We start from the raw sequence: 57,671 nt of genomic DNA, 5'->3' as shown, positions 1-57,671 counted from the left end.
GCCGACGCATGGCTTGCCAGTGCCCAGGCTGAAAAGGACTCGTGGTGGGCCGACTGGCGCACGTGGCTCGTGGATCATTCCGGCGAGCGGCGCGCCGCTCCGGCGACAGTAGGCAACAAGCAGCACCCCGCGAGCGTGAAGGCGCCGGGAACGTATGTCATGGAAGCATAAGGGAAGCATAAGGCACCAAAGCACAGGCACCCGCGCCCTCATTGACAGCACTTTTTTTAAGCGCACTTTTGACCGCACCGTAGTCAACATTTTCTTAACGTAGTTTCAATGGAGTATTGATGATGGATTCAACCAATTTCAACAGCATTTTCGCCGAGTATAAAAAGGTCGTTGGCCAGTTCAAGCTGCCCGGCATCGACGTGGGCGCGCTCCTCGAGTCGCGCCGCAAGGACGTCGAGGCGATCGTCGAAGCCAACACGACCGCGCTGGCAGGCGTGCAGTCGCTCGCTCAGAAGCAGTCGGAGATTCTCCGCACGACGCTGACTGAAGTGCAGTCGCTCGTCAGCCGCGTTGCCCAGTCAGGCGGCCAACCGGCGGCCAACACGGGTGAAGTGGTGCAGCAGGCGTTGAACAAGGCGCTGGTGGACATGCAGGAACTCGCAGACACCGCATACCGTGCGCAGGCTGACAGCGTCGCCGTGGTCACCAAGCGCGTCGCCGAGCACGTCGAGGAACTGAAAACGCTCCTTCAGCCGAAGAAGTAATGCCGAAGAAGTCATACGACAGCGCCCATGCGGCATGCCGACGCGTCGAATGAAGCGTCCTTTCAGAAGATGATCCGGAAACAAAAAATGCACACGAACCCCGAGTCTCTTTGCAGCATGGAAATCCAGACGATCGATCTGGACGGTCAGACACTGCGTGTCGCAACCTGGAGCGGCAGCGATGCTTCGCCGCCGCTCCTTATCTTCAACGGCATCGGCGCCAACCTTGAACTGGTGGAGCCGTTCGTCGCGGCGCTCGAAGACGTGAGCGTCATCATCTTCGACGTTCCCGGCGTCGGCGGTTCGCCCGCACCGGTCGTGCCGTACCGCTTTTCGACGTTGTCCGTGCTGGCGGACAAGCTGCTGACGCGGCTCGGTCATGAAGGGGCCGTCGATGTGCTCGGCGTTTCGTGGGGCGGCGCGCTGGCGCAGCAGTTCGCGCATCTGTACCCGGGGCGCTGCCGCAGGCTGATTCTCGCGGCAACCTCACCCGGCGTCATCATGGTGCCGGGCAAACTGTCGGTCTTGTCGAAGCTGCTCGGGCCGCGCCGCTATACCGATCCCACCTACCTGCAACAGGTGGGCGCGGATATCTACGGGGGCGCTTACCGTCGCGATCCGTCGTTGCTGAAGGCGCATAGCCGGCACATTCAGCCGCCGCGTGGCCGCGGCTACCTCTATCAACTACTGGCGGCTACAGGCTGGAGCAGTCTGCTGTGGCTCGGCGCATTGCGCCAGACAACGCTGGTCATGCACGGCAACGACGACCCGATCGTGCCGCTCACCAACGCCAAGATTCTCGCAGCCCGTATCCCCGATGCGACGCTCTATGTGATCGATGACGGTCACCTGTTTCTCATCTCGCGGGCGAGTGAAGTCGCGCCGGTGGTGCGCAGGTTTCTCCGGCAGGGGGCGAGTTGAGTTTCTCCGCGCGCGGTAGCGATGGCGAGCGGGCGGCTATTGCGAATGCGCACGAAGACCGCAAGGCAAGCGGCCTGACGCGCATGCGGCGAACAGCGACGTGCCTGCTCGTCTGCATGATTGCGTTGCTGCTGGTGTGTGTTGCCTGGCAAGCCGACCATGCGTGGCTTGCGTGGCCGCGCGCGTTTGCGGAGGCAGGCACCGTCGGCGCGATCGCGGACTGGTACGCCGTCGTCGCGTTGTTCCGCCGTCCTTTGGGTCTGCGGATTCCACATACAGCGATCATTCCGCAAAACCAGCAGCGCATTGCCGAGAGCCTCGGCAAGTTCGTCGAAGAAAATTTTCTGACGCCGGAACTCATCGTCGAGAGGCTGAGCAGCCACGATGCCGCACAGGCGCTAGCCCGATGGCTGGAGCAGCCGGCGAACAACCGCGGAGTGGCCGATATCGTTGCGGATGCCGTGGCAGGATTGCTCGACGGTATTGACGAAGCGGATGCCCAGTGGTTTTTCGACCGCTTGGTGATACCGCAGTTGCGTACGCTCGATGTATCCCGCGTGGCCGGTGACGTCATCAAAGTACTCACTGAGAGCGAGCGGCATCAGCCGTGGCTGGTTCGCGGACTCGAAGTGCTGGAGAGATGGCTTACGGCGAACGTCGGCATGATCAAGGCCAAGTTCAGCGAGGCCTCGAGATACACACCCGCGCAGCTTGACACGTATATCGTCAGTAAATTTATCGAAGGCATCGTTGCGCTCCTTCGTGAAGTGGCGGCGAATCCGGATCACGAACTGCGCCATCAGTTCGATGAGGCCCTCGAGGATCTGAGCGTGCAATTGCAAACATCGGCTGTACACCGACGTTTCGGCAAGTCGCTTATGCGCGACTGCATCCGATATTTCAGACATGCGGACCACCATCGCGTGTTGCTGGAGCGTTTGCGTATGCGTGTGATCGCCGATCTCAGCAGCGAGCAATCGGCCGTGCGCGATGCCATGACGAGCATGCTGGCTTCGCTCGGTAAGCGGATCAGCCGTGAACCCGCGGTTCAACACAAACTGAACGCGTGGTGGCTCGCGCTTGCACGCGAACTCGTCGTGCGCTACGGGCGCCAGCTCTCCGTGCTGATCACCGAGGTCGTAAAGGGCTGGAATGCGGATGAAGTGAGCCGCAAGATCGAGGCGGAAATCGGCCGCGACCTTCAGTATGTGCGGATCAACGGCACGTTCGTGGGCGGTATGGTCGGCGTGCTGATTCACGCTGCCACGCTTGTCGTCATGCGTTAAAGCGTGCGCTAGCCGGTCGCGACCAGACCCAGTGCCTGCGCGCGCGCAACCGCGTGTGCGCGCTTGTCGACATCCAGTTTCACGAAGACGTTCTTGACATGAGTCTTGACGGTTTCAGGCGCAATCCCCAGGGTGCGCGCGATCTCCTTGTTCGACTGCCCCTGGGCAATCAGCTCGACGATGCCGCGCTCCCGTGCGCTCAACGGCTCGCGTTCCATATCGCGCCTGGGTGTGACGGGCTCGTAGAGCGCTCGCCAGCCGTCCAGCAGCCGATCAATGTAAGCGACGATCTCCTTGGTCTGCGGGGTCGAACGTGTATCGTCGCGAACGGCCTGCAGAAGCGGCCCGATTTCCGGTCCCTGGTCGAGAATCGAGCGGTAGATGCCGCTATTGGCGCTCAGCACCTCGCGAAAGATTTCGACGGCGCGCGGCTGGTTGTTCGCACGCAACCAGACGAGCGCGATCACGGTGCGCAAGCGCAGCGCGAGATAGTCGCCGTGCCGGCTTTCGACGCTTTGCAAAGCGGATGTCAACGCCCCGAGGGCTTCCTCTGTCCGGTTCTGGGCCATCGCCACCCAGGCGACCGAGATCGCGCGGTAAGTTTCGATCTCCGGCGAGACGGCATGCTCCGCGGAGGAATGGGCGCCTGCCAGCTGATCCAGTTGAACGACACATGCCGACGCTTCAGTCACTCTACCCTCGGTCAGATAGAGTCGCCCGCGCTCGACAAGAACGCCGGCAATCAGCCGGTCCCAGCGGCGTGCGTAACCGAGAGTCTGCGCCTGATCGAGCAGCGCATAGGCCCGCTCGGTATCGGAACGCGCGATAGCAATCCGGACCAGCACGCGGTAGGCGATCAAGGTGCTATCGAGCAGGACCGCCAGGTCGATCACCGGCATGAGATCGACGAGTAGGGCTTCCGCCTCGTCGAGCCGTCCCTGCTCGTACCAGATCTGCGCAATCATGGGCGCGCACAACGCGGCCGAGATGGATTTCGGGCCGGCATGGCGTTCGGCGAGCTGGATCGACTCGGTGAAATAGCGCTCGGCGAGCGCGAAGTGCATCTGCTGCATTTCGGCATGGCCGAGCAGGCATAACCGGTAGACCGAAGCGAACACGTTGCGTTGGTCTTCCTCGAGCGAATAGGGGATCCACGGTGTCGCGTATAGCGCTTGAAGATTGCCTGATTTCCAGTGCGCGAAGCGCACGACGTTGGAGACGACGTTGGTGGTCCAACTGTCGATCGACGATCCTTCAAGGCACGTCTGTGCGATCGTCAGCGCGCGCGGCGCATCGTCCTGTAGCGCGGCCACGACCGAGCGGATCGCCTGGCACTCCCAGCGAATGTTGTCGACGGTGTCGCTCGAACCTGTACCTGTGTCGCGCTCGATCTCATCGAGTATCGCGAGCGCTTCGTCAAAACGCATCGCCAGCGCCATCCCCCAGGCAATTGCGAGCGTGATCGTGACCTGACCGCGCATCAGATGCGCTGGGAACTGCCGTTGCCAGCCGAGCAGCGTGAGCAGGTCGCCCTTCGTGACGAGCGCCATCGCGCAGTGAGCCATCAGGGAGACGGCGTCTTCCGTATCGCCCGCGGCGATCGCGTGCTTGACGGCGTCTGTCCAACGCGACTCTTTGGCGTACCACTGGCATGCACGACGATGCAGATCCACCACCTGATCGGGATGCTGGGTTTCGAGCCGCCGATGCAGGTACTCGCCCATGAGGTGGTGATAGCGGAACCAGCGTCCGTCGATATCGAGCGGTTCGAGCAGCAACTGGCGTGCGGAGATCGTATCCAGCATGCCTTGTGCGGCCGTCATGCCGGTTACTGCTTCGCATAGCGACGCCGTCAGGCGGTCGAGTATCGAGGTGCGCTGCATGAACTCGACCATCTCGGCCGGCAAACGCTTGAGCATGTCTTCGAGGTAAGCGGCGAACGGCCGGGATGCGCCGGATGGCGCGCTCACGTCCCAATCCGGCTTGCCTTCGTCACGCGACAGCACCGAGGCCGAAATGCGCAGTGCCGCAGCCCAGCCTTCGGTACTCGCGAACAGCGACTTGACGCGGGCAGCGCGCAGCGCGCCTGGGCATTCGTGTTCGATAAAGCTGCGCGTTTCGTCGAAGTTGAAACGCAGTGTCGACGCGTCGATTTCCAGAAGCTCGTTGCCCGCTCTCAGGTTGGCGAGCGGCAGCGGCGGATCGGTACGCGTGCAGACCACGACATGCACGTTCGACGGCGCGTTCACGATGAAGTACGACATGGCGTCGTGAATGGCGGGCAGGCTGATCAGGTGATAGTCGTCGACGAACAGATAGACCTCGTCGTCGACGTCGACGAGTTCGTTGATCAGCGTCGATACCACTGAATGCGCCGGCACGAGTGACGCCTCGGTAGTCAGGCTGACCGCGGATACGCCGACGCTCGTGCAGGCGTTGCGCAAGGCCTGCGCCAGGTGATGGAAGAAGCGCGCGGGCTCGTCGTCTTCCGTGTCGAGCGAGAGCCACGCGACATAGGCGCCGCTCGCATTCAGCCCGTTGAGCCACGTGAGCGCCAGCGATGTCTTGCCAAAACCGGCGGGCGCCTTGATGACCGTGAGCCGTTTGTATTCCGCCTTTCCGGCGAGCGAGAGAAGGCGCGGGCGATCTATCAATCCGGCGGGCAGGCGCGGCGGAAACACCTTGGTTGCGAGGAAGAGAGGCGGCCTGATGGGGGACGGCGCTTCTATCACGTGCATTAGTTGCTCCGGGCGTTCGGGTTGACCCTGGCTGCCATTCCCCCTCCATGCAATCGCGTTCCCCTGTAAGGGGGATGTTGCATAGCGTCGCGCCGGGACACCATGGATTCCATAGAAATCATACGCCCAACCACCTCGCAGGAGGAGACATGTCAACCGCAACGAATCACATTGCAGCGCACAAACTCGGTCCGCTCGGCGCGCAGCCCGGACTCTCCGAGATGAACCAGATGGTCCAGCAGAGCGTGCATCGTTACGCAGAAGAAGTCATGCGTCCGATCGGCGTCAAGCTCGATCGCATGACACCCGAGGAGGTGATCGCCAAGGGCTCGCCGTACTGGGAGGCTCGCGAAAAGTTTGTCGGGCTGGGCTTTGGCGTCGACGGGCTGTTCGAACTCGAACCCGCCGAACGGGCGACGACGATGAGCATCCTGTTCGAAGAACTCGGCTGGGGCGATGCGGGACTCGCGATCACGTACGGCGCAGGCCTGCTGCCCGCACTGATGAGCGCGATGTCCGGCAACGCGTTTTGCCGTGCGCTCGCACCGGACGAGAAGCTCGGCTGCTGGGCCATCACGGAACCCGATCACGGCTCCGACATGCTCGACGTGAACGGCATGCTGTTTCATCCACAGGGTACGTACGGACGGCCTAACTGCGTGGCGACGTTGCGCGGCGACGAGGTGATCATCAACGGGCAGAAGTCGGCGTGGGTGTCGAACGGTATCGCCGCCGACGTGTGCATTCTTTATTGCGCGGCGGACAGCGGCAGCGGTGCCGACACGAAACGCGGCGTGGTGGTGATCGTGCCGCTCGATGCCAAAGGCGTCTCGCGCGGCAAGCCGCTCGACAAGATCGGCCAGCGCGCGCTCAACCAGGGCGAACTGTTCTTTGAGAACGTCAGGTTGTCGAAGGAGCATCTCCTCGCTGGCCCCGACCAGTATATCGACGCGGTCTACGCGATCCACACGTTCGCCAACGCGATCATGGCGACCGTTTTTACCGGTACCGCGCGCGCGGCGTTCGAGCTCGCGCTCGCATACGCGCATGAGCGCAAGCAGGGTGGTTTGCCGATCATCCGTCATCAGTCGGTCGCGTCGCGCCTCTTTCACATGTTCCGCAAAGTCGAGGCTTCCCGCGCACTTGCCCAACGTGTCGTGCACTACAACTTCACCGCGGCGCAGCCTTCGCTGCACGCGGCAATGACGGCGAAGGTCACCGCGACCCAGACCGCGTTCGAAGTCGCCAACGACGCGCTGCAGATCTTCTGCGGCAACGGGCTCACACGCGAGTATCCGATCGAAAAGATCTGGCGCGATGCACGCGCGTCAATGATCGAGGACGGCTGCAACGAAGTGCTGGCGATCAAGGGTGGCTACTACCTGATCGACCCCGAGCTGCTTTGAACGGCACGGCGCGTCCACGCAATCTGATGACAACCTGAAGGAGACGACGAAATGGCAACGATATACGAAGTGGTCCTCTATGGAGCGAGCGGCTACACGGGCAAGCTCACGGCATGGAAGCTCGCTGAGCGCGGCATTCCGTTCATTGCCGCCGGGCGCAGCAAGGAACGGCTGGAAGAAGAACTTGCGAAGGTGCCGGAACTCGCCGGACACGACTATCAGTGCGTGGCGGTTCAGCACGAGACAGACGCGCTCACCGAATTCTTCAAGGGCAAGAAGGTGGTGATCAATATCGTCGGGCCGTTCATGCAGCTCGGTCGCCCGGTTGTCGAGGCGAGCCTCGCGGCCGGTTGCAACTACTTCGACACCACCGGCGAAACCGACTGGATGTCGCTGTTGAAGCGCACGTATGGCGAGTCCTTCGCGGCCCGGGGTCTGGCGCTGTGCCCCGGCAATTCATACATGTGGGCCGAAGGCAATCTCGCAGCAGAGATCGCGCTGGAAACCCCGGGCATCGACACGCTCGACGTGCTCTATCTCGGCGACTCGGAAGTGAGCGTGGCCTCGACGATGTCGTTTCTGCGGATGTGCACGCAGCCGCAGTTCTACCTGCGCAACAAGCAACTGGTGCAGTGGCCTTGGGCCACGCCGTATCAGGTTCACGTGCCGGGCGAACACATGTTGCTGAATGCGTTGCCATGGAGCGGCGGCGGCGAGCCGGTCTGGTACCAGGACGATCCACGCGTACGCAATTGCCAGACGCTCGTGTCGTTCAGAAATCAGGAGCGCTTTCTCGCGGTGGTCGGCCTGCTGAAGAAATTCGAGGAAGAGTGTCGCCATCTCGATCCCGCCAAACAGGAAGAGGTGACCAATGAGTGGGGCAAGGCCGTGACGCAGGTCGAGCCCCCGCGCGAAAACCCGGACGTGAATCGCTGCACGTTGTCGTGCCAGGGGCGCGGCAATACGAATTCCGTCAGCGTGATTCTGCGTGGCAATTCGCCCTATGCGCAAACCGGTGTGCTGGGTGCGGAGGCGGCGCGCCGTGTATTGCGCGGGCAGTTGAACGCAGTCGGTTTCGTTTCGCCGGCGAAAGCGTTCGGTGCGCGCAACCTGGTCGCCGCGCAGGCCGAGGAAGGTTACCTCGCCTACGAAGTAAAGAGCGTTTGACGACGAATCGGACGGTTCGCGCTGGCGACATGTGGTTTGTGACGTGTAGCGCGCCTCCTCGCGGTGGAGAATCGATATGGGTAACGAAGTGTATATCGCGGGCGTCGGCATGACGCCCTTCGGCAAGCATCTGGACACCAGCATGAAGCAGCTCACGCGCGCGGCAGTCGAAGACGCGCTCGCGGACGCAGGCTGTGACAAGGCGCAGTTGCAGGGCGCGTTTTTCGGCAATTCCACGCAGGGGCACATGGAAGGCCAGCACATGATTCGCGGCCAGCTTGCGCTACGGGCGATGGGCATCGACAAGGTCGCGGTGATCAACGTCGAGAACGCCTGCGCGAGCGCCAGCACCGCGTTTCACCTCGCCGTGAACTACGTGAAAGCCGGCGCTGCCGACATCGTGCTCGCGGTGGGCGCCGAGAAGATGTTCTCCACGGACAAGGCGCGTACCTTCAGCGCCTTCGACGGTGCATGGGACGTGCATGACACCGGGAACGGCAAGCGCCGGCTGCTCGAGATGGGCGAGGGCATCGAGCCGCCCGAGGGCAGCGTCTCGACGAAACCGTACAGCGTGTTCATGGATATCTACGCGTCGATGGGCCGGATGCACATGCGCGAATACGGCACGACGCAGCGGCAGTTCGCCGCCGTGTCGGCCAAGAACCACGGACATTCGGTTCACAACCCGCTCGCACAGTACCGCCAGGCTTATTCGATCGACGAGATTCTCGGGGCTCCGCCGATTACCTATCCGCTCACCCTCCCGATGTGTTCGCCCGTCAGCGATGGCGCGGCCGCGGCGATCGTGTGCAGCGAGGCCGGCCTCGCGCGGTTAGGCGGGCGGCGCTCGCGCGCCATTCGTGTGCTGGCGTCCGTGCTGCAAACGGGCAGCGACCGGCCGGCCACGGCGCTCGACCGGCATCTGGTACGGCTTGGCTCCTTGAAGGCTTACGAGCAGGCTGGCGTCGCGCCGCAGGATGTCTCGGTCGCCGAGGTGCATGACGCGACGGCGATCGGCGAAATCATCCAGTCCGAAGTGCTCGGACTGTGCGCGCCGGGCATGGGCGGGGTGGCCGCGGAACGAGGCGAGACGACGATAGGCGGGCGGATTCCGATCAATCCGTCGGGCGGCCTGGAATCGAAGGGGCATCCGATCGGTGCGACAGGACTCGGCCAGATTTATGAACTGGTGACCCAGTTACGCGGTGAGACAGGCGCTCGCCAGGTCGAGGGCGCGCGCATCGCGATTGCGGAGAACGGCGGCGGACTGTGCGGCGTGGAAGAGGCCGTCGCCAGCATCACGATCCTCGGACGCTGAGGCCGCAACGTGAAAACGCGCACGCGCAAGACCGATCCGCATCTGCAAGGAGAGAGGGCGTCATGAGCACCACACCCGAAACCACGTTGGCAGCGTTGCTCGCCAACCGCGTCGAGACCATGCCGGATCTCGACGTGCTGACCGTCGAAGGCGCCGGCGTGCGGCCCGACGAGGCGCGCACGTACCGGCAGTTGTGGGAGAACGGCCAGCGGCTTGCGCAGGTGTTGATCGATCGGGGCTTGCAACCCGGCGAGCACTTCGCGCTGCTGATGGCCAATCACGCGGAGTTTATCGATGCGATGGTCGCGGCGTCGATTTCGGGCACGGTGTTCGTGCCAATCGATCCGCGCGCGCGAGGCGAGAAGCTGGCCTTTATGCTCGGCAGCCCGGGTTGCCGCGGCGTTATCGCCGCTGACTATGCGCTCGACAACCTGCTTGCCGTTCGCGCTTCGCTGCCCAAACTGTCCTGGGTGATCGGCCTGGAAACGGACGAGGGCGCCAAGCCGCTCACCGATTTCCCCGACGTGTTGTCGTACCGCGCGTTGCTGCCGGAGCGGGTGCCCGAATTGCCGGTCGTGGCCCGCGATCCCGACAGCGCGATGCAGTTGATTTTCACGTCCGGCACCACGGGCGATCCGAAAGGCATCGTCATGACACATCGCCGCTATTGCAGCACCTCGGCGGCGGTGTCGGCGCTGTTTGGCTACGTGCCCGGCGACCGGCCGTATTCGGGACTGTCGCTCACGCATGCCAACGCGCAGATCGTGACGCTGGGCGCCTCGCTCACGGCCGGCATGCGCGCCGTGCTGTCGCGCCGCTTTACGAAGTCTCGTCTGTGGGAGATCACCCGCAATTACCGCTGTACGACGTTCACGCTGCTCGGTGGCATGACTACGGCGGTCTACAGCGAACCGAACAAGCCCGATGATGCGGACAACCCCGTGCGCTTCGTGATATCCGCAGGAATGCCCGCGGCGATCTGGAAGGCCTTCGAGCAGCGCTTCGGCGTGCAGATCGTCGAGTTCTACGGCGCGGCGGAAGGCGGGATCACGGTCAAGCCGCTAGGGATCGGCCCGGTGGGCAGTATCGGCAAGCCGGCGCCGATTCTCAGGCACCGCATTGTCGACGACGACGGCAACGACTGCGCGCCCGGCGTGCCTGGCGAGCTGCTGTTCCGTCCGGCGGATGGCTCGCCGTTCAAGGTCGAATACTTCGGCAATCCGGAAGCGTCGGCGAAGAAGTGCAGGGACGGCTGGCTGTATATGGGCGACGTCGTGCGCGAAGACGAGAACGGTTGGCTCTTCTTCGAATACCGCAAAGGCGGCGGCATTCGCCACAACGGCGAGTTCATCAATCCGGCGCCGATCGAGAAAGTGATCGCCGAATCCGGTCTGGTCGAAGACGTCTACGTGTACGGCGTGAAGGCCGCGTCGGGCGCGCCCGGCGAGAAGGACGTGGTCGCGGCGGTAGTGCCCAAGGACGCGGCCCGTTTCGACCCGCAGCAGATATTCCGCGCATGCCGCGCGAAGCTGGAAGCAAGTTCGGCCGTCACCTGGTTGCAGGTGGTGACCGAGATACCGAAGACAGCGTCGGAAAAACCGCTTGAACGCTATCTGGTCGACATGTTCGACGGCCATCGCAACAGCGTGTTCGCCGAGGCGCCGTGACGGTGCGCGGCAACCCCTAAGCAATTTTCAAATGGAGTAGGCAATGAAAGTACTTGTTCCTGTCAAACGCGTCGTCGACGCGAATGTGAGGGTCCGCGTAAAGGCCGACGGCAGCGCTGTCGACATCGCCAACGTGAAGCTCTCGATGAACCCATTCGACGAGATCAGCGTTGAAGAGGCCGTGCGCCTCAAGGAAGCCGGCGTGGTGAGCGAGGTGATCGCGGTTTCGTGCGGCGTACAGGCTTGCCAGGAAACGCTGCGCACCGCGCTGGCAACGGGCGCCGACCGCGCCATCCTGGTCGACACGGATGTGGAGTTGCAGCCGCTAGCGGTCGCGAAGTTGCTGAAGGCGCTAGTGGATAAGGAGCAACCGCAACTGGTGCTGCTCGGCAAGCAGGCGATCGACGATGACTCGAACCAGGTCGGCCAGATGCTCGCGGCGCTGCTCGGCTGGCCGCAGGCGACATTCGCCTCGAAGGTCGCGATCGAAGCGGGCAAGGCCACGGTCACGCGTGAGATCGACGGCGGCCTCGAAACGATCGAAGTCGATCTGCCGGCGGTTATTACCGCCGATCTGCGCTTGAACACGCCGCGCTACGCCACGTTGCCCAACATCATGAAGGCGAAGAAAAAGCCGCTCGATGTGGTGACGCCGGACGCGCTCGGCGTCGATGTCAAGCCGCGGCTCACTACGCTCGGGCTCGCGGAGCCCGCCAAACGCGAGGCAGGCATTCGCGTCGCCGATGCAGCCGAACTGATCGACAAGCTGCATAACGTCGCCCACGTCATCTAACCCACAAGGGGAGAAAAAATGCCCGTACTCGTTATTGCTGAGCACGACAATCAGGCGCTCAAGACAGCGACCCTGAATGCCGTTACCGCCGCCGCCCGACTCGGCGACGATATTCATGTACTCGTGGCCGGCTCGCAAAGCGCAGTAGTCGCCGAACAGGCGGCCCGTATTGCCGGCGTCACGCGGGTTCGTTACGCCGACGCCGTGCATTACGGCCATGCGCTGGCCGAGAATCTGGCGGCGCTCGTCGTGAAGATCGCGTCTGACTATAGCCACGTGATCGCATCCGCTACCACGACCGCGAAGAACGTGATGCCGCGCGTGGCCGCGTTGCTCGACGTGGCGCAGATCTCAGAGATCAGTGCCGTCGAATCTGCCGATACGTTCGTACGCCCCATCTATGCGGGCAACGTGCTGGCAAAGGTGCGAAGCGCCGACCCGATCAAGGTGATTACCGTTCGCACGACGGCCTTCGCGGCCGCGCCCGCCGAAGGGGGCACCGCCGCGATCGACGCGTTGGAGCCTGCGGCTGAAGTGCCGGGCTCGCGCTTCGTGAGTCATCAGCTCACCCGCTCGGAACGCCCGGAGCTGACGTCCGCGCAACGCGTGATCTCCGGCGGCCGCGGCATGGGTTCCGGCGAAAACTTCGCGCTCATCGATGACATTGCCAACAAGCTCAACGCGGCGGTCGGCGCATCGCGCGCGGCGGTCGATGCCGGCTTCGCGCCCAACGATTATCAGGTGGGCCAGACCGGCAAGGTCATCGCCCCGCAGTTGTATATCGCGGTCGGCATCTCCGGCGCGATCCAGCATCTGGCCGGGATGAAGGACTCGAAGGTGATCGTCGCGATCAATAAGGACGAGGAGGCACCGATCTTTCAGGTCGCCGATTACTGGATCGTGGGCGACCTGTTCAAGGTGTTGCCGGAGTTGTCCCGCGGACTGGACAAATTACAACAGGATTGATGCAGGAGCACATGATGAGCACTTATATTGCGCCGCTGCGCGACATGCGTTTCGTGATGACGGAACTGGCGGAGCTCGGCGAGTTGTCTTCGCTGCCGGGCTACGAGGAGGCGACTCCGGAACTCGCCGAGGCGGTACTCGAAGAGGCCGCAAGGCTCGCGACCGAAGTGCTTGCGCCGCTCAACAAGCCAGGCGACGAACAGGGCGCGCGGCTGACGCCTGATGGCGTGGTGGCCGCCGACGGTTTCCCGGCTGCCTACGGGCAGTTCGTCGCGGGAGGTTGGAGCGGCCTGAGCGGCGACCCGGAGTTCGGTGGCCAGGGCCTGCCCGAACTTCTGCAGGCGGCGACCGTGGAAATGTGGAACTCGTCCAACATGGCGTTCGCGCTGTGTCCGCTGTTGACCGCCGGCGCCACCGAGGCGTTGCGGCAACACGGTTCTGATGAGTTGAAAGCACGCTATCTGCCGAAGATGGTCAGCGGCGAGTGGACCGGCACGATGAACCTGACCGAGCCGCAAGCCGGTTCGGACCTCGCCGCCGTGCGCACCAAGGCCGTACCTGACGGGGATCACTATCGCATCTCCGGCCAGAAGATTTTCATCACGTGGGGCGATCACGACATGACGGATAACGTGATTCACCTCGTGCTGGCGCGCACGCCCGACGCGCCGGAAGGCGTGCGCGGCATCTCGCTGTTCCTCGTGCCGAAATTCCTCCTCAATGCCGATGGGTCGCCGGGCTCGCGCAACGACGTGCACTGCGTGTCTCTCGAACACAAACTCGGCATTCACGCGAGTCCGACCTGCGTGATGAGCTTCGGCGATCAGGGCGAGGCGATCGGCTATCTGGTGGGGCAGGAGAACAAAGGCCTCGCGCATATGTTCACGATGATGAACGAGGCGCGCCAGAAGGTGGGTATCCAGGGACTCGCGATCGCGGAGCGTGCTTATCAGCAGGCACGCGAATACGCGAAGGAACGTGTCCAGGGACGGCTCGCGTCCAGCAAATCGGGAGGCGCCGTGGCGATCATCCATCACCCGGATGTGCGGCGCATGTTGATGACGATGAAATCCCAGATCGAAGCCATGCGTGCCTTCGCGTATGTGATGGCCGCGGACATGGACCGCGCGCACCGTGATCCGGACGCCGGTGAACGCGCACGTCGCCAGGTGCGTGTCGATCTTCTGATTCCCGTGTTGAAGGCATGGTGCACGGAGCTGGGCGTCGAGATCGCGTCGACGGGCGTGCAGGTGCACGGCGGGATGGGTTACATCGAAGAGACGGGCGCATGCCAGTTCCTGCGTGACGCACGGATTGCGCCGATCTACGAGGGCACCACAGGCATTCAGGCGGCGGACCTTGCCGGTCGCAAGCTCGCTTCAGACAAAGGCGCGGGGATGGCCGACCTGATTGCGGAGATACGTGAGGCCGCGCTGGAACTCACGCGCAGCACGGATACGCTAGTGGCGTCCGTGGGCGCGGCGCTCGCGGACGGCGTGCAGGCGCTTGAAGACGCCACCGCCTGGATGCTGCAGGCCCTGGCGACACAGCCCGATGCCGCGCTTGCCAGTTCCGTCGACTACCTGATGCTCACCGGCTATGTGTGCGGTGGCTGGCAGATGGGACGCGCAGCGCTCATTGCGTCGGGAAAAAACGCAGCGAATGAGGACCCGGACTTTCATCGCACCAAGCTCGCCACTGCACGCTTCTACACCGACAAGATCTTGCCCAAAGCGAATGCGCTCCTGAAGGCGATCCGCAGCGGCGCATCGGGCGGGTCGAGCCTTCCAATCGAGCAGTTCTGAGCGGCGAGACAAGCGGTGCTGCGGGAACAGGTGTCGATGCAAAACTATTGATATGTAATACGAAATAAAGTGGAGGGGATATGTTTAAAAAACTTGCATGCCTTGCGTTAATACCAGGCGCGCTATGTACCAGCAGCGCGATGGCGCAGAGCGCCGGCAGTCTCATAACCAGCGCGGGTGGCGTTTGGCTCGACTTTGCTCCGTCGTCCGCAACCTCGTTGCAGAGCAGTTCGGCTTTGGGCACATTCACGTCAACGGGCACGGGTGGTCAGATACATAACACGTTCACCCTGGAACTCTCGAACACGTATTTCGTCACGGACAATATTGCCGTTGACCTGGCGGCGGGCATACCACCCAAGCTTCAGCTTTTTGCGCAGGGTAAAGCCACACCATTCGGCGCGGGCGGCCCATCGCTCGATCTGGGGAATCTGCAGCCGCTCGCTACCACCCGTTCGTGGTCACCCATTCTGTTCCTGAAGTATTTCTTCTTCGACGCGCAGGCGAAGCTGCGCCCGTTCGTCGGTGTCGGCGTGAACTACACCTGGTTCTCGCATACCAATCTCAATTCGACATTCGGCGGCGCGTTGCAGCAGATTGCGGGGCCGGGCGGACAGGTGACAGCATCGCTCAGTCCGTCGTGGAATCCCGCGTTCGTCGCGGGTGCGTCTTACAACATCAGCAAGAACTGGTATGCGACGGGGTCGGTGACCTATCTGTCTCTCAAGACAAATGCGACGGTTAATGCCGTGGCGGCCAACGGTCAGACGGTGTTGTCCAACAGGACGCGGATCACGGCGGATCCGGTGATCGTCTTTCTTGGACTGGGATACCGGTTTTAGCGGACGGATGTTCTAGCTGCGGCTGCGCTGTGCGGCCTTCGAGACGAGTGAGCAGAGCTGCGCTTTGCCTGCGCCGGGTTCGTTTCCGGTTGAGTCGGCGTTGGAGATGAGTTGAAGGCACGAAAGAAGGGCGCTGCGGCGCCCTTTTTTCGTGTGCCGGGCGTGCTCAAAATCGTGGGCATATCCCTGCGTCGGCCAGTACTTCCTGCGGATTGAGCGATTCCACGTTGTCAGCGATACTGTATGAATGTACAGTATCGTGCGTGGACGGTCAGTGAGTGCATGTTCATTGGGCGTGAGCGGGCGGGGGCAACGGGGCTGAACCTCGTCTCGTCCCATCGAGTCGTAAAAATTTTCAGATGCGTGGGCAAGCCCGCATCGATGCGAGGAGATTCGTCGAAATGTTTGCGTCACTCATTCAGGCGCGCCATGCCTGAGCAACTCTGGCTGCCGGGGCTGGAGGCGCCACCTGTGCCGACTGACGGCCTGTTCTTCGCCGTCTTTCCAGATACGCGCACGGCAACGGGAATCTCGAAGCTGGCGCAGCAGTTTTGCTCAGAGGCGCGCTCGAAGAGCAAACCGCTCGCGGCCAACCGGCTGCACGTCACGTTGCTACACCTCGGGAATTTCGCGGGCGGCTTGCCGCAGGCGCGGGTGGATGCCGCCATGAACGCGGCCGCGTCGATCAGCATGGAGCCCTTTAGCGTCGAGTTCGACAGCGCGGTCAGTTTTGCGCTCAAGCCGCGGCCGGGGCCGCTGGTGTTGGGTGGAGGCGAGGGCGTCGTTGGGCTCCACGCGCTTCACGATGCACTCGGACTGGCATTGCTGAACGCTGGATTTGAGGATCGTGCGGTCTCGCCGACTACGCCGTACGTCCCGCACGTGACACTCGCTTACGGGATGCCCTGGATCGCAACACGTCCTGTCGAAGCCGCCAGCTGGAACGTGCGAGAGTTTGCGCTGGTGCACAGCCTGCTCGGCCGTACCCGGCATGTCGTTCTGGCGCGCTGGTTATTGGCGGCCGGGTGAATATGCTGGCTTGCTTCCGCCATCGGGAAGCGGATGCGTTGCGGCGCAGGGGCCGCCCGTTCTCGATGACTCGCTCAGGCGTTGCTCCGGTCTAGAACCTCACGCCGGTTGCGCAACCGCCGGCAAAGCCGCCGCCGCTTCCACCTGCGCCTCCGCAGAACACGCCGCAGCCTGATAGCGCGGCCGACATGGCAATGGTCGTCATTGTCGCGCGCAGATATCGTTTGAAAGCGCGCTTTCGAAGCCGCGCAGTCAATGCGTTCAGGCGCGGGTCGCCGCATACGGCGCAAGCTCGAAGTGCTGTGTCGAAGTGGTGCTCGGTGATTCCGGATTGCATAGCGTAAGTGGACTCCATGAACGGGGCAGAGGCAGGACCGAGTGGCCGTTTTCGCGGCGTGAATCGAAAGATATTCGTAAGTTTTGCGAGTGCGACGCAGCGGCGTCGGCGACCCTTCACCCTAATTCACGCCATGCGCCCCTCAAATACGCAGAATCTGAAAACCAGGGGGATTCGTCGGTCAGACAGTCAAAACCGTCGCGCGCTCCCTGATAGAATGCTTGGGCCGCAACGTAGTGGACTGCAGATGAAATTGCTTGATGCGTTAGTCGAACAGCGTATTGCCGCCGCAGCTGCGCGCGGTGAGTTCGATGATTTGCCGGGCGCGGGCGCGCCACTGCCTCTCGAGGACGATGCACTGGTCCCGGAGGAAGTGCGCGTCGCCAACCGGATTTTGAAGAATGCGGGCTTCGTGCCGCCGGCTGTCGAGCAGCTGCGCGCCTTGCGCGACCTGCAGGCGGAGCTCAATGCCGTGAGCGACAAGACCACCCGCTGCCGTCTCCAGGCGCGCATGCTGGCGCTCGATATGGCGCTTGAATCGCTGCGCGGCGGTCCCCTGGTCCTGCCGCGCGAGTACTGCCGCCGCATTGCCGAGCGGCTCTCGGAGCGCGTCGGCAACCTCACTATGGCCGATGTAGGTTCGCAGTGAGCGAGTCGCTTGCCCGCTCCGCCTCGGCGGGTCCGGAGTCTGTCGAATCAGGCGAATCGGCTGAGGCGGCAACACTGCCGGCTGACCGGTTCGGATCCGCTGATTCCGATACTTCAGTGCCGGCGGCGAGTGATCCAACGCCAACCGCGACCGCCGCGATGCTGATCGATACCCCAACACCCGACGAATCACCCGTACCGCCCGTGTCGGAGCGTGATCGTCGCTTCATGGCGCTCGCCCAGGCTGCTGCCGAAGAGGCCCGCGCAGCGGGCGAAGTGCCGGTCGGCGCGGTGCTCGTGCGGGGGGACGAAGTCATCGCCAAAGGATTCAACCATCCGATTGGTGCGCACGACCCGTCGGCGCATGCGGAGATGATCGCCTTGCGCGCCGCCGCGCAAGCTGTCGAAAACTATCGGCTGCCGGGCTGCGAGCTCTATGTGACGCTGGAACCTTGCCTGATGTGCGCCGGTGCGATCATGCATGCGCGTATCGCACGCGTTGTGTTCGGCGCGCGTGATCCGAAAACCGGAGCGTGCGGCAGCGTCGTCGACGCATTCGCGAATCCGCAGTTGAACCACCACACCACGGTGATCGGCGGCGTGCTCGAAACCGAATGCGGCGCCGCGCTCAAATCGTTCTTTGCCGAGCGGCGGCGCGCAAGCCGGGAAGCACGCGCGGCGGCACGGGGCGAGGCGCACGTCGTTGCAAGTAGCGAAGCGCAGCCCGGTTTGCACGCCGAAGCGCACACCACAACACACAGCGAAGCACACGCTGAAGCCGATCCCGACGCAGGCCTCGACGCGCACACCGATGCACACGCCGATGCACGCAACGAACCGGGGCCGGCTGAGTCACTCTAAAACAACAACGTCCAACAGGTCTTGCCAATGACCGTCCATCGCATCATTGAATTGATCGCACCGTCAGGGTATCCGCATGATGCCGAGGTGTTGCATCGCGCATTGCATCGCTTGCATACGCAGGGGCATCGGATCGAAGGTGTGGAGGCGACGAAGCGCCGTTACCAGCGCTTCGCTGGCACCGACGGCGAGCGTGCCGCCGATCTGAACCGGCTGGCGGACCCTTCGCGTGCGTTGCCCGACATCGTGCTGGCCGTGCGTGGCGGCTACGGCGCAGTGCGCATCCTGCACGGGCTCGACTACGAAGGGCTGCAACGGCGGTTGACCGATCAACCGGTCGCGCTGGTGGGGCATAGCGATTTCACCGCGGTGCAGCTTGCTTTGCTGGCACGCGCCGGCGTGAAAACTTTCGGCGGCCCGATGCTGATGAGCGACTTCGGCGCGGAAGATCTGAGCGAGTTCACCATGCAGCACTTCTGGTCCGCGCTAACCCGTCCGACCATGACGGTGACGAGCAATGTGCCGCAAGCGCAGAGCACCGATGTAACCGGCATGTTGTGGGGCGGCAATCTGGCGGTGGTGACATCGCTGATTGGCACGCCTTACATGCCGCCGGTACAGGGCGGCATTCTGTTCCTCGAAGACGTCAACGAGCAGCCGTTCCGGCTCGAGCGGATGCTTTATCAATTGCACCTCTCGGGCATCCTCGCGCAGCAGCAGGCGCTTGTACTCGGCGATTTCTCCGGCGGCAAACCGTACGAGTACGACAACGGCTACGATCTGCACGCAATGATCGAGCAGGTGCGCTCGGTGATCGGGATTCCGGTCATTACCGGTCTGCAGTTCGGCCATATTCCCAACATGCTGACGCTGCCGGTCGGCGCGGACGCGCACCTCGTTGCCAACGCGCATGGGTTCAAACTGTCGTTGTCGGGCTATCCGACCCTTGCCTGAAACGGCGTGGAGTAGGGAAGCGGGCGTTTGTCCGCTTTATTTTTGAGCCTTCAACGCAACTAACGGTCGAGTATTCACCGCAACACCCGACAGAACGGTCCCATGCATGTCCCTCACTTTGTTGACAAAACCCGTCTCCAATAGACGACCATCCCATACATTAATTAAACTGGTAGTGAAGCTGAGTAAGGCCTGTGCGGGCTGTCTGCCAAGCCACGCTATGGCCCGGGCGTCTGGATTGTCGAAATTCAAGACAAAAATTGTTGACAATCTTTATGTCCATCCTATGATGACAACCATACCGAGACGCACATCATGTCCGACACAGACTCCGCCGCCGCGAATGGTCCGAAAGCCGAAACGATCGCCGAGCGCATCCGCGCCGCGATCCTCGAGCATCGGTTAGCGCCTGGCGCCAAGCTGACAGAAGCACAGTTATGCGAAGTATTCGGCGTGAAGCGCGGCCCGATCCGGCAGGCGCTCGCGCAACTGGCCACCGACCATCTCGTCGACCTCGAACCGAATCGCGGTGCGTTTGTTGCCAGCCCGTCGCTGCAGGAAGTGCATGAAGTGTTCGAGATGCGCCGGATCATCGAACTGGCCGTGGTTGAAAAGATTTGCGGCGGTCATGGTCTGCGCCGTTTGAAGAGCATCGGCAGCATGATCGGCCGTGAACGCAAAGCGTTCGAAACACGTGATTTTCCGGCGTGGATTCGCCTGTCGGGCGAGTTTCATACCGAGTTGGCCGGGCTCACCGGCAACGCCGTGCTGTGCGACTGCCTGAATGGACTGGTGGCGCGCTCCACGCTGATTTCGGCACTGTACGAGTCGCTCGGACGCAGCCCTTGCTCGTTCGAGGATCATGAAGCGATTCTCGCCGCGCTCGACGCCGGCGATGCAAAAGAGGCGGCGGCACTGATGTCGCGCCATTTGCAAAGCGTCGAGTTGAAGATGCTGGAGCGCCCCGCACGCGGCGCGGCCGATCTGCATGAAGTGTTTGGCGCCCTTGGCGGCGCGTCGAAGGAAGCAGCTAGACCCAAGTCCGCGCCAGGCTGAGGCAAGCGGCCGGTGTGCGCCCGTTGCTGGTGCGCGCCGCACTGAATTGAACTGAACCGAATCAGGCGTTGCAAGGCGGCTCTGCGTGAGCGCTGCCGGCTTGCGCACGCGTGGCCGTCACGGGATGACAGCCCTGGAGTAGTAACGCATCGCCGGGAATTCGCGGCGACAGGCGGTGCGATAACCAAAAGTACATCAAGTACGGAGACATCCGCGGCACGGTTCATTAATCGGCTCAAAGCTCCCATTTTCAGATCGAGGAGAAGAGGGCCGCTGGCATGGCCGATGCAACGTCCTTCGATTCGCTATCGATGGTCCCTATCCCAAGGAGGAATCATGGCTCAGTTCAGTGCAGCGCCCGGCAATCCCGCAATTCCCACCTACGCAGACGGCGGCGCGCCCAGCGATCCGTCGATACCAGCAGGCTACAGCGAGAGGCTGTACAACGAAGATCTGGCGCCGCTGCGCCATCAAACCTGGGGCGCCTACAACATCTTCGCGTTCTGGATGTCGGACGTGCATAGCGTAGGCGGCTATGTATTCGCGGGCAGTCTGTTCGCGCTTGGACTGACGAGCTGGCAGGTGCTGATCGCGTTGCTGGTCGGCATTACGATTGTCAACCTGCTCTGCAACCTGATTGCCAAGCCGAGTCAGGCGAACGGCGTGCCTTATCCGGTGGCCTGCCGCGCAACGTTCGGCGTGCTCGGTGCGAATATTCCGGCCGTGATTCGCGGCCTGATCGCAGTAGCATGGTACGGAATCCAAACTTATCTGGCCTCGAGCGCACTGGTAATCGTGGTGCTGAAATTCGTCCCGCAACTGTTGCCGTACGCGGACCTGCATCGCCATGGTTTTATGGGCCTGTCGACGCTTGGCTGGGCCGGTTTCATGTTGCTGTGGGTCCTGCAGGCGCTGGTGTTCTGGCACGGCATGGAGACCATCAAGAAGTTCATCGACTTCGCTGGTCCGGCGGTCTATGTGGTGATGTTCATTCTCGCGGGCTACATGGTGTATCGCGCAGGATGGCGAAACATCGGCATCAACCTGGGCGGTGTCAAATATCACGGCATGGAAGTAGTGCCGGTGATGATCACGGCGACCTCGCTGGTGGTCTCGTACTTCTCCGGGCCGATGCTGAATTTCGGCGACTTTTCGCGCTACGCCAAGAGTTTTCGCAGCGTGCGGCGCGGCAATTTCTGGGGCTTGCCGGTCAACTTCCTTGCCTTCTCGCTGGTGACGGTGATTACGACCGCGGCGACGTTGCCGGTGTTTGGCCAACTGATCACGGACCCGGTCGAAACGGTGGGCCGTATCGACTATCCGACCGCGGTGATTCTCGGCGCATTGACCTTCACGATTGCAACGATCGGAATCAACATCGTCGCTAACTTTGTGTCGCCGGCCTTCGACTTCTCGAATGTCGCGCCGCGTCTGATCAGCTGGCGCGCGGGTGGCATGCTCGCGGCGGTGGCGTCGATTTTCATTACGCCGTGGAACCTGTTTAACAATCCGGCGGTGATTCACTACACGCTCGATGTACTGGGCAGTTTCATTGGACCGTTGTATGGTGTCCTGATCGTTGATTATTTCCTCGTGAAGCGTCAAAAGATCGTGCTCGATGATCTCTACTCGGTCTCCCCGGGCGGCTCGTACTGGTACAAAAACGGTGTCAACTACCGCGCGGTGGCTGCATTGTTGCCGGCTGCGCTCATCGCCGTGATCTGCGTGATGGTGCCGACGCTCGACGGGCTGGCCAATTTCTCGTGGTTCATCGGGGCTGGATTGGGTGCTGTGTTCTACCGCGTGCTGGCTCGCTGAGTCAGTGCTGCAACAGGAGTCGCTATGCGCATCAAACTGATCAATCCGAATACGACGCAACGCATGACCGAAGCAATGGGCCGCTGCGCGCGCGATGTCGCCGCACCCGGCACCGAAGTGATCGCGGTTAATCCGACGATGGGGCCGCCCTCGATCGAAGGCTATTACGACGAAGCGCTCGCAACCCCCGGGTTGCTGGCCGAGGTCATTGCCGGGGAACGTGAGGGCTGCGACGCTTACGTGATCGCCTGCTTCGGCGACCCGGGTTTATACGCGGCGCGCGAGTTGGCGCGCGGTCCGGTGATCGGCATCGCCGAAGCGGCGATGCACGCCGCAAGCGTGCTGGCGCCCGGATTCTCGGTGGTGACCACCTTGGCGCGTACCTGCGGCATGGCGTGGCATCTCGCCGAGCGCTACGGCATGAAGCGCTTCTGCCGCAACGTCCGCGCAACTGACGTCGCCGTGCTCGATCTCGACAAGCCCGGCTCGGCGGCGCGCCGCATCATCCTCGACGAATGCCGGCGCGCGCTGGAGGAGGACGGCTCGGACGCGATCGTGCTCGGTTGTGCCGGCATGGCCGAATTGTGCGCGGAGATAGAAGATGCGCTGGGCGCGCCGGTGATCGAGGGCGTGACGGCGGCGGTCAAATGGACCGAGGCGCTGGTCGCGCTGCGGCTGTCGACAGCCAAGCGGGGCGACTATGCGCGGCCGCTGGCCAAGCGTTACGACGGCGCATTGGAAGCCTTCAGTCCGACCGATGCGGACCCAAATCCGCAGCCGTCGCGCGGTTCGGCAGCGAGCGCCACGGAAAGTGCAGATTCGAGTGGTTTACTGCGGGTAAACACCACGGAACGCCCGGTGGGACCGGCTTCGCACATACATCCAGTCTGACACGCACTATCTGCCCGGGTGTATGGGCGCACCCGGGTGTTTTCGCTACACTGGTTCCACTCGGCGCTGGTACCCGAATGCTATTTTGCTGCTGATTCTGGTGCCGCTTTTTCAGGGCTGCCTCCGCCCGCGCCGGCCTGCTTGCGAAGCAACAACCGCAGGCAAATGCAGGCAAGCGCACACCCGCGCATGCAGAACGCACGCAAACCCTCGTGCCTGTCACGTGAGTTCCGCGCGAATTTTACGGTCCGTCTCCACGTTTTCGTCAAACCATGCCACTCGATTCGAACTATCCACGTGATCTGATCGGCTACGGCCGCCACCCGGTGCAGGCGAACTGGCCGGGTCGGGCGCGCGTCGCGGTGCAATTCGTCCTGAACTACGAAGAGGGCGGTGAAAACTGCGTGCTGCACGGCGATCCGGGCTCGGAACAGTTTCTGTCGGAGATCGTCGGCGCGGCCTCCTATCCGTCCCGTCACATGAGCATGGAGTCGATCTACGAATACGGCTCGCGCGCAGGCGTGTGGCGCATCCTGCGCGAATTCGAAAAGCGCGGCCTGCCGCTCACGGTGTTCGGCGTCGGCATGGCGATCGAACGGCATCCTGACCTGGGCCGCGCTTTCGTCGAGCTCGGTCATGAGATCGCTTGTCACGGTTATCGCTGGATTCACTATCAGGATGTGTCGCCGGAAAAAGAAGCGGAACACATGCGCCTTGGCATGGAAGCGATCGAGCGCATTACTGGCGAGCGGCCGCTTGGCTGGTACACCGGCCGCGACAGTCCCAATACGCGCCGGCTGGTCGCCGAATACGGCGGCTTCCTGTACGACTCGGATTACTACGGCGACGATCTGCCGTTCTGGATGGATGTCGACGTGACGGGCGGCGCAAAGAGCCCGCAACTGATCGTGCCGTACACGCTCGACACCAACGATATGCGCTTTGCAAGTCCGCAAGGCTTCAATACCGCCGACCATTTCTTCACGTACCTGCGCGACGCATTCGACGTGCTGTACGAAGAGGGCGACGAAGCACCGAAGATGCTGTCGATCGGCATGCACTGCCGTCTGCTCGGCCGTCCGGGGCGCTTCCGCGCGCTGCAACGTTTTCTCGATCATATCGAACAGCACGATCGCGTGTGGGTGACGCGGCGCGTCGATATCGCGCGTCACTGGCGCGAACATCACCCTTACCAACAAAACAACCGCGGGGCAGCGGCATGAAGGCGATGCAATACACTCTGGATCAACTCAACAGCACCTCGACCGACGCGTTCGTCGCAGCGCTGTCGGGCATTTTCGAGCACTCGCCGTGGGTCGCGGAAATTGCCGCGCAGCAACGGCCGTTTGCCAGCATCGACGAACTGCACAGCAAGATGTCGAACATCGTCGAGACCGCCGGTGAAGAGAAGCAACTGGCGTTGATCAACGCCCACCCGGAGCTCGCCGGCAAGGCAGCGGTGCGCGGTGAACTGACGGCCGAATCCACGCGTGAGCAGAGCGGCGCGGGACTGGCCCAGTGCACGCAGGAAGAATTCGACAGGCTGCTGGCGTTGAACAGCGCCTATCGCGAGAAGTTCGGCTTCCCGTTCATTCTCGCGGTGCGCGGTTATGACCGCCACGGCATTATCGCGAACTTCGAGGCGCGCGTGAACAACAGCCGCGCCGATGAATTGCGCGCCAGCCTCGATCAGATCTACCGCATCGCACGTTTCCGGCTCGACGACCTGATCGACGCGTAAGGTTTTAACTACGCGTCGCGGACCTCGAACCGAAACGTTTTTTCCGTACCAGCAAACATTAAGGAAGACAAAGATGGCACTCCCGATTCTCGACCCCAACGCACCGGAATTCACGCGCCGCTATGTGAATCTGGCGGACCCGCGCCTGGGCGCGCAGGCGCTCGAGGCCAGCGACGATTTCTTCGCACCGAAGGATCGCATGCTGAATCCGGAACCGGCCGTCTTCATTCCGGGCAAGTACGACAACAACGGCAAGTGGATGGACGGCTGGGAAACGCGCCGCAAGCGCGCGAACGGCTACGACTGGTGCGTCGTGAAGCTCGCGCGTCCGGGCGTAATCAAGGGTCTCGACCTCGACACCAGCCACTTCACGGGCAATTTCCCGCCGGCGGCTTCGGTCGAGGCTGCGCGCGTTGTGGACGGCGTGCCGAACCAGTCGACGCAATGGACCGAAATCGTTCCGTCGACCACGCTGCAAGGCAACAGCCACCACTATCACGAAGTCAGCGACACGAATGCGTACACGCACCTGCGCGTGAACATCTACCCGGACGGCGGTATTGCGCGTCTGCGTGTGTATGGCCAGCCGCAAGTCGACTGGGCCGGCGCAAGCCGCACGGAGCAGTTCGATCTGGCCGCGATGGAAAACGGCGCGTATCTGGTCGCGGCGAATAACCAGCACTTCGGCGCTGCATCGACGATTCTGATGCCGGGCCGCGGCGTGAACATGGGCGACGGCTGGGAAACGCGCCGCCGCCGTGAACCGGGTAACGACTGGGCGATCGTCGCACTGGCGCAACCGGGCGTGATCAGGAAGATCGAAGTCGATACGGCTCACTTCAAGGGCAACTATCCGGACCGCTGCTCGATTCAGGCCGCGTATGTGACGGGCGGCACGGACAGCTCGTTGATTACGCAAGCCATGTTCTGGCCGGTGCTGCTGGGCGAACAGAAGCTGAAGATGGACAACCAGCACTATTTCGAAAGCGAAATCGCTGCGCTGGGTCCGGTCACGCACGTGCGCTTCAATATCATTCCGGACGGCGGCGTATCGCGTCTGCGTCTGTGGGGCACGCTCGCATCATGAAAACGCTGGCGATCGAACCGTTGACGAAGGAAGCGTTCGCCGCATTCGGCGACGTGGTCGAACTCGAAGGCGCGAAGCAGATTCCGATCAACCTCGGCACCACGATTCGCTATCACGATCTCGCGAAAGTAGACGTGACCGACGAGAACGGCCGCACGCTGGTGAATCTGTTTCGCGGTCAGCCGCGCACGTTGCCGTTTGAAGTGAAGATGCTCGAACGTCATCCGCTGGGCAGCCAGGCCTTCGTGCCGTTGAACGACAAGCCGTATCTGGTGGTCGTGGCGCCGGCAGGCGAACTCGATCCGAAGCAGATTCGTGCGTTCGTGACGAGCGGCTGGCAAGGTGTGAACTATGCGAAAGGTGTCTGGCACCATCCGCTGATCGCATTGGGCGACGTGAGCGACTTTATCGTTGTCGATCGTGGCGGCGACGGGTTGAACCTGAACGAGCAGGATCTGGCCGAGTCGCTCTGGCTCACCGAAGATGCTTTGAGCGCAGTGACCGTCTGAACTCGTTGCCTTAGCTTGCCTTGACCAACCTTAGCGTAGTACGTTGAGCAGGCAGGTTATAAAAAAGCCCACAGTGCACGCTGTGGGCTTTTTTCATTTGCGGACCACCACGCCGTGGGGCGCAATCTCGCTGGTCAGTTGCGCTTGCCGAGAAGCGGTGAACGCCCAATGACTTCGCGCGCATGTTCGGGCGGCTCCGGTGCGGAAAATCCCGCCGCTTCGATCGCCGGTTTGAGCCCTTTGAACTGCAAGCTCTTCTTCGGCGAACGCAACGACGCCATACCGTCGTCCCACGCGTGCAGCATCTGCTTGGCGACGTTGCGCCACTGCGGCTCGTTGCGTGCTGCTTCAATCAACTCGTGACCGACGGCGACCGCCGAGTCGCATAACGCTTCGACCATCTGCGCGTATTGCCGCGGTGCGATACCCATGCGTGTATTGAAAAATCGTTCGAGCGTTTTGCCGGCCGCCCAGGTTTTACGTCCGTCGATCGGCAGGCCCGGTGGATTGGCCGCGAAACGCGGATAAGCCTGTGTCGTGACGATGTCGTAGACGGGCGTAAACGCGACGTCATCCACAGACGTGTAAAACAGCGCGACATTCTTCGTATGGCAGTCCGCGTTGCGCACGACGTAGTTCGTCAGCAAGTGCCAGCCGAGATGCTCGAGTTGCTGCCGCATACTGTCTCGATCGAGTAGATAGGCTCGTGCGGCATTGAGCATCTTTTCGCTGGTCGAATTGTATTTTTCGTGCGGCGGCAGGCCCAATAGACCGCACATGTCCTCCACGCCGTACGCGGGCAGTCCGCGCGCATCCACGTCGAAACGCTCGACGATCAACGCGCGTCCATCGTCCGACATCTGCGTGCGCGCGACCGGCGCTACGCCGAGCCGCTCGAGTACGCGCATCGAGTAGAACTCGTTGAAGCCGAGAAACGGCGTGTTGTCGTCGGAACCTTTGACGATGTGGCGGCTCGTTCGGATGGTGGGTTTGCCGAGCGGCATCGGTTCGGACGCGCCGGAAGCATCCGCCTGCGGCGCGATGAACTTCGGCACGGCGCCCGAGATGGCCGCGCGCGCATATTCACGCACCAGTGAAGCAAAATGTTCGGCCGTGTTGTCACCGTGCAGGATGTCCTGGACATCTAGCGCTTGAAGTTCGTTGCCCGGCATGACGCCTTCGGGCGTCACGGTGACGCGGCCAATGCCCATGGCGCCGACTACAGCAAGCAGCGACAGATCGGTGCCGTCGAGCAGGGGGCCGAATTGCTCGCGGATCAGATTCAGCAGGTAGCCTTCCGGCAGGTTCTGCCGGAAAAACGGATGCAGGTCGCGTGGCCAGCGCCAGGCTTCTTCGCGCACCGGCATGGTCAGACTGACGAAGTCAGCCGCCGTCGCATCACGGTTGTATTTGAGGACGTAGTCGTCGCGCTCGCGAAACAGCGTAGCGACGTGCTTGCCCAGTACCTGAACGTCGAGCCTCATGAGTCCGCGTCCGGCATGCGTTGTTCAGCCAGGATATCTTCGAGTGTTCGCCCGTGGCCGTGCGCGACGAACTTGAGGTCGTAGCCGGCAGCTTCGAGCAGGCGCACGAGCACCGACACACTCATATCGTTTTTGGCGAGCGTTTCCATACGCGCGACGGTGGTGCGAGCGACGCCCGCGCGGCGCGCCAATTCCTCTTGAGACAAGTGGCTTTCGCGCCGAACGGCCTTCAGCATGTCCGATACGTCAGCGAGATTGGTCATTTGTAGCCCCGCGGCATCAAATTAACGGATGTTAGCCATATTGTAGCCCATAAGCCACAATTTGTTTTTATGGTTTTGTGCCTCATGGGCTACATTTTATCGAATTTCGCTAAATTTGTATCTCTTGGGCTACAATTTCCCTTGTCACTCTGACAAACCGTCCGGACCGAATGATCAACAAAAAAGCGGGCTTCCCGCTCACGCGAAAAGCCCGCTTCATGCTGCTTTGCCAAGCCGGGCAACCTACCCGGCCAGTTCATTACTTCACCGCACCGCCTTCGAACCACGCGGCGATCTTCATCCGCTCGTCGTCAGTCATGTGCGTGACGTTGCCCAGCGGCATCGCCTTCAATGTCACAGCCTGCTGGTAGATCCGCTGCGCATTCTGCGAGATCTCATCCGGTGTATCCAGCAACACGCCGGCCGGGGCGCTGCCCATCATCGTCGGATGAGCGGAGTGGCATGCCACGCAGCGTTGTTGCAGCACCGGCGCAATCTCGGCCACGGTGACCTTCGGCGCGTTCGCGGCTTGCGCTTGCGGCACGATCGGCTTCGGCATTGTCGAGAAGAGGGCGGCGAACATCAGCGCGATACCCACCAGCGGCAGGTACCACAGCACCTGGCCGCGGTGACGCATCACGAAGAACTGGCGAATCAGCGCGCCGGCCAGCATGATCATCAGGAGCACGATCCAGTTGTACTGATTCGTGTACGTCATCGCGTAGTGGTTCGACAGCATCGCGAACACCACCGGCAGCGTGAAATACGTGTTGTGCACCGAACGTTGCTTGCCGCGCTTGCCGTAGATCGGATTCGGCGTTTCGCCCTTGAGCATCGCGGCAACCATCTTGCGCTGACCCGGGATGATCACGAAGAACACGTTCGCCGACATGATCGTTGCCAGCATCGCGCCCATGATCAGGTACGCCGCGCGGCCCGCGAAGATGTGGCACGCCAGGTAAGCCGCGATCACGACATAAATGCCGACGCAGATGCCGAGCACTTTGTCTTTATTGCCGAGCAGACGGCACAGCGAGTCGTAGACGATCCAGCCTGCGGCGAGGAAGCCGAGTGCCGAAGCAACCGCGACCACCGGGCCCATGTCGAGTACGTTCTTGTCGATCAGGTACGTGGACGGCGACATCAGATACAGCACCGTGAAGAGGCTCGCGCCCGACAGCCACGTGGTGTACGACGGCCACTTGGACCAGTGCAGATCGTCCGGCATTTCCGGCGGCGCAACGGTGTACTTCTGCATGTTGTAGAAGCCGCCGCCGTGCACGTGCCACAGTTCGCCGAACACGCCGCGCTTACGCTGGTTCGGGTCCGTAGGCGGTTTCAGGCTGTTGTCGAGCGCGACGAAATAGAACGATTCGCCGATCCACGCGATGGCGACGATGACGTGGAACCAGCGCAATGCCAGGTTCAGCCAGTCAGTGATAAAGCCTTCCATGAAACTCCTCCACTTCTGATTCGTTGTACGCGCAACGACGTTTGTGCCTTGATTACGCCTTCGGTGACCCGGCTGACGGGTCGTCGGCATGCACGATGTCGCTGCGCAGACTGCGGGGTGAGAGACGCGATGTGCTCAGTTCGCACCGCGCCGTTTTTTATTGGAACTTCGGGTCGAGTCGCTCGCGTTCGATTGCGCTTCGCGGTGTCTCCAAAGATCCGCACAGTGCAATCGGGCGCGCTCGCAAATACAGCGCGACTTCAACCTCGTTCTCCTCCAACACCTATCGATACGCCTGGTTCAGCCTGGCTGCCCCTTAGCTGTCCCTTAGCTACCCCGATAGGTGCTGTACGACCACGGCGATACCAATAGCGGCACGTGATAGTGCGCACCGGCATCGGCTACGCCGAAGCGCAACACGACGCGATCGACAAAACGCGGCTCCGGCACTTTCGTACCGATCGATGCAAAGTAGTCGCCGGCGCCGAACACGAGTTCGTATTCGCCCGGGACCAATGCGTCGCCTTCGAGCAGCGGCTGGTCGCAGCGGCCGTCGTCATTGGTGGTGGTGGTTTTGAGCGCGCGGCGGGTGTCGCCGGAGAGCGCGAAGAGTTCGACCTTGATGCCCGCGCCGGGACGGCCGTTCGCGGTGTCGAGCACGTGGGTAGTGAGCTTTCCCATTCGCAATTTTCCTTATGTGAATGCGAGGTTTCGGCGGCGGCCCGATCCAGAATACGTTGCGGCGGATCGAGGCTCCACGTCAGTGGCTACATACCCGTCGGCGAATTGAAGCGAGCGCCGTGGCAGCCATTGTAAAAAGGATGTTCACGTCAGCGCGCGCGAGATAGGAAAGATAATACCTGGCGCATGACAGACAGCCTGTTGAAAGCCACATTGAGTCGATTCATTCGACTATTGCCGTGCAATTCGATCGTACCGGCGCCAAAAAAGGCCCACTATATCGGCAGCGTGAGGTTGGGTATCGCACCGGCGCGAGTTGTCAGCATTATTTTGACCGTCGAAGGTTACACCTGTGCGCCGCAGCAAACACAAGCGAAGCGCGGCACACCCCGAAGACGGCGGAAACACGCTGGGTAACCGGGCCAACGGCGTTCGACGGGACGCGGCGGCACGGTTGGCGTGCCGTCACATCGCGTTCGAACGGCTTTGCACGGAAGCAATGAAGCGGAGAAACGAATGACGATGGAGCAGGCGGCTATCAAGCCAAAGAAAACGATGCTGGTGAAGCATGCGGACGTGCTGGTCACGATGGACGGCGCCCGGCGCGAACTGCGCGACGGCGGCATGTATATCGAGGACAACCGCATCGTCGCGGTCGGACCGACGGCGGAATTACCGCAAACGGCCGACGAAGTGCTGGACATGCGCGGCCACCTGGTGATTCCGGGTCTGGTGAACACGCACCACCATATGTATCAGAGCCTGACGCGCGCGATTCCGGCCGCGCAGAACGCCGAACTATTCGGCTGGCTGACCAACCTCTACAAGGTGTGGGCGAACCTCACACCGGAGATGATCGAAGTCTCGACCTTGACGGCGATGGCCGAGCTGTTGCTGTCCGGTTGCACGACCTCGAGCGACCATTTGTATATCTACCCGAACGGCAGCCGCCTCGACGACAGCATCGTCGCGGCGCAGCGGATCGGCATGCGTTTTCATGCGGCGCGCGGCAGCATGAGCGTGGGGCAGAAGGACGGCGGTTTGCCGCCGGATTCGGTGGTCGAGCGTGAAGCGGACATCCTGAAGGACACGCAGCGGCTGATCGAGACGTACAACGACGAAGGACGCTACGCGATGTTGCGCATGGTGGTCGCACCGTGCTCGCCGTTCTCGGTGAGTCGCGACCTGATGCGCGAATCGGCGGTGATGGCGCGGCATTACGGGGTGTCGATGCACACGCACCTGGCGGAGAACGTCAACGATATCGCGTACAGCCGCGAGAAGTTCGGCATGACGCCGGCCGAATATGCGGAAGATCTCGGCTGGGTCGGCCACGACGTATGGCACGCGCACTGTGTGCAACTCGACGATGCGGGCATCGAGCTATTTGCTCGTACGGGCACCGGCGTTGCGCATTGCCCGTGTTCGAACATGCGGCTCGCCTCGGGGATTGCGCCAGTTAAGCGGATGCGACTTGCCGGCGTGCCGGTGGGACTGGGCGTCGACGGTTCGGCCTCGAACGACGGCGCGCAAATGGTCGCGGAAGTACGTCAGGCGCTGCTGCTGCAGCGGGTCGGTTTCGGGCCGGATGCGATGACCGCGCGTGAAGCCTTGGAGATCGCGACGCTAGGCGGCGCGAAGGTGCTCAATCGCGATGACATCGGCGCACTGGCGCCGGGTATGGCGGCGGACTTCGTGTCCTTCGATCTGCGTCAGCCGCTGTTTGCGGGCGCGTTGCACGATCCGGTCGCGGCACTGGTGTTCTGCGCGCCGTCGCAGGTGAGTCATAGCGTGATCGGCGGCAAGGTGGTGGTGAAGGACGGTCAACTGACGACGCTGGAACTCGGGCCGGTCATCGAGCAGCACAACCGGTTGGCGAAGACGCTGTACGAAGCGGCCGCCTGATGACGGAGTAAGAGCGGAATAGAAGAAGCAGAAGAAGCAGCTCTATCGGCATCCGCAAAGATGCTGATAGAGCGCAGAGAAAAGATTAAGGCTTGTCGATCAACGTCTTGGTCGCTTCGGCAACCAGACTGCGCAGCCAGCGCACTTCGTCGGAGTAATGCACGCGTTCATGCCACAGCTGGTAGTACTGCATCGGCGGGAAATCGAGCGGTGCGGGCACCACGGTCAGCGGCAGGAACTTGGCGTAGTAGTCGGCAAACAGGCGCGTAGTCGTGAAGATCAGATCGGACTTGATCAGCACGTAAGGCGCCAGATTGAAGTACGGCAACGTAACGACCACATGACGTTTTAACCGCTCGCGCGCGAGGTGCACGTCGATCGCGCCGCGCTGGCCCACCGAGTAAGGAGTAGGCGCAAGATGCGGCGCATTCAGGTACTGGTCGAGCGTCAACCCGCCACGTTTGGCGAACGGATGCGCGTTGCTCATCAGACAGACGATCTGATCGACGAACAGGTTCGACAGGTGCAACTGCTCCGGCGGTTCCGGCCAGTTGCCGACCACGATGTCGAGCTTGCCGTCCTCGAGCGCGAGTTCGTAGTCGAACGCCGGCCCGAGCGAGTGAAACTCGAGCGTCGCGTTCGGCGCGGCCTGACGAAAGCGTTCCACCACCGTCGGCACGAACAGCACGTTCAGGTAGTCCGGGCAACCGATCCGGTAGCAGCGAATGGATGTGGCGGGATCGAAGTTGTGCTGCTGGAACTTGATGCGTTCGATTTCGCGCAGCGCGTTCTGCACCGGTTCGAGCAGGCGCAGGCCGTACTCGGTCGGCACCATGCCGGATTTGCCGCGCACCAGCAGCGGGTCGCCGGTGATGTCGCGCAAACGGCGCAGGGCCGCGCTGATGGCGGGTTGCGATTGATTCAGTTTGACGGCCGCGCGCGTGACGCTGCGTTCCATCAACAGGGTGTGCAAGACGCGTAATAGATACGTATCGATCGCCTCGCGTTGCTGACTCATGACTTCTCCGAAATATATGTTCTGGCTGATCGAACGGGCGTGGGTATATATGGCTTTTAATATGAACACAAAGCCACGTCAAGAGTGGGATACCCGCAGAGCACGCTGCGACGGGGGTTTGCGGGGAATTTTGACGGCTCGACTGGGCCGGTCGATTTAGGTATTGTCATCCGGTTGTGGTGACGGATCGTCTGCTGACAGGGTGGGCGGACGCGCTGCGACCGGCAGTCTCTGACGTACTACGGAATCACATGAGCGACTCTTCTTATAGCGACGGCGCCGCCGCGCAGCCGGCAAACAGGCCGGAACAGGCGGCGCCCCGGTTGATGCTTCAGGGCATCACCAAACAGTATCCGGCCGTACGTGCCAACGACGACGTCACGTTGATCGTCGCGCCGGGTGAAATCCATGCCGTGCTCGGCGAAAACGGCGCCGGCAAAAGCACGCTGATGAAAATCATCTACGGCGCGGTGCGGCCCGACGCCGGTGAGATTCACTGGGAAGGCCAGCCGGTCGAGATCGCGAGCCCAGCGGCGGCGCGCAAGCTCGGCGTCGGCATGGTGTTCCAGCATTTTTCGCTGTTCGAGACGCTCACGGTCGGCGAAAACATCGCGCTTGCGCTCGACGAACCGTTCGATCTGAAGACGCTCTCGAAACGCATCCGCGAAGTCTCCGCCGACTACGGCCTCGACATCGACCCGCAACGTCACGTGCATAGCCTGACGGTGGGCGAGCGGCAACGCGTCGAAATCGTGCGCTGCCTGCTGCAGAACCCACGTCTTCTGATCATGGACGAACCGACTTCGGTGCTCACGCCGCAAGCGGTCCGCAAGCTCTTCGCGACGCTTCGGCGTCTCGCAGCGGAAGGCTGCAGCATCCTCTACATCAGCCACAAGCTCGACGAGATCCAGGAGCTGTGCGACACCGCCACGGTGATGCGCGGCGGCCGCGTGACCGGTCACGTCAAGCCGAAAGAAGAAACGCATGCGTCGCTCGCGCAGTTGATGGTCGGCCATTCGCTGCCGGATTACACGCGCCGTGAACATACGCCGGGTGCGGTGTTGCTGGACGTAAAGCAGTTGTCGGTGGAAAGCGACGATCCGTTCGGCACGTCGCTCAATAACGTGTCGTTCGGCGTGCATGCGGGCGAGATATTCGGCATCGCGGGTGTGTCGGGCAACGGGCAGGCCGAATTGCTGTCGGCGCTCTCGGGCGAAAAACGCGGCACACGTGCCGATGCGGTCACGATTTGCGGTAAAGCGGCGGGGCGCCTCGGCGCAGGCGGCCGGCGTGCGCTTGGTTTTGGTTTCGTGCCGGAAGAGCGCTTGGGCCGCGGTGCAGTGCCGGCGATGACCTTGTCAGAAAACGCGCTGCTTACGGCGCATCGTCAGCAGATGGTGAATTCCGGCTGGATCAAGGCGGGCGCGATGCGCGCCTTCGCCAAGCGTTGTATCGAAGCCTTCGACGTGCGCTGCGGCGGCTCGGAAGCATTGGCGCAAAGTCTCTCCGGCGGCAATCTGCAGAAATACATCATGGGCCGCGAGATTCTGCAGGCGCCCAAGGTGCTGGTGGTCGCGCAGCCGACCTGGGGCGTCGACGTCGGCGCGGCGGCGTTCATTCGTCAGCAGTTGCTCGACCTGTCCGCTCGCGGCGTGGCGATTCTGGTGATCTCCGAAGAACTGGAGGAGCTGTTCGACATCTGCGATCGCATCGCTGTGCTGGCCGGTGGCAGACTCTCGCCGGTGCGCGCCACGGGGGCGACCAACGCCGAGGAAATCGGCCGCTGGATGGCGGGTCTGTTCGGCGACCGCGAGGGCGCGGCGCCGTCGGCGGAACAGCCGGCGCATGCCTGAACAGATCGATGCGCGATCGGATCGCTGATCGACGCTAAAGCACCCAGGCACCAGAACCAGATACAAGCACTCACATAAACACACGCTCCCATGATTCTTCCGTATCGACTCGAAGCACGCACGACGCCCTCGCGCACGATGCAGCTTGCCGTGCCGCTGATCGCCGCGTTGCTCACGCTCGCGATCGGCTTCCTGATCTTCAGCCTGGTCGGCCGTGATCCGCTCGAAGCCATGCACGCGTTTTTCATCGAACCGCTCTCCAGTGTGAACGGCTGGTCCGAACTGCTGCTGAAGGCTTCGCCGTTGTGCCTGATCGGCCTTGGCCTCGCGATCGGTTATCGCGCCAACGTCTGGAACATTGGCGCCGAAGGGCAGATGCTGCTCGGCGGCATCGCCGCGAGCGGTGTCGCGATCTATTTCGATCAGGCCACCGGCTGGTGGATTCTGCCGACCATGATGGTCGCCGGCGTGCTCGGCGGCATGGCATGGGCCGCGATTCCCGCGCTGCTGAAAAGCCGCTTCAACACCAACGAGATTCTCGTCAGCCTGATGCTCACGTATGTGGCCACGCAGTTGCTTATCTACCTGGTGAGCGGCCCGTGGCGCGATCCGCAGGGCATGAATTTCCCGCTCTCGGAGATGTTCAGCGGCGACGCGCTGTACCCGACCTTTTCCGGCGACTGGCACTGGAAATGGCTGCGCGGCACGCGGTTGAACGCATCCGTGTTCATCACGCTGATCGCCATTCCGTGCGTGTGGCTCTTCATGCGCAAGAGCTTCGCGGGCTACCGGATGAACGTCGGCGGCCTCGCGCCGCTTGCTGCGCGCTACGCCGGGTTCTCCGACAAGAAAACCATCTGGACCTCGCTGCTGATCAGCGGCGGTCTGGCGGGCCTCGCCGGGATGGGCGAGATCGCCGGTCCGATCGGCCAGTTGCAGGCGACATGGTCGCCGGGCTACGGCTTCACCGCGATCATCGTCGTGTTCGTGGGACGGCTGCATCCGCTCGGCATCGTGCTCGCAAGCTTGCTGATGGCGCTGCTGTACCTCGGCGGCGAAGCGGTGCAGACCTCGATGCAATTGCCGCAGGCGCTCTCCGGCGTGTTTCAGGGGCTGCTGCTGTTCTGCCTGCTGGGCGCCGACCTGTTCGTGAACTATCGCGTGCGCCGGCGCTCCGCCGCCGCGCAGGCCCACTGATTTTCCCGGCGGATCTCCATGGATATTCAACAAGCCAGCGCGCTCACCTCGAGCGCCGTCACCGCCGCGATCCCGCTGATGTTCGCGGGTGCGGGCGAACTCGTAACTGAGAAGTCGGGTGTGCTCAACCTCGGCGTCGAAGGCATGATGCTGATGGGCGCTGTGACCGGCTACGCGGTCACCGCCATTACCGGCAACCCATGGCTCGGCGTAGTCGCCGCGATCGGCGCGGGGCTCGCGATGTCGCTGCTATTCGCGTTCCTCACGCTGACCATGCTCGCCAACCAGGTTGCTACGGGCCTCTCGCTGACGATCTTCGGCATTGGCCTGTCGGCCTATGTCGGCAAGCCGTACACGTCGGCGGCCGTGCGCGCCACGATCGACACGTGGACCATTCCGGGTCTCTCGAAGATCCCGGTGCTCGGACCCGCGCTCTTCAGCCTCACGCCGCTCGATTACCTCGCGTTCCTGATGTTCGCAGTGATCTGGTGGTTCCTGTATCGCACGCGCGCCGGCCTCGTGCTGCGCTCGGTCGGTGAATCGCCGCAAGTGGCGCACTCGGTCGGCTTTCCGGTGGTCGGCGTGCGTTATGGCGCGGTGGCCTTCGGCGGCGGCATGGCGGGGCTCGCCGGCGGCTATTACTCGATCGTCAACCTGCACTTGTGGCAGGAACAGCTTACGTCGGGCCGCGGCTGGATCGCGCTCGCGCTGGTGGTGTTCGCGACATGGCGCCCGGGGCGTCTGCTGATCGGCGCGTTGCTGTTCGGCGCCGTGACGGGTCTGCAGTTTTACGCTCAGGCCGTCGGCGTGCCGGTGCCGACGCAGTTTCTTGCGATGCTGCCGTACGTCGCGACTGTCGTCGTGCTCGTGCTGATTTCGCGCAACCCGAACACCATTCGTCTGAATGCGCCCGCGTCGCTTGGCAAGCCGTTTTTCTCGGCGGGATGACACGCTTGTCGCTTCATATGACCGACCACACGTTTCAAATCAATCGACAGACACGACAGGAGAAAACATGAAGAGAAGAAATCTGCTGACCGCCTTCGCATGGGGCGCGGCTTCCCTGGCGCTTGCCGCGCCGCTCGCGCAAACCGCGCAAGCGGCCGACGCACCGGGCGTCGCGTTCGTCTACCTCGGCAACCCGGGCGACGCCGGCTGGACCTTCGCGCACGATCAGGGCTCGAAGGAAGCCGAAGCGAAGTTCGGCAACAAGATCAAGATCACCCGTATCGAGAACGTGCCGGAATCGGCCGACTCGGAACGTGTGTTCCGCGATCTGGCGAACAAGGGCAACAAGATCATCATCGGTTCGAGCTTCGGCTACCAGGACTTCGAACTGAAGGTCGCAAAGGACTTCCCGGACACGGTGTTCCTGCACGCAACCGGCTACAAGAAGGCGCCGAATTTCGGCACCTATGACGTGCGCATGTACCAGGGCGCGTACCTGGCCGGCGTCGCTGCGGGCTATGTGACGAAGACCAACACGCTGGGCTTTGTCGCATCGGTGCCGATTCCTGAAGTGATCCGCAACATCAACGCGTACACGCTCGGCGCGCGTTCGGTGAATCCGAAGATCCACACCAAGGTCATCTGGATCAATAGCTGGTTCGATCCGGGCAAGGAAAAGCAGGCCGCTGAAACGCTGATCGGCCAGGGCGCCGACGTGCTGCTGCAAAACACCGATTCGAGCGCGACGCTCGCCACCGCATCGGAAAAGCACGTTCATGCGTTCGGTTGGGATTCGGACATGAAGAAGTTCGGTCCGGATGCGCACCTCGGCTCGGTGGTCGCGCACTGGGGCGTGTATTACAACTCGGCTATTCAGCAGGTGCTGGACGGCAAGTGGAAGAACGATCCGGTTTGGTGGGGTATTCCGCAGAAAGCCGTCAATCTTGAAGATCTGAACACGTCGGCGATTCCTGCCGACGCGCAGAAGCAGGTGGCGGCGAAGCGTGATGAACTGGCCGGCGGCAAGTGGGACGTGTTCACGGGTCCGATCAAGGATCAGTCCGGCGCGGTGAAGGTGCCGGCAGGCAAGACGCTGACCGATCCGGAGCTGCAACGCCTGAACTGGTACGTGGAAGGCGTGGACGGCTCGCTGCCGAAGTAATCCGGCTTGCGCGGTCGTCGAGAACGAATCGCGCAAAGTTGGCCGGGTCACGAATGACCGGGTCGCGAATGACCGGGTCACGAATGACCGGCTAAAGATCGACCAGGCGGCGGTCTCAGCAACCGCTGCTTTAAGACGCTGCGTCCAGTACGGACGCAGCTTTTTTTTTGCTTCAGATTATGTGTAGAAGATGTTTCGGGCGAAGCGCTAGTCGATGCGCAGGCCGACCTTGATGGTCACCTGCCAGTAGGCGACCTTGTCGTTCTCGATCTGGCCCCGCGTTTCCGTCACTTCGAACCAGTGCAGATTGCGCAGCGTCTTCGACGCTTTTTTAATCGCGGTGCTGATTGCGTCGTCGATCGATTTGGTCGATGAGCCGGTCAGTTCGATTTGTTTGTAAACATGTTCTGACATGAACTTCCTCCTTTGACCTTCGTTGGTGTGCAAAAAAAGTATAGGCAATGGATTGCTGTCGACGTCCTCCGTGTCCCCCATATCCCCATGTCCCGCAGATGAGCAGGTCATTCCGCACATCGCGTGCCCGATATGCCGCGGCGAGGCGAGGCCGTTATGATGTTTGCGCAACTCAATCTGAAACCCGACGAGGCTTGAAAGTGGAAATTGGTTTTTGCGGTCCCGGCCTGATGGGCGCGCCGATGATCCGGCATCTGCTGCGCGCGGGGCATACCGTGCATGTCTGGAATCGCACGCGAGCCAAGGCGGAAGCGTTGCTGGCGGACGGCGCCAAGGTGGTCGATACGCCGCGCGAACTGGCCTCGCGATGCGAGGCCGTGCTGCTATGCGTCGCGGATGCGGCGGCGGTTGAAGAGACGGTGTTCGGCGCTGAGGGACTGCTGAGCGGCAATACCGCGGGGCGCGTGCGCTGGATTGTCGATCACTCGAGCATTCCGCCGGCCGCGACGCGCGCGTTCGCGCAGCGCGCAGCGGCGGTCGCTGCAGTTGCGGCGGACGGTCCGATCGCTGCCGCGGGTGAGCGGAAGCCCGAAGGCGCAGGCAGCGCGGGCGTCGGCTGGATCGACGCGCCGGTATCCGGCGGCGTGGCGGGCGCGACGGCGGGCACGCTGGCGATCATGGCGGGCGGCGCCGCAGCAGACGTCGAGGCGGTCACGCCGGTTCTCCGTGCGTATTCGGCCCGCGTCACGCACATGGGTGAAGTCGGTGCGGGGCAGACCACCAAGCTGTGCAATCAGACCATCGTCACCGCGACCCTGGCGGCGATCGCCGAGGCGGTGAGCCTCGCGCAACGCAGCGGCATCGACGCTTCCAAACTGACGGAAGGCCTCGCCGGCGGCTGGGCCGATTCGGTGCTGCTGCAGATTTTCGTGCCGCGCATGACGCAAGGCGGCCTCGCGCCAATCGGCGCATTCCGTACGTTCCAGAAAGACATCGACACGGTCGCCGCGACGGCGTACGAGACCGGCACGCCGATGCCGGTTTCATCGACGGTCCAGCAACTATTGCGGCTCGGTGCGGCGATGGGGCTGGGCGAGGCCGATCTGTCGGCCTTCATCGACGTTTTGCAGACGCCGCGCGGCGGCTAGAAGGCTGGCGGAGAGGCGCAAACCGGGCGTGAAAGCAGCGTGAAGGCGGCGTAAAAGCGCGCGAACCCGGCCCCCGCGTGGGTTGGATTCGCGATAACCTGCTAAAATATTGGGTTGTTCGCCGATATCACCTTAAAGGACGCGCCGTGCTGTCTACCGCCAATATCACCATGCAATTCGGGCCAAAGCCCCTCTTCGAGAACATCTCGGTCAAATTCGGAGGAGGGAACCGCTATGGCCTGATTGGTGCGAACGGCTGCGGTAAATCCACCTTCATGAAGATCCTGGGTAGCGATCTGGAACCGAGCTCCGGCAACGTGATGCTCGAACCGAACATTCGTCTCGGTAAGCTGCGCCAGGATCAGTTCGCATATGAAGACGTGCGCGTGCTCGATGTCGTGATGATGGGCCACGCCGAAATGTGGGCCGCCATGACCGAGCGCGACGCGATCTACGCGAACCCCGACGCGACTGACGACGATTACATGCACGCCGCCGAACTCGAAGCGAAGTTCGCCGAGTACGACGGCTACACCGCCGAAGCGCGCGCGGGCGAACTGCTGCTCGGCATCGGCATCGCGATCGAAGACCACAACGGCCCGATGAGCAATGTCGCGCCGGGCTGGAAACTGCGCGTGCTGCTCGCGCAGGCGCTGTTCTCGAAGCCGGACGTGCTGCTGCTGGACGAACCGACCAACAACCTGGACATCAACTCGATCCGTTGGCTGGAAGACATCCTCAACCAGTACAACTCGACGATGATCATCATCTCGCACGATCGTCACTTCCTGAACCAGGTCTGCACGCACATGGCCGACATGGACTTCGGCACGCTGAAGGTCTATCCGGGCAACTACGACGACTACATGCTGGCCAGCACGCAGGCGCGCGAGCGTCAGCAGAACGCCAACGCCAAGGCGAAGGAACGCGTCGCCGACCTGCAGGACTTCGTGCGCCGCTTCTCGGCGAACAAGTCGAAGGCGCGTCAGGCTACCAGCCGTCTGAAAATGATCGACAAGATCAAGATCGAGGAATTCAAGCCGTCGTCGCGGCAAAATCCGTTCATCCGCTTCGAATACGAGAAGAAGCTGCACAACATCGCGGTGGTGGCGGACAAGATCTCGAAGAAGTACGAGCGCTCGATCTTCAACGATTTCAGCGTCAGCGTGCAACCGGGCGAGCGTATCGCCATCATTGGCGAGAACGGTGCGGGCAAGACCACGCTGTTGCGTTCGCTGCTCGGCAAGCTCACGCTCGATCACGGCACGGTGAAGTGGGCGGAAAACGCGAACGTCGGCTACATGCCGCAGGATACGTATGAAGAGTTTCCGGCCGACGTCACGCTGATGGACTGGATCGACGGCTACCGTCAGGAAGGCGACGACGAGCAGATGGTCCGTGGCACGCTCGGCCGTCTGCTGTTCAATGCCGACGACATCCGCAAGTCGGTCAAGGTGCTCTCCGGTGGTGAGAAGGGCCGCATGATCTGGGGCAAGCTGATGCTGGGCCGTCACAACGTGTTGCTGATGGACGAGCCGACCAACCACATGGACATGGAGTCGATCGAATCGCTGCAGATCGCGCTCGACAAGTACGACGGCACGCTGATTTTCGTGTCGCACGACCGCGAGTTTGTGAGCGGGTTGGCGAACCGGATCATCGAAGTGAAGACCAACGGCACGCTGAACGACTTCGGCGGCAACTATGAAGAGTTCCTGACGAGCCAGGGCGTGCAGTAAGCGCTTTCCGCTTCACGGTGTAGTGCAGGAAAAAGCCCGCTTCTTCGAAGCGGGCTTTTTTCATGGTGGGCGTCTGGTATGCCGGGTCTGGTTTGTCTGTCCGTACCAATCAATCTCACCGTGAAGTGACCAACATCAACCAATCGGTCGCAAAAACAAACCAGCAAACAGCCTCATTGACCCAAAGCAACGCAAGCCGCGCCCGACGATCGATGATCACCGTTTCGATAGTCCACCCATCGGGTCGTCAATGCATACTTCTCACTCTTTCCCACCACTCGTTATCCGTGGCCGCTCGCTGCTTCCAATCGTGCAAGGCGGCATGGGCGTCGGTATCTCGGCCCACCGGCTGGCCGGCAGCGTCGCCCGCGAAGGCGCACTCGGCACCATCGCCAGCATCGACCTGCGCCATCATCATCCCGATCTGATCGAACGTTGCCGGCAGTCTCCCGACCGGGCTACGCTCGAACAGGCGAACCTCACCGCGCTGGCGCGCGAAATCCACGCTGCCCAGGCGCTCAGCGAAGGCCGCGGCATGATCGCCGTCAACGTGATGAAAGCGGTCAACGCACAGGCGGAGTACGTCCGCGTCGCCTGCGAAAACGGCGCCGATGCCATTGTCATGGGCGCCGGCTTACCGCTCGATTTGCCGGATATGACCCAAGGCCACGACATCGCGCTGATCCCCATTCTGTCGGATAGCCGCGGCGTAGCGCTGGTGCTCAAAAAGTGGATGAAAAAGGGCCGTCTGCCTGACGCCGTCGTGATCGAACATCCGGCCCATGCAGGCGGCCATCTTGGTGTGACCAATCTCGCTGACATGCGCGACCCGCGCTTCGAATTCTTGCGTGTGCTTGAGGAACTCGATGCGGTATTCACGTCATTGGGTTTGCGTCGCCGGGACGTGCCCTTGATCGTCGCGGGCGGCATCAACAGTCACGAAGCTGTGTGCGAGTTGCTGAATGCCGGCGCCAGCGGCGTGCAGCTCGGCACGCCGTTCGCCGTGACCGAAGAAGGCGACGCGCATCCGAATTTCAAGCGCGTACTGGCCGAAGCGACGCCTGAGGACATCGTCGAATTCGTCAGCGTGACGGGGTTGCCTGCGCGGGCCGTGAAAACGCCGTGGCTGATGCGCTATCTACGTCACGAAACGAAAATCCGCGAGAAGATCGGCGCGCTCAAACACGTCTGTCCGACTGCGCTCGAATGCCTCAGCGTGTGCGGCTGGCGCGACGGTGTCGAGAAGTTCGGCCACTTCTGCATCGACACGCGACTCGCGGCGGCATTGCGCGGCGATGTGGCCAACGGTCTGTTCTTTCGCGGCCGCGAAGCCTTGCCGTTCGGCACGGCCATCCGCAGCGTCCACGACCTGATCGAACTGCTCCTGACCGGTGCGACGCGACCCGCTGTCGCAGGTCGATGGGCGTTCTCGCTGGGTTGATACGGGTCAACGTGAAACCTGACAGGAACTTCGACAATCCCTGCACGCAAACAACACTCGGGGAAGCACATGAAGCACTTGCTCAGGAACAGAATCAAGGCCGCTGTCGTCGCGGCGTGCCTGCTAGGCGCGGGCGCATTGGCGTCTCCGGCGCAGGCTGCCGGCGACGACCAGATGAACGGCATTCACGCAGGCGACGTACTGGTGCGTCTGCGCGCAATCAGCATCATGCCGAACGTGGGGACCAACCAGTCGCTGTCGGCACTCAATGTGGGCGTCAACAACGCCATCGTGCCGGAGCTGGATCTGACCTACATGATCCGTGATTACCTCGGCGTCGAGCTGATTCTCGGCACGTCGCGTCATCAGTTGACTTCGAGTCTCGGTAATCTCGGCGGTGTGAACGTGTTACCGCCCACGCTGCTGCTGCAATATCACTTCAATCACGCGGGGCGCATCCGTCCGTACGTTGGGGCGGGTCTGAACTACACGTTGTTCTATAACAACGGCTTGAACGCAGGCGGTCAGCCGATTTCGATCACCAACCATAGCTTCGGCCCTGCGCTGCAGGCAGGTGTGGACGTGCAGGTGACCAAGTCACTGTTCGTCAACGCGGATATCAAGAAGATCTGGATGCACACCGACGCCACGCTCGGCGGTCAGTCGCTCGGCCGGTTGAATATCGACCCAGTGGTGGTCGGTTTGGGTGTCGGTATGCGGTTCTGATTGCCGCGTTCGAGAATCTGCGTTCGTCACGCAAAAAACGCCGGAGTGTCCGGCGTTTTTTATTGCAATCGCGATTCCACTCGGGAGAGGGGTTTTCCGGCAGGAGGGCCGATGCGGGTGGATACAACGCGTGGACGGTTACAGCTTGTCGTTCTTGAAACGCATCGCGGTGCCGTCCTGCTCGATGCGCACCCACACCGCGCGTTTTTCCTCGTCGCTCAGGAATACCCAGTTGGACACTTCGGTGGCGGTGCGGCCGCAACCTTTGCAGACCTCGTCAAAAAGCGTGGAACAGACACCGATGCACGGGCTGTCGGGAAGATCGTGGAGATTCGAAGCCATCGGAAACCTTGGGGCGGAGAAGCGAAGTTCCGCTATGTTAACCGATGCGGCCATCGCGCCCCGGCGTCGCGCTCGCCACGGCACAGATGCATGCACGGTTGGCAGTATCCACCGCCGTATTCGCTCCGATTCGAAATCCACCTGCCAGCGCTATGCCGTACACGATTTGCGCTAACTCGTGCTGCTGGCTGGCGCAGACGAATTGCCAACCGTTCGCGCCACCGTATTGGGCGAGACGCCTGGAAAATGCTTACAAAATCACTTCGGTCACAAATAGGTCAAACAAGAGATCAAACAAGCCTGCCTTATCCGCCGAACGTCAGCTGCCACAACAACGCGCCGTTGAGCACGACGATGAACGCCGCCGACAGCCAGGCCAGTAAAAGTGGCACGCCGCGCACGTGCCAGCCCTGCATCAGGCTGGCGTCCGACGTGTAGCGGATCAGCGGCACGACCGCGAGCGGCAGTTGCAGGCTCAGCACCACCTGGCTTGCCACCAGCAGTTGATTGGAGCCGTGCTGGCCGAACAGCGCGACCGCGAGAAGAGCTGGGCCGATCGCCAGCGCCCGGGTAAGCAGCGCGCGCTTCCAGCGCGGCAAGCGCAGACGCAGAAATCCTTCCATCACCGCCTGACCGGCCAGTGTGCCTGTGACAGTCGCGCTCAGGCCGCACGCGAGCAGCGCCGCCGCGAACAGGATGCCGGCCCAGTGCGTGCCGAGGAGCGGGGCGATCAGCCGGTGGGCATCGGCGAGATCGGTAACGTCGCGATGGCCGCTCGCATAGAACACTGCAGCAGCTACGATCAGCAACGCCGCGTTTATGACGAAGGCAAATGACAGCGAGGCGAAAGTGTCCAGATTCACGACCTGCAACGCGGCCTTGATCTGGGCGTCGCTGCCCTCCGGCGCATGGTGCTTGACGAGCGCGGAGTGCAGATACAGGTTATGCGGCATCACCGTCGCGCCGACGATGCCCGCCGCCAGCCACACCATGCCTACGTTGCGCAGCAGGTCGAGGCTCGGCGCGCTGCCTGCCAGCGCGGCGTGCCAGTCGGGCCGCGCCAGCGCCAGTTCGACGACGAAGCACAGGCCGACAAAGCCGATCAGCGCGGCGATCACCGCCTCGAGCCGACGCCCGCCTGCCTGCTGGAGCGCCAGCAGGGCGAACGTGCAGACCGCCGACATCAGCACGCCGACCGTCAGCGAAACGCCCAGTAGCAATTGCAACGCGACAGCGCTGCCGACCACCTCCGCAACGTCGCATGCAATGATCGCGACCTCGCTGGTCAGCCACAGGAACAGCGTGACGCGGCGGCTCGAGCGCTCGCGGCAGATCTGCGCAAGATCGCGCCCGGTCACGACACCCAGGCGTGACGACAGCCACTGCAGCAGCATCGCCATCAGGCTCGCCAGCAGCACCATACTCAGCAGCCGGTAGCCGTAACCCGCGCCGGCGGCGAGCGCCGTCGCCCAGTTACCCGGATCGATATAGCCGACCGCGATCAGGGCTCCCGCTCCGACGAACGAAAACCAGTGCGCGGGGCGTGCCGGCCCGTCGTCCGGCAGACGCCGGCGGCGGTTCGGTCGCAACGCGGACGGATTCGTGTTCATCGACGCCTGGAGGTTTAAGGCTGCACACGTTTGCAAGTGACGTGCCCGCAGCGAACCCGGCACGCGACGCGGCGAGGCCAAGGGTCCAAGGGACGAAGACGCGCGCTCGCGTGATTTGCGCCGCGCTGTCTACAGGTCTCTCTGCGCTATTGTGCACCGTGGCGCGGCGGGTGGCTTACGCTCGCATCGAGGTTAGCTGTAAGGCATAAGATTCACGGAAAACGGCCTCGGGCTGCCGCCTTGATGCGAACCCGGCAGGGTGCGGCCGCCGCAACTTGACAAAGAGATAACACCAGGGCTGCCACTGGTGTTTTTTTCGGGTAGACACGCGCCGATAACCCGCTAAAATTGCGCCCATTTTGTAGCGGCGCGGCTTGCGCTGTACCGTTTGCGCGACAGCCTGGCATTTTTTTTGGTGCGCGCAATAATTAATGGTAGTTTTCGGTTTTTTCAGGGGAGCCGCGTGCGGTGTGCCGCGGCGTGGTTGAAGATAGCCGGCTCGGGCCGGTCAGGATCGGAGAACGGGATGAAAAGACGGGTAGTGGGACAAGTGGCGGCACTGGTTCTGTGCGCGACACCGTGGTTGACGGCTGCTGCGAAAGACACGCAGCTCAACGTGTATAACTGGTCCGATTACATCGCCAAGGACACCATTCCGAACTTCACCAAGCAGTCCGGTGTCCAGGTCAAATACGACAACTACGACAGCGACGACACGCTGCAAGCCAAGCTCCTCACCGGCAGCTCCGGCTACGACATCGTCGTGCCGACCAGCAACTACGCCGGCAAGCAGATCGCTGCGGGCATCTTCGCGCCGCTCGACAAATCGAAGCTGCCGAACCTGAAGTACCTCGATCCCTCGCTGATGGCCCTCGTGGCCGGCGCCGATCCGGGCAACAAGTACACGGTACCCTGGGCATACGGCACGACCGGCCTCGGCTACAACGTGACCAAGGCGCAGCAGATCCTCGGCAAGAACGTGCCGCTCGACAGCTGGGACGTCCTCTTCAAGCCGGAAAACATCTCGAAGCTGAAGACCTGCGGCGTGTCCGTGCTCGACGCACCGGACCAGATGTTCGCCGCCGCGCTGCACTACATCGGCCGCGATCCGATGAGCACGAACCCGGCCGACTACCGCGCCGCGCTCGAGATGATGAAGAAGATCCGCCCGTACATCACGCAGTTCAACTCGTCGGGCTACATCAACGATCTGGTCGGCGGCGACGTGTGCTTCGCGTACGGCTGGTCGGGCGACGTCGTGATCGCCAAGCATCGCGCGGTCGAGGCGAAGAAAGCCTACAAGATCGAGTACTACATTCCGAAGGGCGGCGCCCCGGTGTGGTTCGACGTGATGGCGATTCCGAAGGACGCGAAGAACAAGGACGCTGCGCTCGAGTGGATCAACTACATCGAAACGCCGCAGGTTCACGCCGCGATCACCAACGCCGTCTACTATCCGAGCGCCAACCTCGAAGCGCGCAAGTATGTGGACAAGGACGTGGCGAACGATCCGGCCGTGTACCCGTCGCCCGAAGTCATCAAGACGCTGTTCCTGCTGAAGCCGCTGCCGCCGGAAATCCAGCGTCTGCAAACGCGGCTGTGGACTGAATTCAAGTCCGGCCGCTGATTCGCAGCCAGAGTGAACGCGTAAGCATCATCAAGAAGCCCTCGGTGTCCACCGGGGGCTTTGTTCGTCAAACGCCGGAGTAAAGCATTGTGATGAGTAGTGACCAGTCGGGCGCGCTGGCAGGGGCCGCCGTGCCGTCCCCGGGCCTGAACGCCGAAGCAGGCGACGCAGCCGAGAATTTCGTCCAGATCGTCGACATCGTGAAGAAGTTCGGCGAGACCGCTGCGGTCAAAGGGGTCAACCTGTCGGTGAAAAAGGGCGAACTGTTCGCGCTGCTCGGCAGTTCCGGTTGTGGCAAGTCGACCTTGTTGCGCATGCTGGCCGGCCTCGAATCGATCACGTCGGGCAAGATCCTGATCGATGGCGAAGACCTCGCGCAATTGCCGCCTTATCGCCGGCCGGTCAACATGATGTTCCAGTCATACGCACTGTTTCCACACATGACGGTCGAGGCCAACGTCGCCTTCGGCCTGAAGCAGGAAGGCGTGCCGAAGTCTGAACTGAAAGACCGCGTGCAGACCGCGCTCGATCTCGTGCAGATGGGCCGGTTTGCGAAGCGCAAGCCGCACCAGCTCTCCGGCGGTCAGCAGCAGCGTGTGGCGCTCGCGCGCTCGCTCGTCAAGCGGCCGAAGTTGCTGTTGCTCGACGAACCGATGTCCGCGCTCGACAAACAGATCCGTCAGCGTACGCAGATCGAGCTGGTCAACATTCTCGACAAGGTCGGCGTGACCTGCATGATGGTGACGCACGACCAGGAAGAGGCCATGACCATGGCGGACCGCCTCGCCGTGATGAGCGAAGGCGAGATCATCCAGCTCGGCACGCCGCACGAAGTGTACGAATACCCGAATAGCCGTTTTTCGGCCGAGTTCATCGGTTCGACCAATCTGTTCGACGGCAACGTCGTCGAAGACGAACCCGATCACGTGTTCATCGAAACGCCCGACTTGCCGGTCCGTCTATACGTGAGCCATGGCATTACCGGGCCGCTCGGCATGCCGGTGACGATTTCCGTGCGGCCCGAGCGCATCGCGCTCACGCGCAAACCGCCCGAGGGCGCATACAACTGGGGCAAGGGCGTAGTAACGAATATCGCCTACATGGGCGGCTATTCGCTGTACCACGTGAAACTCGACGCGGGCAAAACGGTAATCGCCAACGTGACGAGCCTTGCCTTGACCGAGATCGATCCGCCCACCTGGGGCGATGAGGTGTATGTGCGCTGGAGCGCATCGGCCGGCGTGGTGCTGACGTCATGAAGCGCTCGATCAGTTCTTTCGCGTCGTGGCCGGTGCGCCGTTTCAACCTGACCGCCCGCACCGCGGTGGTGGCCGGCCCGTTCATCTGGCTGCTGCTGTTTTTCCTCGTGCCGTTCCTGCTGGTCGTGAAGATCAGCTTTGCCGACTTGCAGCTTGGCATTCCGCCTTATACCGAACTCGCCAAATACACCGATGGTGTGGTTCACGTCGCGCTGGACCTGTCGCACTATGCGTTTCTGCTGACCGACAGCCTCTATTTCGCGACCTATGTGAATTCGGTGGTGGTGGCTGCGGTATCCACGTTGCTGTGTTTGCTGATCGGCTATCCGATGGCGTATTACATTGCGCGATCGAATCCGGCGAGCCGCAATCTGTTGATGATGGCGGTGATGCTGCCGTTCTGGACGTCGTTTCTGATTCGCGTGTATGCATGGATCGGAATCCTGAAGAACAATGGCTTGCTGAACAACTTCCTGATGTCGACCGGGCTGATCCATACGCCGATCGAGCTGTATCACACGAACACCGCGGTTTATATCGGCATGGTGTATTCGTACCTGCCGTTCCTCGTGATGCCGTTGTATGCGCATCTGGTGAAGATGGACATGACCTTGCTGGAAGCTGCCTACGACCTCGGTGCGAAGCCATGGCGGGCGTTCTGGCAGATCACCTTGCCGCTGTCGAAGAACGGCATTATTGCCGGGTGTTTGCTGGTGTTTATTCCGGCGGTGGGCGAGTACGTGATTCCGGAATTGCTCGGCGGCGCGAACACGCTGATGATTGGCCGCGTGATGTGGAATGAGTTTTTTGACAATGCCGATTGGCCGATGGCGTCTGCCGTGACGTGCGCGATGGTGTTGTTGCTGCTGGTGCCGATGGCGTTTTTCCAGTACGCGCAGGCGAAGGCGATGGAGGAAAGGCGCTAATGAAGCCGAATCGGATTTTGCAGATCATTGCTTTGGGGATCGGTTTTCTGTTCCTCTACGTTCCGATCGTGAGTCTGGTTGTGTATTCGTTCAACGAATCGCAACTGGTCACGGTGTGGACGCGGTTTTCGACGCGCTGGTACGCGGCGTTGTTACAGGACGACGAGTTGATCGCGGCGGCGTGGTTGTCGTTGCGGGTGGCGTTGCTGACGGCGTTTGCTTCGGTGATTATCGGCACGTGGGCCGGATTCGTTTTGGCCCGCATGGGGCGGTTTCGCGGTTTTACCCTTTACACCGGGATGATCAATGCGCCGCTGGTGATTCCCGAGGTGATTCAGGGGATTTCGCTGCTGCTGCTGTTCATCGAAATGGCCAAGTGGTTGGGGTGGCCCGCCGGGCGCGGTATTTTCACGATCTGGATCGGGCACGTGATGTTGTGTATTTCGTACGTGGCCATCATCGTGCAGTCGCGGGTGAAGGAGTTGAATCCTTCGCTTGAGGAAGCTGCGCTGGATCTTGGGGCTACGCCGCTGAAGGTGTTTTTCTTCATTACGTTGCCGTTGATTTCGCAGGCGCTTATTTCCGGGTGGTTGTTGTCGTTTACCTTGTCTATCGATGATCTGGTTTTGTCGGCGTTTTTGTCGGGGCCTGGGTCTACGACGCTGCCGCTGGTTGTTTTTTCTCGCGTTCGGCTTGGGTTGAATCCTGAGATGAATGCGTTGGCTACGCTGTTTATTGCTGTGGTTACTGTTGGGGTTGTTTTTGGGAATTATTTTATGCAGCGGGCTGAGAGGAAGAGGGCTGTGATGGCGGCATAAAGGGGTTTTCTTGCGGGGCGCTTGTTTGGTTGTGTTCCTGGGGATTTGGCCTTTCCTTGTTCTGGCTTTGGTGCCTTTCCTTGTTTTGTTAGTGGTCTATTAGCGTTGCCCCTGTGCGGGGCGGCACTTACTTTCTTTGCCGCCGCAAAGAAAGATAAGCAAAGAAAGCGGCTCAAACCGCTAATGCTAAGTGGGCACCTTGGTCTGCTACAGGTAGTGGTGCATCTGGAATCTGGGTTCGTGCGTGTGCATACGCCAGTGACAAGGGCGTCATACTTCCGGCGGCGCTGCGCGCGCCGAAGAGCTGTTCATAAATCCGATCGCTGCGTTTTGGCGCTCACGCCTCGCCATCGGGCCGTGGCTCGTCGTTGCACCGCCATCACCATCTCGATTCTGATTGCAACGCCAACGCCAACGCCAACGCCAACGGAGATGCGAACGCGACCGTGGCTGGGATTGGGGCGGGGTGAAGCGATGAGGGGCGGTGATTCAGCACACCGACATATCGTTTAAAGAGGGCGTTCCGGTCTGAATGCAGAGGCGGGTCGCCAAGGCGAAGCCGACGGCCCCACAAACCAAAACCGAAGCCGGCGGTTTCCCATGCAGACCCGTCCGCGACGCACGCAGTGCGAAGTGGGAGCTGATGAGTCCTTTGTCACTAACGCCGAATGTGCGAGAACACGGATTCCAGTCGCACCACTACCCGCAGCAGACCACGGTTCCCACTTAGCATTAGCGGTTTGAGCCGCTTTCTTTGCTTATCTTTCTTTGCGGCGGCAAAGAAAGTAAGTGCCGCCCCGCACAGGGGCAACGCTAATAGACCACTAACAATGCAAGGAAAGGCACGAAAGCCAGAACAAGGAAAGACACAAAAGCCAGGAACACGGCCAAACAAAGCGCCACGCAAGAAAAAACCTTCAAACCTTATACCCAACCCGAACCCCACCCCAATGCCGCCCGGCCACAAACACGGGCGCCGACGCATCTTTCATCAAAACAAACTGCCCACCGCCCATATCGCGCCGATACGTCTGCAGCAAAAATTTCTTAACATGCGAAGCAGCCGCAATCCCAGTGCGATCATCGAACATCCGTCGATTCCGGCAATTCGCCATATTCCAGACCACATCCTCGCGCTGCGCCAACGAAAACTTCAGATTATGCGTAGGCAGATAACCGCGCACATCAACAGCAGCACAAAACGCCACGCGTGGATCAAGCCCGAGTAACGGCTCCTGAATAGCCGGCAAAACCCGATCGGTAAAAGCAGTAAACCGCGTAATGAACTGAGCCGGATTGCTCCCGGCAACAGGCACGTAGTGCTGATCGAACAGATCCTCAATCGACACTTCGCCCCGTGCAACAGCGGCTTCGAATACCTTACTCACCTCGGCCGCGGCCCGCTGCACGGCCTCGATAAACCGCGTATCCGCCGTCTCAACCCCCGTGGCCGCGGTCAGCTCGATCAACGTCTCGGATACGCTCAGCAGATTCCCCAGCCTGTCCTTCGCCTGGACGAAGTTCTCGCTTGAGTCTTCGACGCCGCTCGCCATCTCCAGCACCTGCGCCTCGAGCCCGTTGCATTGCGTTTCAATCTCGCCGGTCAACGCGGCGATCTGTCCAGCCTCGTCGTTGAGCTGCGTAATCGCATCGCCCGTCGCATGTACGACGTCGCCGATCTTGCGAGTGCCTTCGCGCACCCGATGCGCACGAGCCGTGTTCACCGAGCCCTCGCTGATCAGCTGCTCGGTCTGCTGGGTGAGTTGCGCGAGCGTCGTCTCGATCTGGCCGGTCGCCTGCGCGGTCTTCGCGGAGAGGTTCTTCACCTCGGCGGCCACTACCGCGAAACTCTTGCCGGAGTCGCCGGCGCGCGCGGCTTCAATCGCGGCGTTCAGCGCCAGCAGATGCGTCTGGCGGGCGATCAGCGAAATCTCCTCGGAGACGCGGCTCACATGGGCCAATGCGCTGCGCAGCGCGCCAATCTGGCTCTCGATCACCGTCACGCCTTCCACCAGCCCATGGATATCGGCGAGCGACGCCTCGAGCGTCTGTTGCGACGCCTGCACGCCGGTGGCGGCTTCAGCCGACACGTTGCGCATTTCGCGCGCAGCTGCGGCGATGCGGTGGTTGCCCGCCAGCGTGACGGCCGCGGATTCGCGCAGCGCACGGCATACCTGCGCCTGGCGCTGCACCCGCGCAGCCACTTCTTCAACGTGACCCGATACGTCGCAGATTTCAATGCCCAGTTTGCCCGCATGGGCGGCAATGTCACCGACCACGGTCTGCGAACGGACAGCCCGGCGGAAGCTGAAGCGCGTCATGGTCGTGTTCTCCTTGATGGCGCGGTTTGCTGAGTCGATTCGTGCGCTCATCCAGCACGGATGCCGCGTCTTCCCGAGGTATTGACGGCAAACTTGCAAACAACTTGATACGGGGTATCCCGCGGTCGTTATGATGTGAGATCCGGCAGGGCGCTGGCACGGCCCGGTGCGCAGCACGCGTGCGACACCAGGCCGGAGAGCGGCGTGGCCCCGCAAGCCGCAAGCGGCTATGCCTGCCATGTCTCACAGCCCTCCCACTCATCAGCGGACCATGATCGACTCCTTCGCACGCGTCTCAGGCTGGCAGCAGCTCTACCACCTGTGGGAGCTGATCGTAATGCTCTGCAAGTTTCTCTGGGGACTGCTGCGGCTGCTCGGAGGTGGTTGAAAGCGCTACGTCGTGTGTCGTGGGGAGCGTCAACAGCGCGGCGATGCGCGCCTGGATGCGGTTGGATGGGTGAATCGGCGGGACCGCCGTACGATGCGATGGTACGACCGTCGCATCGTACAGCCAGGAAGGGTCAGACCGGCGCGTAGCGCACGCCGTCAGCGCCTGAAGCAGTCGCGCCGTTCGTGCCGAGAAACGCGCGCAGGTCGGTCATCACGCGCTCAGGGGCTTCTTCCATCGGAATGTGGCCGAGTCCGGGGTACATCACGGATTTGGCGCCAGGAATGCGGCTCGCGAATTCGGCCGCATGCGCAGGCGGAATCCAGCGATCCTTCGCTCCCCACAGCACCAGCGACGGTATCTTTAGCGTCTTCAGCACGTCGGTATCGACGTCCTTGAAGTCGAGCGTCGGCACCATCTTGCCGATGGCCGTGCGCGTGCCTTCGCCGTGGAAGAACTCGACGTAACGCCGCAGTGTGACCGCATCGATCTTGCGCGGATCGCCATACACGTTGCGCACCGCGCTCTTGATAATGACTTCCGGCAGCCACCACGGCGAACTGACCCGTACCAACGCGCTATTGAAGAGGCCGATGTAAATCGGCAGCTTCATCGGGAATCCGGCCGAGTCGATCAGTATGAGCTTTTCGACCGCCTCGCGATGACGTACTGCGTAATCCCACGAAATCAGGCCGCCGAGCGAGTTGCCGATCAGCGTCGCGCGCGAGATGCCGAGTGCCTGCATGAACGTATCGATAAATCGCCGGTAGGTCGGCAGATTCATCGTTTCGATTTCGCCGGAGTTCGAGCGCAGCGGTCCAGTCACGCCGAATGGCGGGAGATCGAGACGGATCACGCGATGCTCGCGCTTGAGTTCGTCGGCCACACGATTCCACGTGTGCAATGAAGACGCGAAACCGTGAATCATCACGATCGTGTCGCCGCTGCCTTCGTCGACGTAATGCACGTCGGCACCCATGATCTTGACGAACCTGGAGCCGCTTTGCGTGTAGCGCCGCTGCAATTCGGTGCGCGGTACGCTGGTGATGCCGAGGCGCGCGGCGAGTGAGCGGGGGCGCAGCGGCTCTGTGGATGCGGGCGTTGCGGATTCGATGCTTGCCATGGTTGTTGTCTCCCTTTAGTTTGAATTCGAGCGCCTCCGCTTCCCCATTGCGAGCAGCCCCTCAGCCGCCGCATGCCGCCTCAGGGCATATCAAGGCATATCAAGGCGCGAAGCGGTAATCCCGCGGCCGCACGCGCCGCGTGCGTTTGCGAAAGCTGAATGTGAAGCCCGGCCACTGCGTCGTGACCTTGCCGCTCTTCGTCTGATAGTAGCTATGACAGCCACTGGCCCACACGGAGTGCTGCATCTCTTTCTGCAGACGCGCGTTGAAATCGCGCTGGACGTCCGGCCGCAGGTTCATCGTGCGGGCTTTGCGTCGGCGCAATACGCGCAGGCAGTCGGCGATGTACTGCACTTGCGATTCAATCATGTAGATGATCGAGTTGTGACCGAGCCCGGTGTTCGGACCGATGATCATGAAGAAGTTCGGGAAATCGGCGATGCTGGTGCCGAGGTAGGCCTCCGGTCCATCGCGCAGCCACATCGCGCCAAGATCCGCGCCGTTGAGACCGGTCACGTCGAACGGTGCGCCCACATCGTTGATCTGAAAGCCGGTACCGCAGATGATCGTATCGGCCGGGTGATGCGCGCCGTCGTCAGTGACGATTCCGTCGGAGACGATTTCGCGGATGCCGGTCGTCACCAGGTCGACATTCGGCTGGTTGAGCGCCGGATAGTAATCGCTCGACAGCAGCACGCGCTTGCAGCCGAGCCGGTAGTTCGGCGTCAGCCTGGCACGCAGCGCCGGGTCCTTCACGCGCCGTTCGAGGTAGCTCATGGCGAACTTCATGGGCACCTTCATCAGCTTTGGATTGACGACGAATGCAATTGCACGCGATTCGAGCTGCCAGTAGATCGCGTTGCGCACGAAGCGCTGCGTGAACGGCAGATGGCGGAACAGCCAATGCGCGCGCGGGCCGACCGGCTTGTTGGGCTTGGGCATGATCCACGGTGCGGTGCGCTGGAAGAGTTCGAGTTGCGCGACGCGCGGCTGGATTTGCGGCACGAACTGGATTGCGCTGGCACCCGTGCCGATTACCGCTACACGCTTGCCTTCGAGCGGATAGTCGTGGTCCCAGCGCGCGGAATGAAACAGCTTGCCTTCGAAACGCTCGAGCCCGGCGATGTGCGGCATGGCCGGCCGCGATAGCGGGCCGCTCGCGGCGATCACGACATCGGCCTCGACGCTTTCGCGCGTACCGTTCGAATCGATCTCGACCTGCCATACCTGCCGCGCTTCGTCGAAACGCGCCGAGGCCACGCGCGCATTGCAACGCACATAACGATCGACACCGTATTTGCGCACGCAATGCTTGAGGTAAGCGAAGATCTCCGCCTGGCTGCCGAACGCACGCGACCACGCCGGGTTCGGCTCGAACGAAAACGAATACAGATGAGACGGCACATCGCAGGCCGCGCCGGGATAAGTGTTGTCGCGCCACGTGCCGCCAACATCGCCGGCCGCCTCGTAAATCGTGAACGACGTGATGCCCATCTGCTGAAGTCGGATCGCCATGCCGATGCCCGCAAACCCGCTGCCGACAATAGCGATGCGCGGCGCGGCAGGTTGAGCAGTTGAAGCAGGCGTCAAGGCGGGTCTCCGGCGGTGGGTAAAACTCGGGTGTCTACATATGTCTACAGACATATAGATCGCAGGGTAGACAACTGTACACTTCGCGTCAAGATCGTTTAGAGTACGACTATTAAACGCGCGAGCCGCGCTCCGACTGAAAGCTCATGAAACCCTTACCCGAAGCGGCGCTCGCCGCTGACCATGACTCAGTTGCTGGGCAGGATCTCCCGCCCGGCAAGCGCAAGCTGATCGAAGCCGCGTTGCGTCTGACTGCGGGCGGGCGCAGCTTTGCAAGCCTCGGTCTGCGTGAACTGGCGCGCGAGGCAGGGTTGAATCCCAACACGTTCTACCGCCATTTCGACACGCTCGACGAATTGGCGCGCGAGGCGGTCGAATCGGTAAGCCGCCGCTTACGGCCGATGCTGCGGCGCGAGCGCTGGCTGGCCGCGCAAGACGGGGCGCAGAGCGTGCCGCGTCGCGCGTGCATGGCGTTCTTCGCGTTTGCGCTGGAGAATCGGGAGGCGTTTCTGAGCGCGCTGGCCGAGTATCACGGCACGTCGCCGGCGCTGCGCGAAGCGGTGCGGGCAAACCTCCATGAGGTGTCGGCGGAAATGGCGGACGACGTCGTGCAACTGGAGCTGATGCCGACGCTCGCCCGCGCAGCCGTCGACGAAGTCTGCACGCAGATCGTGCTGCAGCTGTTTCATCTTTCAGCGGAGTACATCGACGGAAATGCCGCGCGCCGGGACGCGCTGGTCGGATATGCGGAGCGTTTCATCGTCCGGCTGTTCGCGGGGTCGGTGTTGCTGGCGCAGCATGAGCCAGTCCGGGCATAAATGGAATCGACATAAAAAAACAGGCTCCGTGCAGGAGCCTGTTTTCATTGCAGCTTGATCGATTCACGTTTGACTGACTGCATCTCACGCAGCCCGGTGTTTCTCAGGTATCGCTCCAGCCGCCGGAATCGTCGTTGCTGCCCATGTCGACGCCACCGCCGTTGTTGTCGTTCCAGTCGTTCGAGCCCTGGCCGAAGTCGAGGCCGCCGCCATTGCCGCTATCGCCGCCGCGGCGACGCGTTTCGTCGTCGACGATCACGTCACGTTCCACGACGCGTTCACGCCCGGAATTCAACGCCTCGCCGAGCAGCACACCGGTCAGCAGCCCGCCCATGCCGCCGCCGAAGCCGCCACCACCTTGCTGCACGATGACCTGCGGCTGCTGCTGATACGGTCCTTGTTGCGGATACGGCTGCGGCGGGTTGCCGAAACGCTCGGCCTCCTGAGCATAAGGTGACTGCTGCGTGCCGGCGGCTGGCGCGGCATACGGATCGGGCCGCCCCTCGGCGCGGGCGCGCAGGCTGCCGATGCGCTGCTCCAGTTCGTCGAGCTGATACGGCGGCACCGGATTCTTGCTGTTCGACAGCATTTCGACGAGACCGCGCAACTGGTCTTCGGTCGATTCGACTTCCTTCTCTAGCGCCTCATGACCTTGCACCGTGGAGAGCTTCACGTCGAGCTTCAACGAGCGCACCGCGTTGAGCATTTCGGTTGCGCGCTTGAGCTGCACGCGACGATCGTCGTCGGCGCGCGAATCGTCTTGCGTGCGGGCGCGGCGCAGAGTCCAGCGCAACACCAGCGCGATCACGCCGATCAGGAGAATGATGCCGACCCACATGCCGATGCCAGGGCCATGCCGT

50 protein-coding genes (2 of these 50 only partly in view) are annotated in these 57,671 nt (G+C 62.1%); 37 read left to right on the top strand and 13 right to left on the bottom strand.

Annotated features, from left to right (window positions below; genetic code table 11):
• The 4 genes from R8871_RS25995 to R8871_RS25980 all read left to right on the top strand — a co-directional run.
• Positions 1 to 171 carry the end of an alpha/beta fold hydrolase gene (locus R8871_RS25995; protein ID WP_175053023.1) on the top strand. 1,536 nt of this gene lie to the left of the window's left edge, so 171 of the gene's 1,707 nt are visible here — the last part of the coding sequence; the start codon falls outside the window, past its left edge; its stop codon occupies positions 169 to 171.
• A 122-nt stretch (positions 172 to 293) separates the two neighbouring features.
• Positions 294 to 716: a phasin family protein gene (locus R8871_RS25990; protein WP_093640219.1), complete on the top strand. Its 423-nt coding sequence runs from the start codon at positions 294 to 296 to the stop codon at positions 714 to 716.
• Positions 717 to 803: 87 nt separating this feature from the next.
• Positions 804 to 1,637 carry a poly(3-hydroxyalkanoate) depolymerase gene (gene phaZ / locus R8871_RS25985; RefSeq protein WP_175053022.1) on the top strand — a complete coding sequence of 278 codons (834 nt, stop codon included), beginning with the start codon at positions 804 to 806 and terminating at the stop codon, positions 1,635 to 1,637.
• Entirely contained in the window at positions 1,634 to 2,923 is a 1,290-nt protein-coding gene (locus R8871_RS25980; protein ID WP_175053021.1) for a DUF445 domain-containing protein, read from the top strand. The genes phaZ and R8871_RS25980 overlap by 4 nt, the downstream gene beginning before the upstream one ends.
• A gap of 8 nt (positions 2,924 to 2,931) precedes the next feature.
• On the opposite strand, the gene R8871_RS25975 is transcribed toward R8871_RS25980, so the two are convergent.
• Positions 2,932 to 5,661 (bottom strand): LuxR C-terminal-related transcriptional regulator, encoded by a 2,730-nt coding sequence (locus R8871_RS25975; RefSeq protein ID WP_175053020.1) that lies wholly within the window; start codon positions 5,659 to 5,661, stop codon positions 2,932 to 2,934.
• A 149-nt stretch (positions 5,662 to 5,810) separates the two neighbouring features.
• Between R8871_RS25975 and R8871_RS25970 the strand changes: the two genes are divergently transcribed.
• The 19 genes from R8871_RS25970 (at position 5,811) to R8871_RS25880 (ending at position 26,556) form a co-directional block, all read left to right on the top strand.
• Positions 5,811 to 7,067 carry an acyl-CoA dehydrogenase family protein gene (locus tag R8871_RS25970; protein WP_175053019.1) on the top strand — a complete coding sequence of 419 codons (1,257 nt, stop codon included), beginning with the start codon at positions 5,811 to 5,813 and terminating at the stop codon, positions 7,065 to 7,067.
• A gap of 51 nt (positions 7,068 to 7,118) precedes the next feature.
• Positions 7,119 to 8,234 carry a saccharopine dehydrogenase family protein gene (locus tag R8871_RS25965; RefSeq protein ID WP_175053018.1) on the top strand — a complete coding sequence of 372 codons (1,116 nt, stop codon included), beginning with the start codon at positions 7,119 to 7,121 and terminating at the stop codon, positions 8,232 to 8,234.
• A gap of 76 nt (positions 8,235 to 8,310) precedes the next feature.
• A complete protein-coding gene (locus tag R8871_RS25960) occupies positions 8,311 to 9,552 on the top strand; it encodes a thiolase family protein (RefSeq protein WP_175053017.1) in 1,242 nt (413 codons plus the stop codon).
• A 62-nt stretch (positions 9,553 to 9,614) separates the two neighbouring features.
• Entirely contained in the window at positions 9,615 to 11,219 is a 1,605-nt protein-coding gene (locus tag R8871_RS25955) for an AMP-binding protein (protein ID WP_175053016.1), read from the top strand.
• 43 nt (positions 11,220 to 11,262) lie between these two features.
• Positions 11,263 to 12,012 carry an electron transfer flavoprotein subunit beta/FixA family protein gene (locus R8871_RS25950; protein ID WP_171926059.1) on the top strand — a complete coding sequence of 250 codons (750 nt, stop codon included), beginning with the start codon at positions 11,263 to 11,265 and terminating at the stop codon, positions 12,010 to 12,012.
• An 18-nt stretch (positions 12,013 to 12,030) separates the two neighbouring features.
• Complete coding sequence (locus R8871_RS25945; protein ID WP_175053015.1) at positions 12,031 to 12,978, top strand: electron transfer flavoprotein subunit alpha/FixB family protein; 948 nt, start codon at positions 12,031 to 12,033, stop codon at positions 12,976 to 12,978.
• A 14-nt stretch (positions 12,979 to 12,992) separates the two neighbouring features.
• Entirely contained in the window at positions 12,993 to 14,783 is a 1,791-nt protein-coding gene (locus tag R8871_RS25940; protein ID WP_175053224.1) for an acyl-CoA dehydrogenase C-terminal domain-containing protein, read from the top strand.
• An 80-nt stretch (positions 14,784 to 14,863) separates the two neighbouring features.
• Positions 14,864 to 15,625 carry an OmpW/AlkL family protein gene (locus R8871_RS25935; RefSeq protein ID WP_175053014.1) on the top strand — a complete coding sequence of 254 codons (762 nt, stop codon included), beginning with the start codon at positions 14,864 to 14,866 and terminating at the stop codon, positions 15,623 to 15,625.
• A 429-nt stretch (positions 15,626 to 16,054) separates the two neighbouring features.
• On the top strand, positions 16,055 to 16,654 hold the full coding sequence (locus R8871_RS25930) for a 2'-5' RNA ligase family protein (RefSeq protein ID WP_175053013.1): 600 nt from the start codon (positions 16,055 to 16,057) through the stop codon (positions 16,652 to 16,654).
• Positions 16,655 to 17,238: 584 nt separating this feature from the next.
• The gene (locus tag R8871_RS25925; RefSeq protein WP_175053012.1) at positions 17,239 to 17,640 is read left to right on the top strand and encodes a DnaJ family domain-containing protein; all 402 of its coding nucleotides are present in this window, start codon (positions 17,239 to 17,241) and stop codon (positions 17,638 to 17,640) included.
• Positions 17,641 to 17,798: 158 nt separating this feature from the next.
• On the top strand, positions 17,799 to 18,500 hold the full coding sequence (gene tadA / locus R8871_RS25920; RefSeq protein WP_246287720.1) for a tRNA adenosine(34) deaminase TadA: 702 nt from the start codon (positions 17,799 to 17,801) through the stop codon (positions 18,498 to 18,500).
• A gap of 27 nt (positions 18,501 to 18,527) precedes the next feature.
• Positions 18,528 to 19,454 carry a muramoyltetrapeptide carboxypeptidase gene (gene ldcA / locus R8871_RS25915; RefSeq protein WP_175053011.1) on the top strand — a complete coding sequence of 309 codons (927 nt, stop codon included), beginning with the start codon at positions 18,528 to 18,530 and terminating at the stop codon, positions 19,452 to 19,454.
• Between the two features lie 315 nt (positions 19,455 to 19,769).
• Positions 19,770 to 20,510 carry a GntR family transcriptional regulator gene (locus R8871_RS25910; RefSeq protein WP_054035315.1) on the top strand — a complete coding sequence of 247 codons (741 nt, stop codon included), beginning with the start codon at positions 19,770 to 19,772 and terminating at the stop codon, positions 20,508 to 20,510.
• A gap of 336 nt (positions 20,511 to 20,846) precedes the next feature.
• Positions 20,847 to 22,328: an NCS1 family nucleobase:cation symporter-1 gene (locus tag R8871_RS25905; RefSeq protein WP_175053010.1), complete on the top strand. Its 1,482-nt coding sequence runs from the start codon at positions 20,847 to 20,849 to the stop codon at positions 22,326 to 22,328.
• A gap of 24 nt (positions 22,329 to 22,352) precedes the next feature.
• Positions 22,353 to 23,219 (top strand): aspartate/glutamate racemase family protein, encoded by an 867-nt coding sequence (locus R8871_RS25900; RefSeq protein ID WP_175053009.1) that lies wholly within the window; start codon positions 22,353 to 22,355, stop codon positions 23,217 to 23,219.
• A gap of 272 nt (positions 23,220 to 23,491) precedes the next feature.
• Positions 23,492 to 24,442 (top strand): allantoinase PuuE, encoded by a 951-nt coding sequence (puuE, locus tag R8871_RS25895; protein WP_054035317.1) that lies wholly within the window; start codon positions 23,492 to 23,494, stop codon positions 24,440 to 24,442.
• The gene (gene uraD / locus R8871_RS25890) at positions 24,439 to 24,960 is read left to right on the top strand and encodes a 2-oxo-4-hydroxy-4-carboxy-5-ureidoimidazoline decarboxylase (protein WP_106351861.1); all 522 of its coding nucleotides are present in this window, start codon (positions 24,439 to 24,441) and stop codon (positions 24,958 to 24,960) included. Before puuE ends, uraD begins: the two co-directional genes overlap by 4 nt.
• Before the next feature lie 73 nt (positions 24,961 to 25,033).
• Complete coding sequence (gene alc / locus R8871_RS25885) at positions 25,034 to 26,047, top strand: allantoicase (RefSeq protein ID WP_175053008.1); 1,014 nt, start codon at positions 25,034 to 25,036, stop codon at positions 26,045 to 26,047.
• Positions 26,044 to 26,556, top strand: a complete 513-nt coding sequence (locus R8871_RS25880) for an ureidoglycolate lyase (protein ID WP_154566196.1) — start codon at positions 26,044 to 26,046, stop codon at positions 26,554 to 26,556. Before alc ends, R8871_RS25880 begins: the two co-directional genes overlap by 4 nt.
• Positions 26,557 to 26,690: 134 nt before the next feature.
• Here the strand turns inward: R8871_RS25880 and R8871_RS25875 are convergent, their stop codons facing one another.
• The 4 genes from R8871_RS25875 to uraH form a co-directional block, all read right to left on the bottom strand.
• On the bottom strand, positions 26,691 to 28,040 hold the full coding sequence (locus tag R8871_RS25875) for a type II toxin-antitoxin system HipA family toxin (RefSeq protein WP_175053007.1): 1,350 nt from the start codon (positions 28,038 to 28,040) through the stop codon (positions 26,691 to 26,693).
• Positions 28,037 to 28,303 (bottom strand): helix-turn-helix domain-containing protein, encoded by a 267-nt coding sequence (locus tag R8871_RS25870; protein WP_054035321.1) that lies wholly within the window; start codon positions 28,301 to 28,303, stop codon positions 28,037 to 28,039. Before R8871_RS25870 ends, R8871_RS25875 begins: the two co-directional genes overlap by 4 nt.
• A gap of 259 nt (positions 28,304 to 28,562) precedes the next feature.
• Positions 28,563 to 29,756, bottom strand: a complete 1,194-nt coding sequence (locus tag R8871_RS25865; RefSeq protein WP_175053006.1) for a urate hydroxylase PuuD — start codon at positions 29,754 to 29,756, stop codon at positions 28,563 to 28,565.
• 327 nt (positions 29,757 to 30,083) lie between these two features.
• A complete protein-coding gene (gene uraH / locus R8871_RS25860) occupies positions 30,084 to 30,437 on the bottom strand; it encodes a hydroxyisourate hydrolase (RefSeq protein WP_074283346.1) in 354 nt (117 codons plus the stop codon).
• A gap of 516 nt (positions 30,438 to 30,953) precedes the next feature.
• Here uraH and R8871_RS25855 point away from each other — a divergent pair.
• Positions 30,954 to 32,342, top strand: coding sequence for an 8-oxoguanine deaminase (locus R8871_RS25855; protein WP_175053005.1), 1,389 nt, complete (start codon positions 30,954 to 30,956; stop codon positions 32,340 to 32,342).
• Between the two features lie 85 nt (positions 32,343 to 32,427).
• On the opposite strand, the gene R8871_RS25850 is transcribed toward R8871_RS25855, so the two are convergent.
• Positions 32,428 to 33,360, bottom strand: coding sequence for a LysR substrate-binding domain-containing protein (locus tag R8871_RS25850; protein ID WP_012433318.1), 933 nt, complete (start codon positions 33,358 to 33,360; stop codon positions 32,428 to 32,430).
• 251 nt (positions 33,361 to 33,611) lie between these two features.
• Here R8871_RS25850 and R8871_RS25845 point away from each other — a divergent pair, with 251 nt between their 5' ends.
• The 4 genes from R8871_RS25845 (at position 33,612) to R8871_RS25830 (ending at position 38,520) form a co-directional block, all read left to right on the top strand.
• Positions 33,612 to 35,213, top strand: coding sequence for an ABC transporter ATP-binding protein (locus R8871_RS25845; RefSeq protein WP_175053004.1), 1,602 nt, complete (start codon positions 33,612 to 33,614; stop codon positions 35,211 to 35,213).
• Between the two features lie 90 nt (positions 35,214 to 35,303).
• Positions 35,304 to 36,410, top strand: coding sequence for an ABC transporter permease (locus R8871_RS25840; RefSeq protein ID WP_175053003.1), 1,107 nt, complete (start codon positions 35,304 to 35,306; stop codon positions 36,408 to 36,410).
• A gap of 18 nt (positions 36,411 to 36,428) precedes the next feature.
• Positions 36,429 to 37,358, top strand: a complete 930-nt coding sequence (locus R8871_RS25835) for an ABC transporter permease (RefSeq protein WP_175053002.1) — start codon at positions 36,429 to 36,431, stop codon at positions 37,356 to 37,358.
• Positions 37,359 to 37,425: 67 nt separating this feature from the next.
• A complete protein-coding gene (locus R8871_RS25830) occupies positions 37,426 to 38,520 on the top strand; it encodes a BMP family ABC transporter substrate-binding protein (RefSeq protein WP_175053001.1) in 1,095 nt (364 codons plus the stop codon).
• Positions 38,521 to 38,727: 207 nt separating this feature from the next.
• On the opposite strand, the gene R8871_RS25825 is transcribed toward R8871_RS25830, so the two are convergent.
• Positions 38,728 to 38,934 carry a dodecin gene (locus tag R8871_RS25825; RefSeq protein WP_054035325.1) on the bottom strand — a complete coding sequence of 69 codons (207 nt, stop codon included), beginning with the start codon at positions 38,932 to 38,934 and terminating at the stop codon, positions 38,728 to 38,730.
• Positions 38,935 to 39,134: 200 nt separating this feature from the next.
• On the opposite strand from R8871_RS25825, the gene R8871_RS25820 reads away from it, so the two are divergent.
• The 4 genes from R8871_RS25820 to R8871_RS25805 all read left to right on the top strand — a co-directional run bounded on the left by R8871_RS25820 (position 39,135) and on the right by R8871_RS25805 (position 43,988).
• Positions 39,135 to 40,082 carry an NAD(P)-dependent oxidoreductase gene (locus R8871_RS25820; RefSeq protein WP_246287717.1) on the top strand — a complete coding sequence of 316 codons (948 nt, stop codon included), beginning with the start codon at positions 39,135 to 39,137 and terminating at the stop codon, positions 40,080 to 40,082.
• A gap of 146 nt (positions 40,083 to 40,228) precedes the next feature.
• Positions 40,229 to 41,821 carry an ABC-F family ATPase gene (locus R8871_RS25815; RefSeq protein WP_175052999.1) on the top strand — a complete coding sequence of 531 codons (1,593 nt, stop codon included), beginning with the start codon at positions 40,229 to 40,231 and terminating at the stop codon, positions 41,819 to 41,821.
• 250 nt (positions 41,822 to 42,071) lie between these two features.
• Positions 42,072 to 43,262 carry an NAD(P)H-dependent flavin oxidoreductase gene (locus R8871_RS25810; protein ID WP_175052998.1) on the top strand — a complete coding sequence of 397 codons (1,191 nt, stop codon included), beginning with the start codon at positions 42,072 to 42,074 and terminating at the stop codon, positions 43,260 to 43,262.
• 78 nt (positions 43,263 to 43,340) lie between these two features.
• The gene (locus R8871_RS25805; RefSeq protein ID WP_407673211.1) at positions 43,341 to 43,988 is read left to right on the top strand and encodes an OmpW/AlkL family protein; all 648 of its coding nucleotides are present in this window, start codon (positions 43,341 to 43,343) and stop codon (positions 43,986 to 43,988) included.
• Positions 43,989 to 44,126: 138 nt separating this feature from the next.
• On the opposite strand, the gene R8871_RS25800 is transcribed toward R8871_RS25805, so the two are convergent.
• Together R8871_RS25800 and R8871_RS25795 are read right to left on the bottom strand one after the other, a co-directional pair.
• Positions 44,127 to 44,330 carry a DUF1289 domain-containing protein gene (locus R8871_RS25800; protein WP_028199276.1) on the bottom strand — a complete coding sequence of 68 codons (204 nt, stop codon included), beginning with the start codon at positions 44,328 to 44,330 and terminating at the stop codon, positions 44,127 to 44,129.
• 305 nt (positions 44,331 to 44,635) lie between these two features.
• Positions 44,636 to 45,940 (bottom strand): Nramp family divalent metal transporter, encoded by a 1,305-nt coding sequence (locus tag R8871_RS25795; protein ID WP_175052996.1) that lies wholly within the window; start codon positions 45,938 to 45,940, stop codon positions 44,636 to 44,638.
• 526 nt (positions 45,941 to 46,466) lie between these two features.
• Between R8871_RS25795 and R8871_RS25790 the strand changes: the two genes are divergently transcribed.
• The 4 genes from R8871_RS25790 (at position 46,467) to R8871_RS25775 (ending at position 50,570) form a co-directional block, all read left to right on the top strand.
• A complete protein-coding gene (locus tag R8871_RS25790) occupies positions 46,467 to 47,567 on the top strand; it encodes a polyamine ABC transporter substrate-binding protein (protein WP_175052995.1) in 1,101 nt (366 codons plus the stop codon).
• 92 nt (positions 47,568 to 47,659) lie between these two features.
• A complete protein-coding gene (locus R8871_RS25785; RefSeq protein WP_175052994.1) occupies positions 47,660 to 48,826 on the top strand; it encodes an ABC transporter ATP-binding protein in 1,167 nt (388 codons plus the stop codon).
• A complete protein-coding gene (locus R8871_RS25780) occupies positions 48,823 to 49,752 on the top strand; it encodes an ABC transporter permease subunit (protein ID WP_175052993.1) in 930 nt (309 codons plus the stop codon). The genes R8871_RS25785 and R8871_RS25780 overlap by 4 nt, the downstream gene beginning before the upstream one ends.
• The gene (locus R8871_RS25775; protein WP_175053223.1) at positions 49,752 to 50,570 is read left to right on the top strand and encodes an ABC transporter permease subunit; all 819 of its coding nucleotides are present in this window, start codon (positions 49,752 to 49,754) and stop codon (positions 50,568 to 50,570) included. Before R8871_RS25780 ends, R8871_RS25775 begins: the two co-directional genes overlap by 1 nt.
• Before the next feature lie 917 nt (positions 50,571 to 51,487).
• On the opposite strand, the gene R8871_RS25770 is transcribed toward R8871_RS25775, so the two are convergent.
• The 3 genes from R8871_RS25770 to R8871_RS25760 all read right to left on the bottom strand — a co-directional run bounded on the left by R8871_RS25770 (position 51,488) and on the right by R8871_RS25760 (position 55,993).
• Positions 51,488 to 52,891, bottom strand: a complete 1,404-nt coding sequence (locus R8871_RS25770; protein WP_175052992.1) for a methyl-accepting chemotaxis protein — start codon at positions 52,889 to 52,891, stop codon at positions 51,488 to 51,490.
• 521 nt (positions 52,892 to 53,412) lie between these two features.
• Complete coding sequence (locus R8871_RS25765) at positions 53,413 to 54,402, bottom strand: alpha/beta fold hydrolase (RefSeq protein WP_175052991.1); 990 nt, start codon at positions 54,400 to 54,402, stop codon at positions 53,413 to 53,415.
• A 100-nt stretch (positions 54,403 to 54,502) separates the two neighbouring features.
• The gene (locus R8871_RS25760) at positions 54,503 to 55,993 is read right to left on the bottom strand and encodes a flavin-containing monooxygenase (RefSeq protein WP_175052990.1); all 1,491 of its coding nucleotides are present in this window, start codon (positions 55,991 to 55,993) and stop codon (positions 54,503 to 54,505) included.
• Positions 55,994 to 56,139: 146 nt separating this feature from the next.
• Between R8871_RS25760 and R8871_RS25755 the strand changes: the two genes are divergently transcribed.
• The gene (locus R8871_RS25755) at positions 56,140 to 56,811 is read left to right on the top strand and encodes a TetR family transcriptional regulator (RefSeq protein WP_175052989.1); all 672 of its coding nucleotides are present in this window, start codon (positions 56,140 to 56,142) and stop codon (positions 56,809 to 56,811) included.
• 103 nt (positions 56,812 to 56,914) lie between these two features.
• On the opposite strand, the gene R8871_RS25750 is transcribed toward R8871_RS25755, so the two are convergent.
• A protein-coding gene (locus R8871_RS25750; RefSeq protein WP_175052988.1) for a tetratricopeptide repeat protein crosses the window boundary here: on the bottom strand, positions 56,915 to 57,671 show its 3' portion. 434 nt of this gene lie beyond the right edge of the window; only the last 757 of its 1,191 coding nucleotides appear in the window; its start codon lies beyond the right edge, outside the window — the gene reads right to left on this strand; its stop codon occupies positions 56,915 to 56,917.

The organism is Paraburkholderia sediminicola, from assembly GCF_902859805.1.
GTDB classification, from domain to species: Bacteria; Pseudomonadota; Gammaproteobacteria; order Burkholderiales; family Burkholderiaceae; genus Paraburkholderia; species Paraburkholderia sediminicola.
Note: the sequence above shows the minus strand (reverse complement) of the source record. Positions and strands in the feature narration are given on the sequence as shown.

Coding starts and splice junctions, on each gene's coding strand:
- R8871_RS25900 (WP_175053009.1), top strand. CDS start 22,353: ATGCGCATCAAACTGATCAATCCGAATACGACGCAACGCATGACCGAA.
- R8871_RS25800 (WP_028199276.1), bottom strand. CDS start 44,330: ATGGCTTCGAATCTCCACGATCTTCCCGACAGCCCGTGCATCGGTGTC.
- R8871_RS25830 (WP_175053001.1), top strand. CDS start 37,426: ATGAAGAGAAGAAATCTGCTGACCGCCTTCGCATGGGGCGCGGCTTCC.
- R8871_RS25810 (WP_175052998.1), top strand. CDS start 42,072: ATGCATACTTCTCACTCTTTCCCACCACTCGTTATCCGTGGCCGCTCG.
- R8871_RS25780 (WP_175052993.1), top strand. CDS start 48,823: ATGAAGCGCTCGATCAGTTCTTTCGCGTCGTGGCCGGTGCGCCGTTTC.
- R8871_RS25925 (WP_175053012.1), top strand. CDS start 17,239: ATGAAATTGCTTGATGCGTTAGTCGAACAGCGTATTGCCGCCGCAGCT.
- R8871_RS25870 (WP_054035321.1), bottom strand. CDS start 28,303: ATGACCAATCTCGCTGACGTATCGGACATGCTGAAGGCCGTTCGGCGC.
- R8871_RS25960 (WP_175053017.1), top strand. CDS start 8,311: ATGGGTAACGAAGTGTATATCGCGGGCGTCGGCATGACGCCCTTCGGC.
- R8871_RS25965 (WP_175053018.1), top strand. CDS start 7,119: ATGGCAACGATATACGAAGTGGTCCTCTATGGAGCGAGCGGCTACACG.
- R8871_RS25935 (WP_175053014.1), top strand. CDS start 14,864: ATGTTTAAAAAACTTGCATGCCTTGCGTTAATACCAGGCGCGCTATGT.
- alc (WP_175053008.1), top strand. CDS start 25,034: ATGGCACTCCCGATTCTCGACCCCAACGCACCGGAATTCACGCGCCGC.
- R8871_RS25940 (WP_175053224.1), top strand. CDS start 12,993: ATGAGCACTTATATTGCGCCGCTGCGCGACATGCGTTTCGTGATGACG.
- R8871_RS25775 (WP_175053223.1), top strand. CDS start 49,752: ATGAAGCCGAATCGGATTTTGCAGATCATTGCTTTGGGGATCGGTTTT.
- R8871_RS25790 (WP_175052995.1), top strand. CDS start 46,467: ATGAAAAGACGGGTAGTGGGACAAGTGGCGGCACTGGTTCTGTGCGCG.
- R8871_RS25785 (WP_175052994.1), top strand. CDS start 47,660: ATGAGTAGTGACCAGTCGGGCGCGCTGGCAGGGGCCGCCGTGCCGTCC.
- phaZ (WP_175053022.1), top strand. CDS start 804: ATGCACACGAACCCCGAGTCTCTTTGCAGCATGGAAATCCAGACGATC.
- R8871_RS25765 (WP_175052991.1), bottom strand. CDS start 54,402: ATGGCAAGCATCGAATCCGCAACGCCCGCATCCACAGAGCCGCTGCGC.
- R8871_RS25970 (WP_175053019.1), top strand. CDS start 5,811: ATGTCAACCGCAACGAATCACATTGCAGCGCACAAACTCGGTCCGCTC.
- R8871_RS25905 (WP_175053010.1), top strand. CDS start 20,847: ATGGCTCAGTTCAGTGCAGCGCCCGGCAATCCCGCAATTCCCACCTAC.
- R8871_RS25955 (WP_175053016.1), top strand. CDS start 9,615: ATGAGCACCACACCCGAAACCACGTTGGCAGCGTTGCTCGCCAACCGC.
- R8871_RS25930 (WP_175053013.1), top strand. CDS start 16,055: ATGCCTGAGCAACTCTGGCTGCCGGGGCTGGAGGCGCCACCTGTGCCG.
- puuE (WP_054035317.1), top strand. CDS start 23,492: ATGCCACTCGATTCGAACTATCCACGTGATCTGATCGGCTACGGCCGC.
- ldcA (WP_175053011.1), top strand. CDS start 18,528: ATGACCGTCCATCGCATCATTGAATTGATCGCACCGTCAGGGTATCCG.
- R8871_RS25880 (WP_154566196.1), top strand. CDS start 26,044: ATGAAAACGCTGGCGATCGAACCGTTGACGAAGGAAGCGTTCGCCGCA.
- uraD (WP_106351861.1), top strand. CDS start 24,439: ATGAAGGCGATGCAATACACTCTGGATCAACTCAACAGCACCTCGACC.
- R8871_RS25835 (WP_175053002.1), top strand. CDS start 36,429: ATGGATATTCAACAAGCCAGCGCGCTCACCTCGAGCGCCGTCACCGCC.
- R8871_RS25865 (WP_175053006.1), bottom strand. CDS start 29,756: ATGGAAGGCTTTATCACTGACTGGCTGAACCTGGCATTGCGCTGGTTC.
- R8871_RS25855 (WP_175053005.1), top strand. CDS start 30,954: ATGACGATGGAGCAGGCGGCTATCAAGCCAAAGAAAACGATGCTGGTG.
- R8871_RS25845 (WP_175053004.1), top strand. CDS start 33,612: ATGAGCGACTCTTCTTATAGCGACGGCGCCGCCGCGCAGCCGGCAAAC.
- uraH (WP_074283346.1), bottom strand. CDS start 30,437: ATGGGAAAGCTCACTACCCACGTGCTCGACACCGCGAACGGCCGTCCC.
- R8871_RS25950 (WP_171926059.1), top strand. CDS start 11,263: ATGAAAGTACTTGTTCCTGTCAAACGCGTCGTCGACGCGAATGTGAGG.
- R8871_RS25770 (WP_175052992.1), bottom strand. CDS start 52,891: ATGACGCGCTTCAGCTTCCGCCGGGCTGTCCGTTCGCAGACCGTGGTC.
- tadA (WP_246287720.1), top strand. CDS start 17,799: ATGCTGATCGATACCCCAACACCCGACGAATCACCCGTACCGCCCGTG.
- R8871_RS25825 (WP_054035325.1), bottom strand. CDS start 38,934: ATGTCAGAACATGTTTACAAACAAATCGAACTGACCGGCTCATCGACC.
- R8871_RS25875 (WP_175053007.1), bottom strand. CDS start 28,040: ATGAGGCTCGACGTTCAGGTACTGGGCAAGCACGTCGCTACGCTGTTT.
- R8871_RS25850 (WP_012433318.1), bottom strand. CDS start 33,360: ATGAGTCAGCAACGCGAGGCGATCGATACGTATCTATTACGCGTCTTG.
- R8871_RS25975 (WP_175053020.1), bottom strand. CDS start 5,661: ATGCACGTGATAGAAGCGCCGTCCCCCATCAGGCCGCCTCTCTTCCTC.
- R8871_RS25945 (WP_175053015.1), top strand. CDS start 12,031: ATGCCCGTACTCGTTATTGCTGAGCACGACAATCAGGCGCTCAAGACA.
- R8871_RS25990 (WP_093640219.1), top strand. CDS start 294: ATGGATTCAACCAATTTCAACAGCATTTTCGCCGAGTATAAAAAGGTC.
- R8871_RS25840 (WP_175053003.1), top strand. CDS start 35,304: ATGATTCTTCCGTATCGACTCGAAGCACGCACGACGCCCTCGCGCACG.
- R8871_RS25910 (WP_054035315.1), top strand. CDS start 19,770: ATGTCCGACACAGACTCCGCCGCCGCGAATGGTCCGAAAGCCGAAACG.
- R8871_RS25795 (WP_175052996.1), bottom strand. CDS start 45,940: ATGAACACGAATCCGTCCGCGTTGCGACCGAACCGCCGCCGGCGTCTG.
- R8871_RS25755 (WP_175052989.1), top strand. CDS start 56,140: ATGAAACCCTTACCCGAAGCGGCGCTCGCCGCTGACCATGACTCAGTT.